Raw genomic sequence first — 40565 nt, forward strand, 5'->3', positions numbered from 1 at the left:
CATCCTCCACGGTTGCCTACGCCACCACACGCCCTACGACGAACACAAAGCCTGGGCACACCGCATGCCCGCAGCCGCTTGACGACTTACACACCTGGGATGTCTAGAGCGTCGGCAGCGGGCTGACCTGCGCGACGGCCACGTTCCGCGTCATGCAGCGGGGGCACTTGTGGATGTCCGTGAGGGCCTTCACCTGATCGGTCGCCTTCTCACAGAAGGCCAAGATGCAATCGCAGGAAAGGGTGACCAGCCATTCGGCCAGATGGATGCCATCCTTGCGGGCCTTCTCGCACGCGCCCATGTCCTCGCATTCGACGACCATCCCACGTTCAAGGAAGTACTCGGGACGGTGCTTCATGACTGCGATGAGCGCTCGCGCGAAGAGCCGAAGTGCGCGGGTGAGAGGTCGGCGTGGACCAAGGGAGGCCTCCAGGTGGAACGTGGGATCCGTCCATCTTGGCCTACCCGCGCCCCGCGGGGCTACCCCCTTCCCAGGACACGCCGTCGTCAGTTGCCCGACCGGGTCGCACCAGCAGCTACAGCACCTTGGAGAGAAACTCCTGTAGGCGTGGATGTTTGGGGTTGTCGAAGATCTCGGCCGGGGGTCCGTCCTCGACGATGTGACCACCGTCCATGAAGAGCACCCGGGACGCCACCTCCCGCGCGAACCCCATCTCGTGGGTGACCACCACCATCGTCATGCCTCCGGTTGCGAGCTCGCGCAGCACCTCGAGCACGTCCCCGACCATCTCGGGATCCAGCGCGCTGGTGGCCTCGTCGAACAGCATGATCGACGGATTCATTGCCAAGGCGCGAGCGATCGCCACGCGTTGCTTCTGCCCGCCCGACAGCGTCGACGGCTTGACGTGTGCCTTCTCCGCGAGCCCGACTTGAGCCAGGAGTTCGATCGCCTTCTTCTCCGCGGCGGCCTTGTCCATCTTCTTGGTGAGCAACGGGGCCATGGTGACGTTCTCGATGACCGTCATGTGGGGAAAGAGGTTGAAGTGCTGGAACACCATGCCGATGTGCTGGCGCACCTTGTCCAGATCGACCTTCTTGTCGGTCAGGTCGAAGTCGTCGACGACGACCTTGCCTCCGGTGATGTCCTCGAGCTTGTTCAGGCAACGCAGGAAGGTCGACTTGCCAGAGCCGGAAGGTCCGATGACACAGACGACTTCGCCTTGACTGATGGTGGTGTCGATGCCGTCGAGCACGACGAGCTCACCGAAGGACTTCTTCAGGCCGTCGATGCGGATCTTGACGGTGCCCTCGGGTACGGCGGCAGCGGCCTCAGGGACGAGCTGGCTCATTTGTTGATCCTTTTCTCGAGGCGATCCGAGAGTTTGGTAAGCGCCATGATGACGATGAAGTAGATGATGCCGATGATCAGCCACATGTAGAACGACTGGAAGTTGCGGGCGATGATGATCCGCCCCGTCTGGGTCAGCTCGGCGATGCCGATGACCGACAGGATCGACGTATCCTTCAGCGTGATGACGAACTGGTTGATGTAGGACGGAATCATCGTCCGGATAGCTTGCGGCAGAATGACTTTGCGCATCGTCGGCAGGTATCCGACGCCGAGACTGCGCGCGGCCTCCATCTGGCCCTTGTCGACCGACTGAATACCGCCTCGGACGATCTCGGTCATGTACGCGCCCGCGTTGAGCGAAAGCGTGATGATGCCCGCCGTGAACGCCGACATCTGGAAGCCGAGCGCGGCCGGAATGCCGAAGTAGATGAAGAACGCCTGCACCAGTAGCGGGGTGCCCCGGAACACGTCGACGAAGGTAGTACCGATGGCGCGCAACACGATCGAGCGCGACACCCGCAACAGCCCGAAGAACACCCCGAGCACCAAGGCGATCGCGATGGAGATGACCGTCAGGATCACCGTCATCTTGAGGCCCTGCATCAGGATCGGGAAGGTGCTCTTGACCAATCCGATGAACGAATTGTCGTCGCCACTCGCCCCTTGGCCGAGGTAGCCGTCGATCATCTCCTGGTAGCGACCCGACTCGCGAAGGTGCTTGAGTCCGGCGTTGAACTTGCTCAGCAGTTCGGCATTGCGGCCCTTGTTGACGGCGAAGCCGTAACTGGAGCCCCTCTCCTTGGGCGTCACCGTCTTGAGGCCGTTGCCCTGGGTGATGCCGTAGGCCAACACCGGGTAATCGTCAAAGACCGCAACGGAGTTCCCGGTCTTGACTTCGTCGTACATCGATGACGAGTCGGTGAAGGACACCGTCGTGAAGCCGTACTTGTCCTTGATGGAGTCGGCGAACGTCGCACCTTCGGTGCCGTTCTTGACCGCAACGCGCTTGCCCTTCAGGTCGCCGTAGGACGTGACGTCGTTGTCGGTGGCCAACACCGCCATCTGCACGCCGGACTCGAAGTACGGATCGGAGAAGTCGAAGACCTGCTTGCGCTTGTCGGTGATCGACATGCCCGCGATGACACCATCGACCTGATTCGCCTGAACCGCCTGCAGTGCCGCGTCGAAGCCCAGCGGCTTGATGTCGACGGTGAAGCCTTGGTCCTTGCCGATGTCCCTGATGAGATCCATGTCGATGCCGACGAAATTGCCCTGAGCGTCCTGGAATTCGAAGGGCGCGAAGGTCGTGTCGGTGGCGACGACGTAGTGCTCGCCCTCGGCATTGGCGTGAGGTGCGAAGAGCGTGGCGGCGCCCGTGCCGCCGATGACGGCGGCGACCGTCAGTAGCGCCAACCGTTGGACGAGCCACCGTCGATGCCTTGTCCGCGTGCCCGCTTCGGGCCGTGCCCTACCGGTTCGCATGCTGCTCTCCCATCGTCTGCGGGAGTCACACGCTAGCGGGATCATCGCGCCGCGTTGGGGGAATCGACTGCCAAGCTGTCGATTGACTGTGGCTGACCCCGCCGTTCTGGCGGCGTTCAGGCTGGGAGTTTCGGGGCGCTCTGACGCCTCATCATGGTCGCGAGTTCGGATCGCTGCGCCACGCCTGCCTTGCAACTGGCCCGGTAGATGTGGCCCTCGACGGTCCGCACCGATAGCGAAACGGCTTCGGCGATCTCACGATTGGTCAGCCCCTGCGCCACCAGCAGGGCGACTTCGCGCTCGCGCTGGGTGAACGGCACGGCGAGTCGGGCCGCTACGATCGCTGGGCTGGTAGCGCCACCGCACGCAACGGCAAGTCGCTCGGCCCGGGAGCCTGCGGTCATGGCGCTTCCGCGCCGACCTGCGTGACGATGCGACGCGGCCGCTTGACCGGCGGCATCGGCAGCGGCGAGGAGGTCGCCCATGGACTCGAAGTCGGCCGACACCTGCTCCAGTCGGTGGGCATCGTCGCGGCCCAACGCGTTGGCATAGCGCGCTGCCAGCGGCGCCCTTGGCCCCTGCACGAGCGTGGCAAGCTCGGCCAGCCGCGTCGTCGCCGAAGTATCGCCGAACTGCACCGCCGTCTGCAGGCACAGCACTTCCCTGGCAAGCTGACCGTGGTTGCGGGTGAATTCGGCGGCTCGCCAAGCAAGTTGACGGGCATCGGAGGTACGTCCACGCGCCGCGGCCACCCACGCCTCGGCCAACAGTCCGGTGGACTCGACGTAGACGTATGCCGGGTGCCGGTATTGGCGGGCGATCCGCAGCGCGGCGTCCGCAGCTTCGACGTCACCGGATCGCACCAGCGCCTGAGCCCGCAGCAGCTGAAAACGGTAGAAGCTGTTCGCCAGCACGAAATCGGCTCCGGCGGAGGCGCTCTGGGCGGGCAGTCGCTGCAAGGCGGTGATCAGATCCCCCGCTGCCAGAGCGGTCATCCCGACGATGGACGCGGCCAGCGCTTGCGCCGTGGCAGGCTTCTCCATCGAACGGCGCAGGTGGGCTTCCGCGACCTCGACGGCCTCACCGAGGTGGCCGGAGACCGCGAGCGCGAACGTATGGAATTCCACCAGTGGCTGGCCGAGAAAGCTGCTCTGTTCCGACGTGTCCACCACCTGGTAGCACGCGTTGGCCCTTGCCACCGCCTGTCGCGGCTTCCCGAGTTCGCCAAGCGCCAACGTCTCCGCGCACAGCCCGATCGTCGCACCGAAGCCGTCGAGCGCACCGTAGTCGACCGCGCTCATGACCTCGATCACCTCGGAAGGCCTTGCTGCCAAGGCTAATTGGTTAGCTCGGAAGGCGGCCAACTGGTGGGCCCGTACTCCCGTCGCGCCCTCGAGTGCCTCGTCGATGACCCGCCATGACTCTTCCGGAGCGCGCAGCGTCCACAGCAGGTTCGCCGCGCGCAGGATCACGTCGTTGATGAACGCCGATGCAGGCACCTCGTCGGCGGCGATGCTGTCGATGACCTCGGCGGCATCCGCGCCCTTCTGCTGCATCAGGAGGTTGTAGGCGAGGTGCACGCGCGCCCCAACGTCGACGTCCGCCTCGGCGGCGGCCCTGGAAAGCCGTTCGGCCAGTGCAAAATCCAGCAGCGAGCTGGCCGCGGTGGCGGCCGATGCCAGCACCTGCGCGTCGGGGGCAAGGTCGGACTCCAGCCACAGCAGTCCGCGGCGAACGGAGTCAGCCGTCCCGGTGCCGTCCTTCATGGCGGCCGCAATGAGGCCGCGCAGTCGCCGCAGCCGCAACGGCCCACACTGATTGAGGCGTACTTCGGCATACATCGGATGCCCGACGTATATCGCATCGCCAGAGGTCCGGATCAGTTCGCGTTGCTCCGCCTCCTCGAGAGCCATCGCGTCGACCAGTGGCGCCAGGCAGTTGCGGTCGACCGGTTCACCGACGGCGACGAGGTCGACGACGTGGCGGACCTCCTCGGGCACAGCGCCGATCTGGTGCTCGACCAAGTCGGTCAGTGACGCCGAGACCTGGGGTCTGCCGAGCCAGCGACACTGTCCCTGCTCGTCGACCAGCCGGCCGGCGTCCCGCTCCTGATCCACCAGTTGCCGCAGGAACAACACGTTCCCCTGGGTCAGTCGCCACATCCGGTCGGCACAGTCTTCAACGGGAGGTAGCCGAAGCGCCGAGCGCAGCAGCTGCCCGGATTCGGAACGCGACAGCGGTTGTATCTCCAGCCGCCGCACCAGTCCGTCCTTCCACAACGCGGTCACGGCGGCGGGTGCGGGTTGGCCGCTGCGAATCGTCACGACCACCACGGCCGCGCGCTGCAGCACCAGCTGATGCAGGACGAGCGCCGACAACTCGTCGAGCAGGTGCGCATCGTCGACGAACACCAGCAGGCGACTCGGGTCGGCTCCTTCGGTCAGCGCGCCAATCACCCTGCGCGCCAATGTCAACGGTGCACCCTCGAAGTCGTCGCTCCATTGCGCGAACGCACCGAGCGGCACCGAACGTCCGGTCGCGGTCGCGGCGACGTGCCGCACCGCCCACCCCGATTCGGCGGCCGCAAGAACGGCTTCGCGGGCCAGCCTTGACTTGCCGACGCCTGCCCGGCCGGCCAGCGCGACCCCGCGATACTCCTCGCTGACGAGCAACTCGGCGATGACGCCAAACTCCTCGGCTCGGCCGGTAAGCGGCCAGTGGTCCACCATGCCGAAATGTTAGCTGATCGACTTACTTTGCCGTCAATTTACGGTGCGGCAGTTACAGGTATTGCCGATCCAGCGGCTCTACCTGCAATCTCCAGCGAATCTCCACACTTCCTTCATGCCCGATAGCGCCTGCTGGGACAGCATCGAGTGAGCCAAACAAGGAGCAGCTCATCTCTCGGTCTCGTTGGACTGCTCACGCTGACCCGGGAATCATCCGGCCCGATGTGGCGTAGTTACCCTTGGCGACTACCCGTCCGAAAGGTCCCGCATGCGAGTTGGAGTGGTGTTTCCCCAGACCGAGCTAGGCGGCGACCCCGGGGCCGTGCGGGCGTACGCCGAGACGGTGGAGGCAGCGGGGTTCACGCACGTGCTGGCCTACGACCACGTGGTCGGCGCCGATCCGGCCGTCCATACCGGCTGGGCAGGCCCCTATGACGTGAACACCACCTTCCACGAGCCACTGGTGATGTTCGGATTCTTGGCTGCGATCACCCGGTCCGTCGAGTTGGTGACCGGCGTGATCATCCTCCCTCAGCGCCAAACCGCCCTGGTCGCCAAGCAGGCCGCCGAGGTCGACCTACTCAGCGGCGGACGCCTGCGGCTGGGTATCGGAATCGGTTGGAACGCCGTCGAATACGAAGCTCTGACGAAGGACTTCTCCAACCGCGGAAAGCGCTCCGCCGAGCAGATCGAGCTGCTCCGTCGACTCTGGACGGAACAGTCCGTCACCTTCGACGGCGCCTACGAGCAAGTGACCGGTGCAGGCCTGGCACCGTTGCCAGTGCAACGCCCCATTCCGGTGTGGATCGGGGCCGCGTCGGTACCCGGTTACCGAAGGGCTGGCCGGTTGGCCGACGGCTGGTTCCCCATGATGGAGCCGGGTCCGGGCCTCGACTATGCGCGGGGCATCGTCGAGCAGGCCGCCGTCGAGGCGGGTCGGGATCCCGCCACGATCGGCATAGAGGGCCGGGTGACATGGAGCGGCGACGACGACGCACTGGCTCGCAACGTGGCGGCGTGGGAGGCCGCGGGCGCCTCACACCTGTCGATCAACACCATGGGCGCGGGGCTCGCATCGGTCGACGAGCATCTGGCGGTGCTGACCAGGGTGGCGGAATCGCTGCCCAAGAACTGAGCGGACGGGAAGGATTGGCGGATGAGCGATTTGCCGCCGCAGGACTACCCACAGATGGCTGCCGCACGCGGACGCGTCGAGCCTGCCCCCAGGCGCGTCCGCGGGTATCTCGGCACCGAGCTGGTCTTCGACACCACGGCCGCGCGATACGTGTGGGAGGTGCCGAACTACCCGCAGTACTACATCCCGCTCTCCGACGTCGAGCAGAAGTTCCTTCTCGACGAAGACCATCCGCAGAAGGTGCAGTTCGGCCCGTCGCGGACCTTCTCCTTGGTGGGGGCCGGGCAGACCCACGAATCGGCCGTGCGGGTGTTCGAGCCAGGCGACGGACCCGTCGCGGGACTGGTGAAGTTTGAATGGAATTCGCTGACGTGGTTCGAGGAGGACGAGCCGGTCTACGGCCACCCCCGAAATCCGTATGCGCGCGTCGACGCATTGCGCTCGCATCGCCACGTCACGGTGGAACTCGACGGGCTGACCTTGGCCGACACCCACAGTCCCATACTCTTGTTCGAAACCGGTTTGCCGACAAGGTATTACATCGATAAGACGGATATCGCCTTCGAGCACCTCGAGTCGTCCGAGACCCAGACCCTGTGTCCGTACAAGGGCGTCACATCGGAGTACTGGTCGGTGCGCGTCGGCGATGAATTGCACCCCGACCTCGCATGGACCTACCACTATCCGCTCCCCGCGGTCGCGCCGATCGCAGGCACGGTGGCCTTTTACAACGAGAAACTCGACATCACGGTCGACGGCGTCAGACTCGAGCGTCCGCAGTCGCCGTTCAGCTGACACACGGGTAGATCTACGAGAAGCGTCAATTTTGGCGCTGGGATTTTCTATTCTCGAATCGCAGGCTATCCGAGCACAGTCGGGAGGACGCGCGATGACCGAAGAAGCCACAGTGGACGACCGGCGCAGGGCGCACAGCTTTCACTTCGATCGCCACACCCCGCAGTACCGCGACCAATTCGAGGCGATCACCTCGGAGATGCACGGGCAGTGCCCCCTTGCCTGGACGGACACCTACGGCGGGCACTGGGTGGCCGCAGGAAACAAGGAAGTCTTCGAGCTTGCGCGGTGCCCGCATGTCTCCAATGACAACGACATCACCGGCGAAGGCAAGGGCTACCAGGGGATAACCATCCCTCGCGCACAGGCCAGCACCGCCTTCCGCGGCGGCATGCTGGAGATGGACGATCCCCAACACCACGAGTACCGCACGCCGCTGAACGCGTACCTGTCACCCGCCGCCGTGCAGCGCTGGGTGCCCGTCGTCGACGAACTGGTCAAGGCCTGCCTGGACGAGAAGATCGAGACCGGCCGGATCGACTTCGTCGACGACCTCGCGAACATCGTTCCCGCTGTCTTGACCCTCGGTCTGCTCGGCGTGCCGCTCAAGGACTGGGAGATCTACTGCGAGCCCGCGCACGCGTCGGTGTACACCCCCGCCGGTACCCCAGAGGCAGTTCGCGTCACCGATCTCTACATCGCGTCCGGCATGGAGATGATGCGCCACCTCGCGGAGATCCGGGAAAACCCCAGGCCCGGCTTGATCGACGCGTTGGTCCGGACCCGGATCGACGGTGAGCCCGCCCCCGACCTCGAACTCTTGGGCATGCTCATGTTGCTGATCGGCGGCGGCTTCGACACCACGACGGCGCTGACCGCGCACTCGTTGGAGTGGCTGTCGCAGCACCCCGACCAACGCGAACGGCTGAGCCGGGAACGCGACAGCCTGCTCAACCCGGCGACCGAGGAATTCCTGCGCTACTTCACCCCGGCGCCGGGCGACGGCCGCACCATCGCCGACGACATCGAGGTCGACGGCATTACGTTGAAGGAAGGTGAGCGGCTTTGGTTGTCGTGGGCGATGGCGAACCGCGACCCCGAACTCTTCGCCGACCCCGACGACGTGATACTGGACCGCACCCGCAACCGGCACTTCAGTTTTGGATTGGGCGTGCACCGTTGCATCGGCTCCAACGTGGCCCGCACGGTCTTCAAGTCGATGCTCACCGGGGTACTCGACCGGATGCCCGACTTCCGTTGTGACGCAGCGGGTGCGGTGCACTATCAGACCATCGGCGTGATCCAGGGCATGCAACACCTTCCCGCCACGTTCACCCCGGGCCGCAGGCTCGGGCCCGGCCTGGACGCCACCCTTGAGAAGCTGCAGCGCATCTGCGACGAACAAGGGCTCGCGGCGCCCATCACCGAACGGAGGGCCGCTGCGGTCATCGCTGACTAGGCCGACGCAGTATCGTCGCCAATCATGGCACCGCCCCTGACGATCATGTTCTGGCCGGAGTCGGCGTACGGGCCGACGAATCAGTGCATCGGCCTGGCCGCCATCCTCCGCGACCGCGGGCACACCATCGTGTTCGCCGCCGAAAGTTCGTGGGCGGGCAAGCTCACCCCCTTTGGCTTCATCGAAGAACTGGTCGATTTGGCCGAGCCACCCGAGGGCGCGAGCGACGACGACGCCGGAGCCTTCTGGACGGACTTCATCGCCGAGACCGCACCCGAGTTCCGCAAGCCGACCATCGAACAGCTGGAGTCGTTCATCGCGCCCACGTATCAGGCGCTCATCGACGGGGCCAAGTACTGCGAACCGCGGTTGCGCGAGATCGTCGCCAAGCACCGGCCGGACGTCATCGTCGAGGACAACGTGGTGCTGTTCCCCGCGCTCACGACGGCGGACGTGCCCTACGTGCGCATCGTGTCCTGCAGTCCGCTCGAAGTCAGCGGCCCCGGCGTGCCACCGCCGTTCTCCGGGCTGCCGAGCGCCGACCCCGCCCAATGGGCGGCCTACCGGGCGGAGTTCGACCGCACCCACCGCGCCATGTGGGCCGACTTCGACGCCTGGGTCCAGGCCCAAGGCGCAGCTGCGCTACCCGACCTCGAGTTCATCCCGCGGGACAACGCCGCGAACCTGTACGTCTACCCGGCCGAGGCCGACTACGTCGAAGCCCGGCCGCTCGACGACAGCTGGACGAGGATGGACTCCAGCGTGCGCGAGACCGACGACGAATACGTGGTGCCCGCCGAAGTCGCCGATCGACCCGACGACAGCGCGCTCATCTACCTCTCGCTGGGTTCGCTCGGCGGCGCCGACGTCGAGCTCATGCAGCGCCTCGTGGACGTGCTCGGCACCACCAGGCACCGCTTCATCGTGAGCAAGGGTCCGCAGGCCGATCGAATTACGCTGACGGACCACATGGTTGGCGCGCAGATGGTGCCGCAGACCAAGGTCATCCCGCAGGTCGACCTCGTCATCTCCCACGGCGGCAACAACACCACCACCGAGGCACTGCACTTCGGCAAACCGCTGATCGTGCTGCCGCTGTTCTGGGACCAGTACGAAAACGCCCAGCGCATCGACGAACTCGGCCTCGGGGTGCGGCTGGATACCTACGGCTTCGCCGATTCGGAACTCACCGACGCCGTCGACCGGCTGCTCGATGATTCCGCACTGCGGGACAAGCTCGCGACCTTGGGTGCGGCGGTCCGCAGCCGCGACGGCCTACGCGTGGGCGCCGACGTCATCGAGCGGGTCGGCGTGCAACATCGAGCGCCGATTGGCTGACGCCCCACGGGTGCTCGACGCGCTCGAACTTGCCGAAGGCAAGCGTCTTTCGGTCGTCGCCGACGCCGACGGCCTGGCCGCGCTGCCAATGATTCGGGAGCCCAGCGGTTGGCGGCGCGCTCATCCCGGTGACGGCGTCGCGGAGGCCCTGCTCGCACGGTTGGCTGCGGTGGACGGCGCGGCGACGGCCGGACGATTCACGTTGCGCTCGTGGGTCCACCGCACGGCGACGGGCGAACGACCGATGGGGGTCGACCAGACCAACGAGTCGGTGATCGTCGGCGACGCCGCGGTAGTCAAGTGGGCGACACATCTGCAAGACGGCCCGCATCCGGCCGCCCGCCGGATTGGGGTCTTGCGCGACGCCGGCTTCGGCGGGATGCCCACACCCTGGGGACTGGTCACGTGGCAACCGACGGGCGCGGCCGAGACGCTGGTAGCCAGCGTCGACGAGTATCTGCCTGGCGCGGTGGACGGTTGGACGTGGGCAGTCGAGCTGATCACCCGCGCTGACGACCCCGCTCCCGCGGTGGCAGCGGCGGTCGACGTCGGGGAGTTGGTGGCCGAAATGCATGCCGGCTTGTCCAGCACGGTCACGCTGGCTTCGGAGCAGGACGCGGCCAGGTGGCGGGAGCGTGCCCTGGAGATCCTGGAAACCGCTTGCACACTCGGCGATTTCGCGAGTGTAGTGACCGCGCGTGCCCGACGATCCGAGCTCGAGACGATGCTCGACGGCCTCGGCGCGCTTGCGGGCACCCCCGTCATCGAGGGACACGGCGACCTTCACGTAGGCCAAGTGCTCAGAGCCGACGGACGATTCGTGGTGACCGACTTCGACGGCAACCCGGTGCTGCCCGCGGCGCAGCGCACGCTTCCGATTCCCGCCGCGCTCGACGTCGCGGGCATGATCCAGTCGCTGGCCCACGCCGCCATCGTGGCGCGCAAGTACGCCACCATCGACCCCGCGGCACTGGCCGCCGCCGACGCGGCGTGCCGGGCCGCACTGCTACGGGCCTACCCGACCCGGCTCGCCGAGCTCGGCCACTCGGAGCTCTTCGACCCGGGCCCGTTACGCGCTTTCCGAACCCAACAGGTCTTGCGCGAGATCATCTACGCGGCAAGGCATCTACCACGATGGATGTACGTTCCAGACGCCGCACTACCCGCACTGCTCGACGAAGGGATCGAAACGTGAACCCCGACGGCTTCACAGCCGACCTCCGCCGCAAACCCGAGGTGTTGCGCGGGCTCGCGGCTTCGCTGGCGGAAGACAACCCGTGGACGGAGGTCGTCGGACACGACGTCGCGCGGGTGGTCTTGCTCGGGATGGGGTCGTCGGCGTACGCCGGGTCCGTCGCCGCCGCCCGGATGCGCGCACGGGGCCTGGTTGCCTCGTCGGAGCTCGCCTCCTCACGGCTGTTGCCCGCATGGGGGCCGGGCACGCTCGTCGTGGCGACGTCGGCGACCGGGGGCTCCGTCGAAACACTCGACGCGCTCGGCCGAGTGCCTGCAGGGGTGCGCACGGTGGCGCTGACGAACACGGCGGGGTCGGCCGTCACCGAGCGATGTGACGGCGTCGTCACGTTGGACGCGGACCAGGAAGTCGGCGGGGTGGCCTGCCGCAGCTATCAACACACGCTGGCCCTGTTGATGGCGCTCGAGTGCGCGCTCGCGGGCGTGGCCACCGCGTCGCTGGCGGAGTCGGTCAATGCGGCCGCCGACGCGTCCACCCATCTGCTTGCCACTGAGTCAGACTGGCGCCCAGCAGTTTCCGAGCTATTGCTCGGCCCCGCCGGCACCCACCTCGCCGCGCCTGCGCACCGGTTCTGTTCGGCGCAGCAGGGCGCGCTGATGCTGCGCGAGGGGCCGCGCCTTCCCGCCGTCGGCTGCGAGACCGGTGACTGGAGCCACGTCGACGTCTACCTGACCAAGACCACGGACTATCGACTGCTCGTCTTCGCCGGGTCGGAGTGGGAGCCGCAAATGGCCGAGTGGACGACCGCGCGCGGCAGCACCGTCGTCGGCGTCGGCGGGAGCGTTCCAGGAGCCAGCTACGACGTGCGCTACCCCGGTGACACCGATGACGACGTCAGGCTGCTGAGCGAGGTGCTGGTACCGGAACTGGTCGCCGCTCACGCGTGGCAGGCAGCTCCTTGACGTACCTCGGCGGGTTTGGTGCCGGTACGCATTTGGAATCGTTGACATGCCCTGGGCCGACTGGTTAATTAGCCGGAGAAATGACTGTAAATCTGGTCGGCTCGACCAACAACGAGCGGTTGAGTACTCAGCTGCCGGATGCCGTTGGCCGATTGCGTATTTCACGTACAGCGGACGGGACTTTCGATGTCTGACAGCGCCCGCGAGCTCGAGAACCTCATCTATGCCTACGCCGAGCGGCTCGACGCGGGCGACCTGGACGGGGTGGCCGAGATGTTCGCCCACGGCCGGATCCTCGGCATGGAGGACGGTCCGCCGGAGACGGTATTCACGGGTACGGCGGGCGTCCGGAAGATGTACGACATAGCCACCCGCCTGTACGAGGACGGAACGCCGAAGACCCGGCACTTCACCAGCAACGTGCAGCTCTATGTCGACGAGGACGCGGGGACCGCGCACGGAAGCGCGTACTACTCCGTCACGCAAGCGACTCCGGCGCTACCGTTGCAGATCATCGTGACCGGCCACTACCGCGACACCTTCCACCGCATCGACGGGGTGTGGTGGTTCGACTCCCGGCTCATGTTCGTCGACCAGGTTGGCGACACCAGCCACCACCTGAAGTTCTGAGCGACGTGGCGCACGCGTTCGACGCGGCTCGGCTCAAGTCGGCCGCGCAGGACAAGGAGGGGCGCTCCGATTGGGGGCCGCTGGCGTTCGAGCAGCCGCTGCAGGTGTTGGCCGACAGCTACGCCGACGCCGACCTCAACGAGACTGGCACGCACATCCTGCGGTCGGGACTGGTGCACAGCCTGCGGATGCGCCTGCGCGCGCAGGAATGGATTCGGCGTCATCCCGAGATCGCGCAGGAGACCATCGGTGCGCCCATCGTCGTCGTCGGCATGATGCGCAGCGGCACCACGCTGCTCCAACGCTTGCTGGCCGCCGACGACCGCTTCCACTGCGCGTACGGGTGGGAGGTCGTGGAGGTCGCGCCGAAGCTGGACCATCAGTGGTCCGAGCGGGAAGACCCCAGGATCGTCATCAGCGAGAAGCGTGAGGCGACGTCTCGCGAGCTGGCCCCGGAACTGTTCGCCATCCACCCCATGTACGCCCGCGAACCCGAAGAGGAGATCGTCTTCCTCTCCGACGCTTTCCTGTCCCACGTACCCGAGTCCGGCGCCCACCTGCCCGGCTACCGGGCCTGGATCGACGGGCAGGACTTCACGCCCGCGTACTCGTATCTGCACCGGATGCTGCAATTCCTGCAGTGGCAGAAGCGCCAGGTTGGCAAGACCGCCCAGCGGTGGGTGCTGAAGTCACCCGCCCACCTCGGCTATCTGGACGCGTTGCGCGCTCAGTTTCCCGATCTGCACGTCGTTCACATGCACCGCGATCCGCTCGAGACCATCCCGTCCGGCGCCAGCCTCAACGCGACGCTGCACGCAATGCACGCCGACACCGTGGACCGACATCGCGTCGGCGCGGAGTGGCTGCAACGGATGGGTTGGACCAACGACCGCGCGATGGCCACGCGCGCCGGCTGGGCAGACGAGTCGACGTTGTGCACCGACATCGAATTCACCGATGCCGTCGGCGATCCGATCGGTCAAGTAGCGCGCGTCTACGAGGCGATCGGCGTTCCGCTGACCGCCGACGCGGAGTCGGCGATGCGGCGGTGGCTGGTCGAGCGTCCGCGTGAGCTCCCGCGACCGGCGTATGCGGCCTCCGACTTCGGGCTGAGCGACGCTGAGATCGACGACCGGTTTGCCACCTACAACTCCCGATTCCGCTCCGGTGCAGCACCATTCAGGAGGATTTGATGTCCGAGTACTCAGGTGATCCCATCGCAACGGAGTCGCAGCACGAACAGGAGCTCGCGGCCCTCGAACTCACCAAGCACCCGACGGTACGGGCGGCCTACCGCAGCGTCGCGGAAGCCTGGCTGGCCCGGGCCAAGGCCTCGGACGCCATGCGAGCCTGCTTCGACGCCGCCTTCGCCGAAGTGATGTTCTCGGCCGCGGTGTGGTCGTCCAATCAGGACAAGCTGCGGCCCAAGGTCAGCTGCATCACCCGGCTGGGCCATCCCGTATCCGGTCAAGACATTCCCGGATCACGTTGGGGCATCGACAATCCCGACAGCGTGTACCGCGTCATCCCCATCTCCGGCGACGAGCGCTACGAGATCCACGGCCGCGTCGGCGCGAACCGGATGACGGAGAACTACTTCACGCTGTGGGACGCCAAGATGGGTACCGTTGCGGTACTCAACGGCCGCACCATGGCCGTCGACTCCGACGGCTCGTTCACCATCACCGTCGACTCGAAGCCCGCAGGCGGTCGGCCCAACCACGTGCAGTCGACCCCGGAGGCACACGAGTTCTACATCCGCGACGTACTACTCCACTGGGACAACGACGACCCGAATCACCTTTCGGTGCAACGACTCGGGTCAGCGCCCACGACTCTTGCGCGGACGCTCGACGAGCAGGCCGACGCCACCGCGGACATGATGGCCTACTTCGCCAACTTCACCGGCAAGCTCAGCCACGGCGTGTACAAGATGGAACCCAACAACTTCAACCTCGCCTGGTCGGCCGACAAGGTCGGCGCGATGCGCAACCAGGTGTACGTGATGGGGCGCTTCGACCTCAAGCCAGACGAGGCGTTCGTCGTCGACGTCGGCGACGGTGGGGCCGAGTACTTCACCGTGCCGCTGAGCAACATCTGGGGCACCACCTTGGAACTGGTCGACCGCACCGGCAGCCTCAACAAGGCTCAGTCCGTCGCCCACGAGGACGGCACCTACACGTACGTCATCGCTGCCACCGATCCAGGCGTGGCGAACTGGATCGACTCCGACGGACTGAGTGAAGGCATCCTTACGCTGCGGATGGCTGAATTCGGCGGGGACGGACCGAAAGAGGACCTCGGCGCCCGCGGGCGGGTGGTGAAACTCGACCAACTCGAGCGCGAGGTGCCAACACTGCGCCGGGTGACCGCAGCAGAGCGGGCGACCGAGTTGGCCGAGCGCCGTGCGGCGTACCTGCGCCGGCTACCCGAAGGGACGAACTGACATGAGCCGCTGGTTTATCACCGGATGCTCCACCGGAATCGGTCGCGAGATCGCCCGCGCCGCACTGGAAGCCGGCCATTCGGTGGTGGTGACGGCGCGACGCACCGAGACAGTGGCCGACTTCGCCGACGACTTCGGCGACCGTGTCGTCGTCGTCGCGCTCGACGTGACCGACGGGAAGCAGATTGCCGCCGCGGTCCAGGCCGCGGACGACGCGTTCGGCGGGATCGACGTGCTGGTCAACAACGCGGGCAACGGCTACCTGTCCGCCATCGAGGAGGGTGAGGACGAGCAGGTCCGAAAGCTGTTCGACACCAACTACTTCGGCGTCGTCGACACCATCAAGGCAGTGCTGCCGTCGATGCGCGCCCGGCAATCGGGGCACATCGTGAACATCTCGTCGATGACCGGCCTGGTGGCCAACCCACCCAACGGGTACTATTCGTCAACGAAGTTCGCGCTCGAGGCGTTGACCGAGGCGCTGGCGCAGGAGGTCAAGCCGCTTGGCATCAAGGTGACCGCCATCGAGCCGGGCGCATTCCGCACCGATTGGGCGGCCCGCTCCATGTGGGAGTCCTCCACCCCGATCGGTGACTACGACGAGAACGTCGGCGCCCGCAAGACGATGATCAAGGAATTCGCCAATCACCTGCCCGGCGACCCTCGCAAGGTAGCGGAGGCGGTATTGATGGTGACCACGCTCGACGAACCGCCGCTGCGCTTGCTGCTCGGTCGCGACGTGCTAAAAGCGGTGCGCGACAAGCTCGCTGCGTTCTCCGCGTCCATCGACGAGTGGGAGGCCGTCACCAAGGACGTCAACTTCCCGAAGGGCAGCTGACGATGGGAACCCTGGACGGCCGCGTCGCGTTCATCACCGGTGCGGCCCGCGGGATGGGACGCGCGCATGCGGTCAAGCTCGCGAGCGAGGGCGCCGACGTCATCGCCGTCGACATCTGCGCCGAGTTCGACTCCACCGATTACCCCGGCTCCACCCCCGATGACCTCGCCAAGACCGTGAAACTGGTTGAGCGCCAGGGCCGTCGAATCCTGGCCCGACAGGTCGACGTGCGCGACCCCGAAGCGGTGGATGCCGTCGTCGCCGAGGGCGTGCAGGAATACGGCAGGCTCGACATCGTGATCGCCAACGCAGGCATCATCCGGATGACCGACAGCGACGATCCGCGCCGGACGTTTCGCGACATCGTCGACGTCAACCTCATCGGCGTGTGGAACACCGTCGATGCGGCCATCCCCGCCCTGGTTGCTGGCGGACGGGGCGGATCCATCGTGATGACCAGTTCCACTCAGGGGCTGAGAACGTCGGGCACCCCACGCGCCGGCCTGCAGGCCTACGCCGCCTCCAAGCGCGGCCTCGTCGCGCTCGCCCAGGGGTGGGCGGCTCAGCTTGCGCCGCAGTCGATCCGGGTGAACACCATCCATCCCAGTGGCGTGGCCACCGGGATGATCATCAACGAAACGACGATGGCACTGGCCGCCGCAGGCGATGAATGGCTGGCGGATCAGAAGAACGCGCTACCGATCGCGCTGGTGCAACCCGAGCAGATCGCCGAGGCGGTCGCGTGGCTGGTGTCGGACGCCGGCCAGTTCATCACAGGAACGGCTTGGCCACTGGACGCAGGTTTCACCCTGCGCTGAGGAGACGAACGCTCACATCCCGGGGATGCCGGACAGCCCGGATAGCCCGGGGAGCCCACCCATCTGAGTTCCTTGGCCGAGCCAATTTCCGTTCGCGAGCGACGCCATCATGCTCGGGCAGTACATGGAGATCGCGATGCTGGTGAACAAGTTCGCCATGCCAGGCGAGACGCCGTTGGTGCCGCCCATCTGAGACGCGACGCCTGCGAAGTTCCCACCCGGTTGCGCGAGCATCGGGCAGATGGACTGCGCCATGGTCACCGCCATGTTCGGATCGGAGTAGGACACACCAGAGTTGGCGAGTGTCGACAGGAATTGGTCGCTGGCCACGTCGGCCTGTGCCGGGGCAGGGGCAATGGTCGCGGCCACCAGGATGCCAGCGGAGATGGCAAGCGCACCTGCGGCTTTCGCCGCAATGCCGAATAGGCCTGAACAGTCCGTCATGTGCGGTCTACTTCCCATGGGTCACGAAGCCGAATCACTGCTGTAACTTCTGGAACACTGCTCTACTTCTGTCACATTTAGAACACGGACCGGTGACGGTTGGCACACTATGCGTTTCACGAGCAGGGTTCGGTGGCTTGCCATGTGAGACTTCGCCGTTTGCCAGCCGCCGTCAGGACTGCGGCGCCACCGAGGCCAACGGGTTACACGCCGGCGCGGGGTTGCGGTGTCGTCGAGCGCCGATGGTTACGCTCGTAGGGCCATGACGAGACGTTGCGTGCTGCCGGTGCTGTTGTTCGTTCTGCTACTCGGTTCGACGGGTTGCTCGTTCTTCTCCAGTCCAGGCCCGCAAGACGCGTTCCACGCTTTCGCCGAGGCACTTCAGCGCAAGGACCCCGGGGCCGCCGCGAGCACCGACGATCCGAACGCCGCCACCACCGCGATCAATTCGATGTTCGACGGCATGGGCAAGGATGCGACGGTGAAGGTCGACGTCGGCAAGTCCGGCGATGACGACAACTCGGCCAAACTGAGCTACTCGTGGTCGCTCGGCCCCGACAAGACCTTGCAGTACGACGCGACGGCGACGGCCACGCAGTCCGGCGACGACTGGCACGTGCACTGGTCCCCCACAGTGCTACATCCGAAGCTGCAGTCCGGCATGACCTTTCAGTACAGCGACGACAAGAACTTCCTGACGCCGGTCACCGACCGCGACGGGCAGCCACTGCTGACCTGGCAGAACGTCGGCGTCATCACGCTGACGCGGGATCACCTCGAATCCGCCGCCCCGCTCGCGGCTGTCCTGCAGCCATTCGACGGCACCACCACCGCCGAGTCGATCACCGCTCAGTTCAACGGAACACAGGACGACACCGTCACCGTGATCAAACTCCGCGACCAGGATCTCGCCCAAGTGTCCGATCAGTTGAAGCAGTTCCCCGGCGTCTCGGTGGTGGAGCAGGGCGCACTGCTCACCGCGAACCGGGATTTGTCCTCGCCTGCGCTCGACGGACTTTCTGCGTTGTGGCAGAAGGCGATCGACGCTGCCGCGGGCTGGTCGGTGGATCTGGTCGACGCCCAGGGCAAGCCGACCGAGGTGTTGACCTCGACGCCGCCGCGCGACACCGCGCCGGTTCGCACCACGCTCGACACCCGATTGCAGTTGCTCGCGCAGCAGGCCGTATCGACCGAACCGCGGCCCGCAGTGCTGGTGGCCATCTCCCCCTCGACGGGCGGCATCCTCGCCGCGGCGCAGAACGCCGCTGCCAATGCCCAGGGACCCATTGCCTTCTCCGGCGCATACCCTCCCGGATCGACGTTCAAGACCATCACCACCGCAGCGGCCATGCAGGCCGGATTGGCGACACCCGACACTCCGGAGGCCTGCCCGGGCAAGGTCACCATCGAGAACCGGACCATCCCGAACGAGGATGAGTTCGACCTGGGCACCGTGCCGCTGTCGACGGCCTTCTCGCACTCTTGCAACACGACGATGGCTGCGCTGGCGGACAAGCTTCCTGCCGACGCACTGCCAAACATGGCGCGGCTGTTCGGAATTGGCGTCGACTACGTCATCCCCGGCCTCACCACCATCACCGGGAACGTGCCCAACGCCGACACCCCCGCGCAGAAGGTCGAGAGCGGGATCGGCCAGGGCGCCGTCACGGTCAGCCCGTTCGGCCTGGCCGTCGCCGAGGCCAGCCTGGGCCACGGTTCGACCATCGACCCGACCCTCGTTGTCGGTGAGCCCACGACCGCCAACACCCCCTCGGCACCGATTCCACCGGCGATCGCGGACAACCTGCGGGCGATGATGGCGCAAACGGTCTCCGACGGCACTGCTACTGCGCTGAAGGACATTCCAGGGCTCGGCGGCAAGACGGGCACCGCCGAATTCGGCGACAACACCCATTCCCACGGCTGGTTCGCAGGCATCGTCGGCGACATCGCCTTTGCGACCCTGGTGGTCGGCGGCGATACCTCTGCCCCGGCGATCGCCGTATCGGGCGACTTCCTCAGACCGGCTTTGATCCCGGCCTGAAGCGCTAGGCGGCAAACTTCTACGGGCGCGCTGGTCAGCACGACGGATCGCGACACCGCGGCTGCGGCGAAGGCACCGCAAACCCACGGGCGAAACTGCTCGCCCAATGGGTTGTTGTGGGTCAACTGGCAGCCACGGATTCATCCCGACAGAGCGGTTGAAACCGCCGTCCAGACGGGTTACGGTTTGCGCGTCTTGGATCTTGCCGGGGTCGAGCACCGGCGATCACTCAGTGTTACTACGAGGAATCGAGCAGTCGTGGTGGAATCGTCGGCTAATGACGGTGAAGGACCAGTAATTGTCGGGCTGTCCGATGCGGCGATGCACATGTACGCGGCCGCCATCGACTCCCTGCCCGACCCGGATGACCCCGAGTTTCCTTACCGCGCAGGCGTGATTCTCGCCGGCCTTCGCAAGCTGGGGAAGTCGATGTCCGACGCAGCCGTCCGGAGCCGGGTCACCCCGTCGGTCATCGTCGCGTTGAGTGGCGTCCGGAATCGCTACGACGAACTGATGGAACGCGCCGCGAACGGACCAGGGGCCACCCTGGGTCAGCGGCTCTACGTCGCGCGTCTGCACGCCAAGCTCACCACCAAGGAAGCCGCCAACGGCGTGGGCTTGCGACGGGACATCATCGAAGCCCTCGAGGCCGAAGAGCCTGCCACCGAAGAAGAGACCGCGAAGATCAAGGACCTCATCGCCGCGCTCGGAGGCTAACCCCTACATCGCCCAGACTTGCCCGGCGCCTCCACAATCTGGGGCAAGTCTGGCAAACACGTGGCGCTCGCGCTTCCACCGCTAGTCGATGCGGATGAAGTACGTACCGTCCTCGTCGCGCTCGATCTGCCGATCCCATGTGTTCAGCCACACGGGGGTGTCGCTGCGGGTACCGAGATAAGCGTTTCGGATCGCGCCGCCCGGTTGAAGTTGGACGCTCCACTCGTCGCCCGTCGCCTGGATGCTGACGAGCTCCTCGCCGTCGGCTCGGCGGATGGACAGCGTGTGGCCGTTGAGTTCCTGCTCCGATAACTCGGCGTCGTCTTCTGCCAAGTCATCATCGAGCAGTTCTTCGAGTTCGGTGTCTAGGTCGGGCTCGTCGTCATGCACGGCGCCACTGTACCGAGCCCGCAAGGCGTCGACGGCCCTCGAGTTCGATGTCTCAGCACGGTCCTAGGATTGATTCATGACGGACCCAATCGACTTTGATGCGATGAATCGTGAAGTGATCCGCGAGTTCCGCGAGACAGGCGGTACGGCCGGTGGCGTGTTCACGGGCAAGCCGCTGGTGCTCGTGCATCACGTCGGCGCGAAATCCGGCCGCGAGCGCACCGCCCCGCTCGTCCCTCTCCTAGAGGATGGTCGGATCTACGTCTTCGCGAGCAAGGGCGGTGCCGACACCAATCCGCACTGGTACCTCAATCTGGTGGCGCATCCGCAGCTCACGGTTGAATTGGGCACCGAGACGTTTGCCGCCACCGCTCGCGTGCTCGACGGAGCCGAACGCGATGAGATCTACGCTAAGCAGAGCGCCGTCGAGCCGCAGTTCGCCGACTATCAGCGGCGCACGGAACGGCGCATTCCCGTGATCGAGTTGGTGCGGCAAGGCGAGTGACCGCCTGCCATGCTTCCTCGCCGATCTTTTGAACCGGCGTTAGCCACGCCGACCTGGCCTACGCTTTCTGACCCGTCAGGGCGAGCGCTCCCCCCAACCCGATCATCATCGCTCCGCCAGTCGCGCGCGTTCTGGCGAGTCGCCTAGGCGAAGAACCGAACCACGTCCGCGCTGCGTCCGCCACCAGCGCCCACGCGCTGTCGCACATGAACGCAATGAGGGTGAACACGATCCCCAGCACCACCATCTGCACGGCCAGACCGCCGGCATGGAAGTCGACGAACTGAGGCAGCACCGCCACGAAGAACACGATCGTCTTGGGGTTCGTCACCCCGACGACGAACCCTTGCCGAAGAGTCACCAACGCTGACACCGAATCTCGGCCGTTGCCCGGGTCCATCCCCATGTCGTCACGTCGATGGCGAATGGCCTGGACGCCCAAGTAGACCAGGTACGCCGCGCCCACCAGTTTGATGGCGGTGAACACGAGAATCGACTCGGCGACGAGCGTCCCAACGCCCAGCGCAACGGCGGCGATCAGCACCAGACCTCCGAGCTCGTTGCCGAGCACCGTCATCAGACCTCCGCGGCGACCAACGGCCAGAGCCCGCCCGACCACGAAGAGCACGCTCGGCCCAGGGATCACGACGATGATCAGCGACGCGAGCGCGAAAGCGGCCAGAGCTTCGATCGAAGGCATTGCTCGAACATAGTGGGACGAACGTCGGTCTTGGAATGGGCAGCTCCGGGTCACTCAGCTGTCTGATCACCTCGGCGAGCTCGACTCTTCCCGGTTGGTCAGTCGACGCACCCGCGCACGTCCGCTGAGCGGCGCCGATATTTCCCTACGCAAGCGACAGTTCTGTTCTGAGTTTTCTTCGCGCCAGGTCCAGTAGGGGCTCCAGGCCCTCTGGCTCGATGCCCAGTTGCCTGCACATCTCCTCGTCGGGCACACCGGCGTCGGCGAGCCTGAGCGCGAGGGCATGCGCATCGGGCAATCGCGAAAGGGCAGCCTGGTACGCAGCGCGGTCGACGCTCACACTCATTGTTCCTCTCCGATGCGCTTGCACTCGGTAAGAGTCCACCGCGACCGGTGGATCCGATCGCGGGACGAACTACCTGTCTTCCTGGCTGCCACACGGGTGACTACCTACCTGCTCGGTGTGACGCCGGATTACGCCTCATCAGCGAACTAGGTAGTGCTGATCCGGCACGCCGAAAAACTAGGTAGTTCAGCCCGGAATCCGAGATCGATGTTCGGCGGCACGATTTCGACATCGCCGCGTTGGCAGGCTTCGATCGAAAGGACACTTCCATGGGACGTCACTGCACCGAGGGTTCGCTCGCCGCAATGGGCAGCGCCAAGGCTGTCGGCCGGGTCGGGGTGCTGGCCGTCGCGCTGGGCATCGGCACAGGGCTGGCCACCATGACGGGTACACCCGTCGCGCGCGCTGATTCCGCACTCGACAACCTACGACCAAACATCAGCGTGTCGGCCGGTGGAAACACCGTGATCCACAGCGGTTCGGCGACGGCCACCACATCCGGCAAGCAATCGCTGGCCATCGCCGTTGGCAAGAACAGTTCAGCCACCGCGACCGGCGCGCACTCAGGGGCCGTCGTCATCGGCAACGGGAGTACGGCGACCGCGACGGGCGGCGACGGCAACACCGCCATCGTGATCGGCAAGCGCAGCACTGCTGCAGCGCAAGACGGCAACAACAACAAGGCCACCGTGTTCGGCAACGACAACACGGCGTACGCAGGGTCCGGCAACAGCAACAAGGTGTCGATCGTCGGCAACGGGAACGTCGCCAGCGCCAGGGGCGGCAGCTTCAACACCGTCGTCGTGCGCGGCACCCAGAACATTGGCCAGGCGGGATGTTTCACGGTGACAAGCGATACCTGCGCGAACAACAGCGACCACAACACCGCCACCGTCGCCGGATACGGCAGCGAGGCCGACGCGGGCGGCAGCCAGGCTGGCCCCGACGACTTTCCGGGCTCCCACAACCGGGCCACCGCTCGCGGTGAGGGCGCCTACGCGGCTGCCGCTCTCGGCGACGGCAACACCGCGACCGCACGAGGCAATGGCACCGTGGCGTCGGCCACCGACGGCGATCGCAACACTGCCAGCGCCAAGGGCGAAGACAGCTACGCGATAGCGGGCCTAGGCAACGACAACACCGCCACGGTGAATGGCAAGGAGAGCTCCGCCACGGCAGGCTGCGCCTTCGGAAGTTATTGCGGCAGTGGCAACACCGCAATCGTCACCGGCGACGGCAGCGAAGCCTACGCGGGCCGCGGGGAGGCGAACACCGCCACGGTCACCGGCGACATGAGTAGTGCGAGTGCCGGCTGCCTCCTCGGGTGCGCTTCCGGCAGCGACGCCAACACCGCCACCGTGAACGGGGATCGCAGCGACGCGACGGCCGGACCGGACGACGGCGACCACGACAACGTCGTCGTCATCAACGGCGACGACCAGAGCGAGACGAGGCCGTAACCCTTTGTGACGCCGGAGCACCATCCCGGTTCGTCAGGCGACGTCGCGAGTCAGGTCATCCGCGCGAGCGCGCACCACATGAGCCGACTTCGGCCGCAGCGTCACCAACCCGCCGGAACGCACGATCCCGATCGGTCCGATTGCCGAAAAACGCGCAGTTCTCAAGGTGCGCATCGCCATCCGCGCCTTCGCCTGCCGGTATCCGAGGTGCGCTCCGGCCGCGGTGGGAATGAACATCGCGGCCAGTCCCGGAATGGTGGCCGCAAGGAGCGCCACAAGGGAGGCGGCGACGAGTCCGCCGTAAGTCTCCAGAAAGGCGCTTACGCCATCCGACCCGGCGTTGTCGGGCCCGACCGGAGCGACCGTGGACGCCGAGGGCAGGTGACCGAGCGCTGCCGTCAGATCGAGCGCTGCCGTCAGATCGATGGGGGATGCCGTGATCGGCGGTGGCGTCGGCGTGCCCACGGCGACCGGCGCTGCCGCATCAGGCGTGCCGGATGGGGTCTCGATGATCTGCAGCAGTTGTGCAACTGTCTCGCCCCCGCCAGGCCTTGGCGTGGTGGCGACGCCCGCTCCCCCGACCCACTGTGTGGCGCTGGTGCCCAACTGCGATATGAAACGCGCCGGAAGCTGGACTAGGTGCGCGACGGCGTCAATCGGGGCCGCAAGTTCTGGAATCACGGTAACGACGGCGTCGGTCGCCAAACTCTGCACGGTGGTGACGGTGGTGGTCGCCGCCGCGATCGAGGCCGGGACGACTTGGCCACCGGTTGATGCCACTGCCTTGGTCAACGGCTCGGTGACCCGGCGAACCACCGAGATGAGGGGCGGTGCCGCGATGGTCGGAGTCGGCTGCGCGCCAGTAGCGGCCTGCTGTTGGCGCCGACTGCTCGGCAGGGTCGCGGTGCGGTCTAGACGCGTAGCACCAACGATGCTGCGCGTAAGCGCGGCGCCAGCAGACCGGATCGAGTCCGTCGGACCGGTACGCGACGGAGCACTCTTGGGCTGCCCCACCCCAAGCTTGGTGGACACGTCGTGAAGCGTTCGCCGCTTCTCGGTGGCGTGAGCACTGGGTTCGTTACCGGCGCCGTGGCGTCCGCCCGCCGCGCTGGAGTTGCTGGCGCCGGAGTCTGGATTCGCGTGCACCATTGGGGCGCCGCCGATCATCACGCCTGCGGCAAGCAGGCCAGCACCAATGGCAATGCGCCAAGGCGACGTCGTCACCTGTCCTCCTGAACCACGCGAGGCCGCGGCACACGGCCCGCGTGGCCCGGCAATTGTGGCACGACTCGCGCGGGTGAGTTTGCTAGTTGCAGATATCAGTAGCCGCGCCCGACCGGTGCGGCCTCGTCATTTCCCGCGCTGGGATCAAACGGTGCACTTCGCCAGTCACGCCATCGGACCTCGGTAGCGCTTCATATGAACCATTCGGCGGCCGGCGCCCCGCCGTTACGCCCGCGCCGTCCGCGCCGTGATTGACAGATCGAGGTGTAGTCGTAGTAGGTGTCGATGGTGAGCCCTCGGGTCAAGTGCGGGTGCTCGGCGAAGAACAGTTCGGTTTGCTTCTTGATCTCAGAGGAGACGACGTGAAGAAACGGCAGCTCATCAATCACCCCGACGACGTGGTGTCCGAGGCGCTGGAAGGCATGGAGCTGTGCTTCGGAGACCTCATCGAGTACGTGCCGCGCTACGGCCTTGTTCGACGTCGCACGCCCGCGCGCGACAAGGTCGGCGTCATCTCCGGGGGTGGTTCAGGACACGAACCGCTACACGCCGGGTTCGTCGGGACGGGCATGCTCGACGTCGCGGTCGCAGGCGCGGTATTCGCCAGCCCCACTGCCCTGCAGGTACAAGAGGGGACGTTGGCCGCCGACAGTGGTCGCGGCGTGGTGCAGATCGTCAAGAACTACACCGGGGACGTCTTGAACTTCACCATCGCCGGCGAGTTGGCGGGCGACAGTTCGGTGGAGACCGAAATCGTGCTCGTCGACGACGATCTCGCGACCGACACCGATGACGGTGGTCCGGGTCGGCGCGGCACCGCCGCGGTGGTGGCCGTCGAGAAAATCGTTGGCGCCCTTGCCGAAAAGGGCGGGTCCCTACAACAAGTCGCCGAGATCGGCCGACGTGTTGCCCGGACGTCGCGCACGATGAGCCTGGCCCTGGAGGCCGGCACCCATCCGGGACAGCATGAGCCAGCATTCGAATTGGCCAGCGACGAAGTCGAATTGGGCGTCGGCATCCACGGTGAACGCGGCACGGGCCGAGTACCATTCGCCAGCGCCGACGAGCTCGCTGAACAGCTGGTCGTTCCGCTGCTCGGCGACCTCGGCTTGAGCCGCGGGGCCTCGGTGCTGGCCATCGTCAACGGGCTCGGAACGACCTACCCACTCGAGCTCGCCGTCGCCGCCCGCGGGATGCATCGGCTATTGACCTCCCGCGGCATCAGCGTCGCCCGCACCCTCGTCGGGTCGTATGTGACCTCACTGGACATGCACGGCTTCTCCATTACCTTGACCCCCGCCGACGCCGACCTGCTCCCGCTCTGGGACGCCCCCGTCCGTACCCCCGCCCTGACTTGGTAAGGAACGCACGATGACCGCAACTGTGAACACCTTGCCCGCGACTTTCGGCCCGCTCTGGGTTAACGCCATGCTGGCGACGGTCCTCGGCACCGCTGAACATGACGGCGCCGCAGGAACTCTCGGTGAGTTCGACCGCCGTTCCGGGGACGGCGACTTCGGTACCAACCTCACGTCGGCCTTCAATCGGGTGCGTGACGAGATCGAGGAAACGTCCCCGGACACCTATTCGTCGTGGCTCACCGCCGTGTCGCGTGGATTCCTCGGAACCGGTGGGACCAGCGGGCCGCTGTTCGGAATGTTCTTCCGCGACCTCGCCCGCTGCGCCAACGCCGCCACGCCCACCTTGTCCGAACTCAGTGACGGCCTCAGCGCCGCATTGGCGACGGTGCAGCGCTACGGCAAGGCCGAGGTCGGCCACAAGACGATGGTGGACGCGCTCGCCCCGGCTGCCCGGGCCCTTGCCGATCAGGCCGCCGCCGGCGCCGACCCGGCCGAGGCACTCGACGCTGCGGCTGTGGCCGCCCAGAACGGTGCGATCAGCACTCGCGACATCATCGCGCGACGCGGCCGCGCCTCCTATGTCGGTGAAGTATCGCGCGGGGTGCTCGACCCGGGCGCGGTGGCCGCGGCGCTGATGGTCCGCTGCGCGGCCGGTGCCGCCCGAGGCAGCGACGACGGGGCAGACACCAGCTGGATACGGTGACGGCTGTGGGCGCCGGGAAGGCGCGCGGAAGGCCTACGGTCCGAGCAGGTCCGCGCGACCAGGCCCGCCGGTTGACCGGGTTCAGTAGGGCTTCTTGCCTTCGGGCATCACGAACTCCGAGACCGACGCGGAGACACCGTTGATCGTCGTACCGCCGTTGATGATGCCCGGAGCCATGGGCAGCATGGTCTGCGGGAACCCGAGCGTCGGTGCGGTGATCGCGTCGAGCCGGCCCAATTCCTCGGCCGTGAGATTCACGTCGAGGGCGCGGATGTTGTCCTCGAACTGCGAGAGCCGACGCGCTCCGATGATGATCGACGTCACGCCAGGCTTCGCGTGGAGCCAGGCCAGCGCCACGCTGGCGACCGAGGTACCGTGCGCTTTGGCGATGATCTCGAGTTCGTCGACGACGTCGTAGGTCTTCTCGTCCACGGTCATGATCGCGCCGCGATCACCCTTGTGTTGGCCGGCGTTGCTTCGGGTGTACTTGCCGCTGAGCGCGCCGCCGCTGAGCGGTGACCATGGCGTGATCCCTAGGCCGAATTCGCCTGCCATGGGGACCAATTCCTGTTCGACGGTCCGTTGGAGCAGCGAGTACTCGATCTGCAGCCCGATGAACGACGACCAGCCGCGGAAACGCGCGATGAGATTTGCTTCGACGATCTTCCACGCCGGGGTGTCCGACACGCCCAGGTAGCGCACCTTGCCGGCACGAACGAGGTCGTCGAGTGCGGCCATCGTCTCCTCGATGGGCGTGTTCGCGTCCCAGATGTGCAGCCAGTACAGGTCGATATAGTCGGTTTGCAGGCGCCGCAGCGAGTTCTCGCAGGCATTGACGATCGCCTTGCGGCCCGAACCGCCGCCGTTGGGATCACCCTGATACAGGTTGCCGCTGAACTTGGTGGCGATCGTCAAGCGGTCGCGGCGGGCGGCGTGGCGACCTATGTGGTCGCCGATGATCTTCTCGGAGTGACTGGCCGTGTAGAAGTTGGCGGTGTCGATGAAGTTGCCGCCGAGGTCGACGAACCGGTCGATGATCTGTTGGGACTCCTCGACACTTGAACCCCAGCCGAGGTCTTCGCCGAACGTCATCGCCCCGAGACACAGTGGGCTGACGCGCAATCCAGATCGTCCGAGTGTCACGTAGTGATCCAAGGGCATGGCTAGCCTCCTTCTGATAGATTGTTCACTTACGCGTTGGTTTACATCTGTACTAGTTTAATTCTGAACTACCCGAGGTTGTGCTGTCAATGCCACGAGCCGATGCGGCCAAGATCTGGTCACTGAACTACCGCTTGCTGCTGTCGGTGATCTCCTCCGTCGAGGCTGACATCACCGCGTTGGGACTCGACTCCAAGGAACTGTTCCTGCTCGCCGAGGTCGACGAGCATCCCTACCCCGCCGAATTGGCAGTCACGCTATGCATGCCCAAGGCGACGGTGACGGTCTACCTCAAACGGCTCGAGGCCGCCGGATTCGTGCGCCGCGAAATCGACCCTGCCGATCTCCGGCGCCATCGCCTCCTGCTCACCACTGCCGGACGTCGAGCCACCACGGACGGCCTCGCGTTGCTATCGGAAGCGTTCGATGGGCGACTCGGGCGGCTCACCACTGCACAACGCAAGGAATTCAAGAACCTGCTCGAACGAATCGTCTAGCGCAGCAGTGTTTTAGCTGGCTGCTCGCCCCGTTCCGTCAGGCCGTCAATTTCGCCGCGGATGCCACGATCCAGGCCAGCTCCTTGTGGAAGATGTCGCTGTGCGCCCCAGAGGGCGGATCGCCGTCCTTGACCACCGCAGACGAATCGATGTTGAGGATCGCAGCCTTGGCGAAGGGATAGTTGGTACCGACCTGATCGATGAACTCGGTCGGAGCGTTGTACGCGCCGAGCGAGCCGATCGCGCGCCATCGAAACAGCGGGTCGTCGATTCCGGCGCTGTCATCACCCGAAGCCGCCGACGCGAGTGGGTAACTCAGGCTCAGCGCCATGTCGTGACTGGAGAAGCACACGGTGAATGGTCCGTCGACGCGCTCAAGCTGACCTGCCAGTGCGCCATTCGGGGGAACGGGATTCCACGGAAGTTTGTCGGTGAATGCGAATCGGGAGAACGCTCCTTCGAGCAGGGTGACCGACTTGACCGGCGACGGGTCGCGGGTAGGCAAGCCGGCCAATGCGAAGGAGACGACGCGGGCGCCGAAGCTGTGCCCCACCAGGTGGATTCGCAACGTCGGAAATTCGGTGGCGATCCGTCCGATCAGCGGGCCGACTCCGTGCTGCCCGACCACGCCTGCGCGGTTCTTCATCTGCCAGTACGACAATCCGCGCAGCGCTGCCTTGGCGCCCTGCCAGAGCTTCCCGAGCTGGTCGCCCAGGCCCGCGCCGCCACCTCCGCCGCCGCTGACGTCGACCCCCGATGCGATCAGCGCGTTGGCGTAGGCGCCGAAGACCTCGTTGGCGGTCTTACCTTTTTGGAGCATTCCCGGCCGTTTGGACTCGGGTGCCTCACCGTCGGTGGACTCGACGGTCACCGCGTCGTTGAACTTCTTCATGGCGGCGAACATCTTGTCGGCGCGGTCCTGGTTGGGGTCGGCGGCGAGCAGCGAGGCGATCTCGTCGAGCTCGCCCTTGCCTTGGGGGAACAGGGTTTTGAGGTCCTGCAGTTGCAGAGCGCTCAACGCTGGACCCTCCGCGCCCGCGGTGGCGGTGTCGTTGAGTCCGGCCGCTCCTGGCGCAGCGCCGCCCGGCGTCGGCTCGAAGTCGGGGATGGGTACGTCGCGCCACAGCTGAGACGGCCACCGAATGCCGACGAAGCCCACCTTGCGGTCGGAGCCGAGTTGGGCGTTGAGCAGGTCGCACCATTGCGCGTACAGCGCGGATGCCGCAGCTTCGTCGTTGTTCCACCCGTGGGAGAACATGACCAGATCGGTGACGTTGCTGACGCGCAACTGCTCGACGAGCTGCTGCTCACCGGCTGGGTCGACGTCGCCTTGCGCATCGAATGACAGTGCCCAGGGTCCGGAAACGGTAGGTGTGGTCATCGTCGTCCCTTTCTGTGGTTACGGCGTCTGCAGTGCGCGCATGAGGTCGACCAGTCCGGCACCCTGAAAGTTCGGGTCGCGGTTCAGCGAGGTGGCCGACGACGTGAAGATCTGCTTGACGTCGTCGGGCCTGCCCACGTATTCGCGCTGTACCGACAGGAACGCGGCGATGGCTCCCGAGACGTGCGGGGCGGACATGCTGGTGCCGCTGTCCTCGATGTACACCGCGGCGCCGTCGTAGCCGGGGAACTGGGCGCTTTGGATGCTCTTCAGGTTCTGTCCGCCGGCGGCAGAGGTGATGCGTTCGCCGGGTGCCACCAAGTCTGGCTTGGGGCGACCGTCGCCGGTCGGTCCGCGAGACGAGAAGTAGGAGATCCCGTTGGTGTGAGGCGAATCGCGGTGCGTGGAGCCCACGGTGATGGCCTTTTCGGCGTTGCCGGGATCGTTGATCGTGATGGCGGCGCTGAACTGGGTGACGTCCGATTGGCTCTCGTTGAGTGTGACGTAGCCGGAGTTGCCTGCAGCGACCACGACGACGACACCGGAGAGCACCAGTCGGTTCACCTCCAAGCACAGCGGGCTCTGTCCGCACCCGAACCAGTCGGCGAGGAAGCCGTATCCCAGCGAAAGGTTGACGCCGTGGATGCGGGCCAACTTCCCGCCCTCGGCATTCTTTTGGCGGACGTAGGCCAAGGCGGCCATCACGCGGGCGGTCCTCGCGGTGAGGTCGCCGAATTCGCTGAGCACCTTCAAGCTGACCAATTTGGTCAGGGGTGCAACACCGTTCAGTAGCTCGATGTCCACGTGGCGGGGTACAAGGATGGGGTCGTTGCTGCCGAGCGCGCCGTTGTTCTTTCGCTTCTGCACGGCAAGCGCGTGGCGGTTCTTGTCCTTCAGGTTCCAACGCCGCAGGCCACCGGCGATGATCCCGGCCACGTGGGTTCCGTGTCCGTCGTCGTCGATCAACGCCTGCGCCGGATCGTCACTGCCGGAGACGAAGTCGTGATGCAGATCGGCCACCGAGGGATCGTCGAGCGTGTGGTCGGCCGTGAAGTGTGGATGGGTCGCATCGATGCCCGAGTCGATGACCGCCCATACGATGCCTTCGCCGTAGGCGGCGAACGACCGCTGCGCAGGGATCGCCTTGACGGTGGTGGCAGAGGCATCGATCTGGCGGTGCACTTGGAAGTCCGGCCAGATGCGGAAGATGGCGCGCTTGGGCCAATCACCGCCCGCCGAGTCCGCGGTGGTGATGTTCTGCACCTGCTGGCTGGTCAGGTCCCCCGACAAATACTGCTCGGCTATGACGACGGGTTCGCCTGTACCCCCGACCAATGTCCACAGCTCCTGCACTCGCGCGATCGCACCGGCGACGCCGGTTGCTTGCGCCTGCCGCGACCCCACGCCGTACTGCAAGTTCAGCTCGATCATCACCGGCTCGGGTGGGTCGGGTTCGCCATTCGCGACGCCCAAAGTCAGCGTGTCGGGCGGCGGCGGCTTTACCTTGTCTTGCAGCGGCACAACGACGACGCCGGCCATCACGGGGCCCGCGGAGGTGACTCGTTCCGTGGTTGGCGTGGTGTCTACGGCGACCCGCTCGCCGAGGGCGCAGGCGGCCTCGGCTTCCTTGCGGCCCGTGGCGGTGGTCGCCACGACCTCTTGATCGGCTGACGGGGTGCCGGCACGGCCCTTGCGGCGGCGGAGCAACTTTCGCGTGATGAGTACGTCGGTGGCCTCGTCGACGCGCGTCTCCCAGGATGGCCGGGCGCCCTCATACAGCCGGTCCCCCGCAAGAAACGCGGATGCGAACTTCGCGCCGACCATCTCCTTGAGTCGGGTCGGCGTGGCGGGCTGCTCAACGTCCTCGAGGGCTTGCACCGCGCACAGCACGCGGGCCTGCCAGGAGTCCTCCGGGGAAGGTGGCGTCAGCTCTGACATCCCTCGTTCGTACCCGACGCGTTTGGATACGTATCGAGTACCGCAATACGCAAGTCTGGAACGGACTCGAGCTCACCTGTTCGCGCCCCCACGGTCCCTGGCGCCCGCCGACGTGTCCAGCCGCTCGATACGGCCGTCAGCCAGCCGGTTCGCGTTTCGAGTAGGTGCGTACTCGCGCGCGCTGGCCGTGGTACTCGCCATCATCGATTTCGTCGGCGGCGTCTTTCGGGGTTGTGCCAGTCGGCGACACGAGGGGAGCGGGCATGGCGCATCGGGGCCATCGCGGCTGGATGCGTCATGCCCGCGTCGCCGACATCGTGGCGCGAACGGCCTCGCCACACCAGCCCGGCGGCCTGCATGCACTTCGACTGAGGAGCAACCGATGAAGGACATCGTCATCCGTGTTGGCGGCACCGCCGCCGAGATCTGCGCAGAGCAGAACAGCAACGTAGTGAAGCTGCGCCCGCGCCAGGGCCGCGCCGCCGTCCCACCCTTTGCGCACCGTTCCCCGGTCGCGACGACGACCGACGTCGAGCAGCCGCCCGTGTGCGGAAGCTTCGAGTCGACCGAAATGATCTGGCTGAAAACGCCGCAACGGCTCCCGGCCGCGGCGTTGACCGTGGCGTTCGCGACGTCGGGGCGATCGATGATCGCCCACGCCGGCGGTAGCTACCTGTGGTTGGAGATCGCCTGGGAAGGCGATCGGCTCCGGGTCATCGGACCGGTGCAGCGCACCGATGACGCGACGACACCGCTGCTTTCCATCGCGCTGCTCTGGTTCGAGCGTTTCCTGCTCGCGAGCCCGCGACTCGCCACCGGCGAATACGGGATGACGCTGTCCGGGCCGGCATCGGAAGTCAGCTTCACCGCGTTGCGCGCACCGTCGGAGTGGTGCGTGGTGACGCCCGTCCGACTACAGTGCTGAACGCTCACACAGCGCGCCGATGCGACGGGGGATCCGGTGGAACGACACAGCAAGGCAGTGCGGCGGAGTTATCCACCACATCGCTTGGCGCGCTGCGAAACACGCCCGTGACCCCGGTCTTGGACTGGCTCGCTCGGCTCGCAGAACGCGTCGATCGCAGGGTCGGATGGTCGCGGCTGCCGATCGCCGTTGCGGTACCGGTGCTCATCGGCCTGCGCCGCCGGTTGCGCGAACTCAACCTGCACGACACGGGCCGCGGGTCCGCTGACCACCCCGACGCGGGCGAGACCGACACGGGTGACTGCCTGACACGTCGGACGCTTTCTGGTGAGTTCAACGATCTCGGCGATCCCCTGATGGGCTCGGTCGGCAGCCGGTTCGGGCGCAACGTGCCCGTCGCGCACACCGACCCCGAACCCGATGAAGAGATGCTCTCCCCCAGTCCCCGACTGGTCAGTGAACGCCTGCTCGCGCGCACCAAATTTCAGCCTGCCACCACCCTGAACCTGTTGGCCGCCGCCTGGATTCAGTTCGAGGTCCACGACTGGTTCAGTCACGGCGAGGTCGCCGACACCTGGGACATCGCCACGGACGCCGACGACGACTGGCCCCGGCACCCCATGCGGATCAAGAAGACCGCGCCGGATCCCAGCCCGTCGCCCGGCCCCCCGACCTACGTCACCGACGACACCCACTGGTGGGACGCCTCCCAGCTGTACGGCGGTACCAGGGAATACGCCCACCGCTTGCGGACCCGCGAGCACGGCAAGCTGCTCATCGACGACCTGGGCCTGCCACCGGTCGATCCCGACGCCGATCTCACCGGACCGGCAGGCAACTTCTGGGTTGGACTGGCCCTGCTGCATTCGCTGTTCCTGCGCGAACACAACGCCATCTGCGAGCGGCTCGCGGACGAGTACCCCACGCTGGACGATCAGCAGATCTACGACACCGCCCGGCTTATCAATGCCGCCGAGATCGCCAAGATCCACACCATCGACTGGACACCGGCCATCATCGCCCACCCCACCACCAAGTTCGCGATGCGCGCCAACTGGTTCGGGCTGCTGGGCGAGCGCTTCGAGCGCCGGTTCGGCCGGATCTCCGGAAGCGATCTGCTGCAAGGCATTCCCGGCTCAGACACTGACCACCATGGCGTGCCGTACTCGCTCACCGAGGAATTCGTCGCGGTGTACCGCATGCATCCGCTGATTCCCGACGACGTGGTGTTCCGCGCCGTGGCCGATGACCACCAGCTGGCCCAGTGGACGATGTCCAAGCTGCTGATCGACCAAGTGCGACAACGACTCTCCGAAACCCCCATGCAGGACTTGTTCTACTCGTTCGGACGGGCCCACCCCGGCGCACTCACCCTGCACAACTTCCCCAACAGCATGCGCGCGCTGCAACGCGTCGACGGGCCGCTCGACCTAGCCGCCGCGGACATCCTGCGGGTACGCGAGCGAGGCGTCCCGCGGTACAACGAATTCCGCCGGCTGTTCCGGCTGGCCCCGGCGACCACGTTCGAGGACGTGACCGGCGGTGATCGGGCACTGGCCGCGCAGCTGCGCGACGTCTACGGCGACGTGGAACGCGTCGACCTGATGGTCGGGCTCTACGCCGAACCGAAGCCGGAAGGATTCGGCTTCAGCGACACCGCCTTTCGGGTATTCATCCTCATGGCCTCGCGGCGGCTGAAGAGTGACCGCTTCCTGAGCCGGGACTTTCGCGCCGAGGTGTACACCCAAGTCGGCATGGACTGGGTGCGCGACGCCGACATGCGCTCGGTGCTGCTGCGCCACTTCCCAACGCTGGCACCGGCACTGGCCGGGGTAGCCAACCCGTTCGCCCCTTGGACGTCCACCGCGCCCGCCGACCGGAAGGCATCACGTTGAGCACCGATGACACCACGTACCTGACCTACACCGACGAGTTGGAGCGGCCCACCCCGGACGAGGCCGCCGTCATCGAAGAGATCGTGCGCACCCTGCACGGCAATAACGAATGGGCATTCAAGAAGTACCACCACGGCATTCGGGACGCGCACGCCAAGAGCCATGGCATCCTGCGCGGCGAACTCACCGTCTATCCAAACCTGCCGCCCGCGCTGCGCCAAGGCTTGTTCGCCACGCCCGCGACCTATCCCGCGATCGCCCGGCTGTCGTCCACTGCGGGCGCCATCCGCAGCGACCAACTGCGCGGCATCCACGGGCTGGGCGTCAAGCTGATCGGCATCGACGGTCCACGTTGCCTACCCGACGACAGCGCCAACACCCAGGACCTGCTGTTCGTGACGCACCGCGAATTCCCGTTCGCCGACGCCAAGGCGTACAAGCGCCGCGGCATGCCTTTGGCGTGGCTGCTGGCCCGACTGCCGGATTGGGGCCTTGGGGCGGCCGAAGACGTGCTCTCCGCGGTGGACAAGGTGATCGGCGTCGCCGGGCTGCACCTGCCGGAGGCAATCCAACTGTTCATCCGCCCGAACGAACACATCCTGGGCCAGACGTTCTTCACCTCGGCGGCACTGCGCTTCGGCAACCACGTCGCCAAGATGTGTGTGGCTCCGCTGTCTCCTTCGGTGACCGCGCTGACCGACGTGCTGCTGCCGCGCCGCTCCGGCCCGGACGCCTACCGCGACCAGGTCGTCGCGTTCTTCGCCACGCAGACCGCCGAATTCGAACTGCGGGCCCAACTGTGCACCACCATCGAGGAAATGCCCATCGAGGACGCCACCGTCGAGTGGCCGGAGGGTCGTTCGGCGTACCAGCCCATCGCGAAACTGACGTTCCCCGTGCAGAATCCGGCCACCCCGGAGCGGCAGGCGTTCGGTGACGACGTGTTGTCCTTCACGCCGTTTCGCGGGCTGGCCGCGCACCGCCCGCTGGGCTCGATCAACCGGCTCAAACAACGCACCTACGACGCATCCAGCGAATTCCGTCATCAGATGAACGGCGTGGCCCAACGCGAACCCGCGTCGATCGACGAGTTGCCTGCCTGAGGCCGCCGCGGCCCGGGAAAGGGCTAATTGCCCGCAAATTGACGCAGGCTCTTACACTCCACCCGTGGGCAGTGACTGGCAGTTGCTCGACCGCCCCGCCGAACACGAGGCGATCCGGACCGCGCTGCACGCAGACGGCCGCGGTGTGGTGGTGATCGGCGCCGCGGGTGTCGGCAAGACCACCCTGTCTCGGATGGTCACCGATTCGCTTGCCACACCGGTGCATTGGGCCGCGTGCACCGAGTCGTCGCAGAGCATCCCGCTGGGTGCGTTCGCCCAATGGGTGAGCCAGGACAGCGCTAGGGATCCCATCGCCATGCTGGCGTCGGCCAGGGAGGCACTGTTCGCCGACGGGGACGCCATCGTCGGCGTCGACGACGCGCACCTGCTGGACCAACTGTCGGCGACGTTGTTGCACCACATCGCCCTGGACGGGGTCGGCCGCATCGTGGCCACCGTGCGCAGCGGCGAGCCCATTCCGGACGCGGTGACCTCGCTATGGAAGGACGGCTACCTGCGCCGCCTGGAACTGCAGGCGCTGAACAAGCAGCAGAGCATCGCACTCGTCGAAACGGTGCTCGACGGCACGCTGGAGGAGCTCAGCGCCGACGCGCTGTGGGAGGCCTCCGGCGGCAACCCGCTGTTTCTGCGCTACACCGTGCAAGGCGTGCTGGAGGCCGGCCGGTTGAGCCCGGTGAACGGGGTGTGGCAGTTGCGCGGCGACGCCGCAGTGCATTCGGGGCTGGCCGGCCTGCTGGAAGGGCGACTCGACGCCGCCGGCGCCGAGACCGTCGCCCCGCTACGGCTGCTGGCGCTGTGCGAACCGCTGGACGTCGAGACCCTGATCGACTTGGTCGGTGACGACGCGCTCGATGCCGCCGAGGCGGCCGGACTGATCCGGATCGTGCACGACGGGCCCCGGCTCAACGCCCGGATCAGCCACCCGCTCTACGGCGACGTGGTGCGCAGACGCATCGGAACCGCCTCGGCCCGGCGACTGCGCGGCCAGCTCGCGGAGGCGCTGCAACGCCAGGAGCTCGACTCCCCCGCCAAGCGGATCCGGCTGGCTCAGTTGCAAGCCGACAGCGATCAGCCCGTCGACAGCAGGTTCATGGTCTCCGCAGCCAAGGACGCCGTCTTTCTGGCGAACCTGCCGCTCGGGGAACGCTTGGCACGCAAGGCATTCGAGCGCGACGGCGGAATACGCGCCGGCGAACTGCTGTCCCGGGCGCTGTTGTGGCAGGGCAGGCCCGCCGAGGCTGAAGAGATCCTGGCTCAGTTCGACCCGGACGACCTCGACGAGCTCGAGTTGGTGCAGTGGGGCATCCCCCGGCTGTCGACCCTGTTCTGGGCCATGGGCGACGTCGCACACGCCCACCGGCTGCTGCAGCTGCTGAACGAGCGTGTCAATCACCCTGCGCTGCGACTCATCGTCGATGCGACCTCCTCGGCGATGGCCGTGCACGAAGCGAACCTCGTCGGCGGGCTGGAGGCTGCGCAGGCGGTGCTGGCCGACCCCGACGCCCCTTCCCAGGCCGTCGACTTCGCCGCCTTCGCCGCAGGGCTAGTGATGGGCCCGGCCGGGCGCGGTGACGAGTTCGAACCGATCGGGGCCCGCTGCCGGGTCGATCAGAAACCCACCGATGGACTGATCCGGGCGATGATCCGCTACGGCGACGTGTTGTCGCTGGTGCATTCGGGCCAACTCGAAGCGGCGCAGCGCCGCGTTGCCGAGTACGCCGAATTCACCTCGACCGGTCAGTTCAGCGGCTGGGCCATCACCAAGATCGCCGAGGGGCTGGTCGCCGTGTACCGCGGCCAGTTCCCCGAAGCGATCCGGGCCATCGAGCAAGCGCTGGCGGCCTTGAACGCGGAAAGCTCGCTACCGTGGCGGCTGCCGGGTCGGCTGTTGCTGGCCCGGGCCTATGCCGCGCTCGGCCAGCCCGAGCAAGCGGCCCGCGTACTGGCCGACGCTCAGGAGCACACGGGGGCCCAGACCTTCATCCACCTGCCTGCCCAGTTGATCTCCGAATCATGGCTGATCGCCGCGCGCGGTGGTGGCCGCCCGGCCGCCGAGGCGGCCCGCAAGGCTGCCGCCGCTGCCCGCCGGGTCGGGCAGTATGCGCTGGAGGCCGAGGCACTGCATCACGCCGCCCGCTTCGGCGATCGCACGGTGGCCGCGAGGCTGGCCGAGCTAGCCAAGCAGGTCGCCGGGCCGGTCTTCGTGTTGCAGGCCGAACACGCCACGGCGGTCGCCGCCCACGACGCCGAAGCACTCGACGAGCTCAGTGTGCGGTTCGAGGACGCCGGGGTGCTGCTGTCGGCGGCCGACGCGGCCGCCCAGGCCGCGGTACTGCACGACGCAGGCCACCGCAGCCGCCGCGCGGCCGAATCCACCTCCCGGGCACGCCAACTGGCTACGGCGTGCGGTGATGCCACCACGCCCGCGTTGCGCTCGGCGGTCCGCCCGCTGCCGATCAGCGAGCGAGAACGTGAGATCGCCCTGTTGATCGCCGAGGGCCTGACCACCCGGGAGATCGCCGAGCGGCTCGTCGTCTCGGCGCGCACCGTGGAGGGCCACATCTACCGGGCCTGCATCAAGTTGGATGTCTCCGATCGCGACGAACTCGCCGCGATCGTCCGCGCGAATCGCTGAACAACTCGGCGGCGGCCCGAAGCCCTCAATGGCCGAACAGTTCCCGTTCGGCGCAGTGCAGATCGCGGGCGTCGAAGTACTTCTCCGTCCACGCGTCGGTGTTGTCGAGGAACCATCCAGCGGCCTCCGCTGTGGTCCGTTTGTCGGGGTGGCGGGCCAAGGCCGCCGGGGTGACGTCCGCCGCTCGGGCGAGCCGGTCGAGGAACTGGTAGTGGTCGACGAGCATCACGGCTTCGATCACGAACGCGGTCGCGACGTCCGCATCTCGGATGGCCCGCAGCTCGTTGCCGTCGGATTGCTCGCCGCCAAGCGTCATGTTCGACGACCCGCAGAACACCACGGGGTCGGGTCCGCGGAATCCGCAGACCACGAACTTGTGGTGAACCTCGTGTCCGACGGTCCGGGGCACGTGGCTGAACGGCTCGGCGATCAGCGCCTGTCCGGGCGCGGCGGTGGGCAGCGGCCCGGACCGGCTGTCCGCGGTGTACACGGCGACACTGCCGGGGGCGTCGGCGACGCCGAAGGTGAACACGTCGCACCCGGAGTGCACCGCGTTGAGTGCGTCGAAGACCTGATTCTCCCAGGCATCCTCGGAGTCCATTACCGCGAAGAACACCGAACCTCGTGGTGGAGCAAGCACTTTGGCCTCTTGCCTCACTCGGTCTACCACCCGGCACAGGGTCTGCTGGGCGACGTCGCGCCAGTGCGGGGAGAACGTGATCGACACATGCGGCTGGCCCTGCGCATCCCGGTCGAAGTCGAACACCTCGCTGCCCCAGCGCGATGCAGCGAAATCCGAGGCCTTCACTCCGCTGCGCCACGCATGGTCGAAGAGGCCGGCGTAGGTCAGAGCGATCCGGCGATCGTCGAAGACCAGCACGTGGTTGGCGTTGACGTACAGCCCGGTCACGGAGAAGTTCGTCGACCCGGTCAACACAGTCCGTGGGCCCGCCGCGTCCGAGACGACCATGACCTTGTCGTGCGCGGACCGGCCGAAGCGGCCGCGTTTGATTGCATCCACGCCGGCCCTGGCGGCGAACACCGCACTGAACCGGTCCTCCGGCGTGGGCTCGCCGAAGTCGTGGTGGTCTGGCGCGTCATCGAGGATGATGCGGGCCCGGCCGGCGCCACCGATGTGCAGCAGCGCCGCGCAGACGTCGGGTTCGTCGAGCTCGCAGGCGAGCACGTCGATCGTCAGCGTGGGGTCGTCACGGACTTCGTCGAGCAATTCCAGGACGCGTTGGCGCGCTGTGAATCCCAGCCATTCGTACTCTTGGGCGTAGGTGTAGCTGTGGCCGTGCCGGTCGGTCCCGGCGACCGCCGACGTGTCGTAGAGCAGTTCGTCGTCGTCGGGCCGGATTCCGATGGTGGTGCCGAAGTGCCGGACGAAGGCCTGCGACTGGACGTATCCGCGGGTGAATCCGAGCTTCACGGCACCAGTGGCGAAGGCGGCCACCTCGACGGTGACGGCGACGCTGGCCGCGGCGTCCAGCCGCTGAAGCGCGCCGCGTTCGGAGAGGTATCGGGGCGTGACCACGTAGGTGTAGGTGCCGAACGTCGGGGTGCCTCGCTGATAGACCAACCCGGGCACATGGACCCACCGGAACTGACAGATGGGGGCATTCACGCTGGCATAGGGGGACTCGGCGCTCAGCCGCGCGTGGCCCGGTGACGGGGCCAGCCGCAGGGTGTTGTCGACGTAATAGGGGGTCTGGCCCGGCGGGTGCACTTCGATGGTGAAACCGGCCAGCCGGTGCCTGGCGGATTCGGTGACCAGGTCAAAGGCCAACAGCGTCTTGGCGTCACCCGGGAAGGCGTTCACGGTGATGAGGTGATTGGTCGCCCGGGCGATCGGCATGGCTGACGAGTCCTAATCGGTAGTTGGGATTGGTGCCGGTCGTAGACCGGGGTCGTTCCTGGTGAGGGCTGCTGTCAGGTGACGTCTGCTGGGTCCCGACGCGAGACGTCTTGAGAAA

General features: G+C 66.5%; 36 protein-coding genes. 22 read left to right on the forward strand and 14 right to left on the reverse strand.

The window, feature by feature from the left end; genetic code table 11:
* Positions 1-103: 103 nt before the first annotated feature.
* From SLQ30_RS31955 to SLQ30_RS31970, 4 genes are all read right to left on the reverse strand, one after another.
* A complete protein-coding gene (locus SLQ30_RS31955) occupies positions 104-358 on the reverse strand; it encodes a hypothetical protein (protein WP_319451087.1) in 255 nt (84 codons plus the stop codon).
* A 178-nt stretch (positions 359-536) separates the two neighbouring features.
* Entirely contained in the window at positions 537-1310 is a 774-nt protein-coding gene (locus SLQ30_RS31960; RefSeq protein ID WP_319451088.1) for an amino acid ABC transporter ATP-binding protein, read from the reverse strand.
* Positions 1307-2794, reverse strand: coding sequence for an amino acid ABC transporter substrate-binding protein/permease (locus tag SLQ30_RS31965; protein WP_319451089.1), 1488 nt, complete (start codon positions 2792-2794; stop codon positions 1307-1309). The genes SLQ30_RS31960 and SLQ30_RS31965 overlap by 4 nt, the downstream gene beginning before the upstream one ends.
* A 116-nt stretch (positions 2795-2910) precedes the next feature.
* Positions 2911-5523: a helix-turn-helix transcriptional regulator gene (locus tag SLQ30_RS31970; protein WP_319451090.1), complete on the reverse strand. Its 2613-nt coding sequence runs from the start codon at positions 5521-5523 to the stop codon at positions 2911-2913.
* 268 nt (positions 5524-5791) lie between these two features.
* On the opposite strand from SLQ30_RS31970, the gene SLQ30_RS31975 reads away from it, so the two are divergent.
* From SLQ30_RS31975 to SLQ30_RS32025, 11 genes are all read left to right on the forward strand, one after another.
* Positions 5792-6658: an LLM class F420-dependent oxidoreductase gene (locus SLQ30_RS31975; protein ID WP_319451091.1), complete on the forward strand. Its 867-nt coding sequence runs from the start codon at positions 5792-5794 to the stop codon at positions 6656-6658.
* Between the two features lie 21 nt (positions 6659-6679).
* A complete protein-coding gene (locus tag SLQ30_RS31980; protein WP_319451092.1) occupies positions 6680-7453 on the forward strand; it encodes a DUF427 domain-containing protein in 774 nt (257 codons plus the stop codon).
* A 94-nt stretch (positions 7454-7547) separates the two neighbouring features.
* Complete coding sequence (locus SLQ30_RS31985) at positions 7548-8912, forward strand: cytochrome P450 (RefSeq protein ID WP_319451093.1); 1365 nt, start codon at positions 7548-7550, stop codon at positions 8910-8912.
* 24 nt (positions 8913-8936) lie between these two features.
* Entirely contained in the window at positions 8937-10250 is a 1314-nt protein-coding gene (locus tag SLQ30_RS31990) for a glycosyltransferase (RefSeq protein ID WP_319451094.1), read from the forward strand.
* Positions 10243-11445 (forward strand): glucosamine kinase, encoded by a 1203-nt coding sequence (locus SLQ30_RS31995; protein ID WP_319451095.1) that lies wholly within the window; start codon positions 10243-10245, stop codon positions 11443-11445. Before SLQ30_RS31990 ends, SLQ30_RS31995 begins: the two co-directional genes overlap by 8 nt.
* Positions 11442-12407: an SIS domain-containing protein gene (locus SLQ30_RS32000; protein WP_319451096.1), complete on the forward strand. Its 966-nt coding sequence runs from the start codon at positions 11442-11444 to the stop codon at positions 12405-12407. The genes SLQ30_RS31995 and SLQ30_RS32000 overlap by 4 nt, the downstream gene beginning before the upstream one ends.
* Before the next feature lie 186 nt (positions 12408-12593).
* Positions 12594-13037 (forward strand): nuclear transport factor 2 family protein, encoded by a 444-nt coding sequence (locus SLQ30_RS32005; protein WP_319451097.1) that lies wholly within the window; start codon positions 12594-12596, stop codon positions 13035-13037.
* A gap of 5 nt (positions 13038-13042) precedes the next feature.
* Positions 13043-14230, forward strand: a complete 1188-nt coding sequence (locus SLQ30_RS32010; RefSeq protein ID WP_319451098.1) for a sulfotransferase — start codon at positions 13043-13045, stop codon at positions 14228-14230.
* On the forward strand, positions 14230-15483 hold the full coding sequence (locus tag SLQ30_RS32015) for a hypothetical protein (protein ID WP_319451099.1): 1254 nt from the start codon (positions 14230-14232) through the stop codon (positions 15481-15483). The genes SLQ30_RS32010 and SLQ30_RS32015 overlap by 1 nt, the downstream gene beginning before the upstream one ends.
* 1 nt (position 15484) lies before the next feature.
* Positions 15485-16321, forward strand: coding sequence for an oxidoreductase (locus tag SLQ30_RS32020; protein WP_319451100.1), 837 nt, complete (start codon positions 15485-15487; stop codon positions 16319-16321).
* Between the two features lie 2 nt (positions 16322-16323).
* The gene (locus SLQ30_RS32025; protein ID WP_319451101.1) at positions 16324-17139 is read left to right on the forward strand and encodes a mycofactocin-coupled SDR family oxidoreductase; all 816 of its coding nucleotides are present in this window, start codon (positions 16324-16326) and stop codon (positions 17137-17139) included.
* A 12-nt stretch (positions 17140-17151) separates the two neighbouring features.
* Here the strand turns inward: SLQ30_RS32025 and SLQ30_RS32030 are convergent, their stop codons facing one another.
* Positions 17152-17583, reverse strand: a complete 432-nt coding sequence (locus SLQ30_RS32030) for a DUF732 domain-containing protein (protein ID WP_319451102.1) — start codon at positions 17581-17583, stop codon at positions 17152-17154.
* Between the two features lie 262 nt (positions 17584-17845).
* Between SLQ30_RS32030 and SLQ30_RS32035 the strand changes: the two genes are divergently transcribed.
* A complete protein-coding gene (locus SLQ30_RS32035; RefSeq protein ID WP_319451103.1) occupies positions 17846-19627 on the forward strand; it encodes a penicillin-binding transpeptidase domain-containing protein in 1782 nt (593 codons plus the stop codon).
* A 327-nt stretch (positions 19628-19954) separates the two neighbouring features.
* Positions 19955-20344, forward strand: coding sequence for a hypothetical protein (locus SLQ30_RS32040; protein WP_319451121.1), 390 nt, complete (start codon positions 19955-19957; stop codon positions 20342-20344).
* Positions 20345-20425: 81 nt separating this feature from the next.
* On the opposite strand, the gene SLQ30_RS32045 is transcribed toward SLQ30_RS32040, so the two are convergent.
* Complete coding sequence (locus SLQ30_RS32045; RefSeq protein WP_319451104.1) at positions 20426-20734, reverse strand: hypothetical protein; 309 nt, start codon at positions 20732-20734, stop codon at positions 20426-20428.
* Between the two features lie 76 nt (positions 20735-20810).
* On the opposite strand from SLQ30_RS32045, the gene SLQ30_RS32050 reads away from it, so the two are divergent.
* The gene (locus SLQ30_RS32050) at positions 20811-21239 is read left to right on the forward strand and encodes a nitroreductase/quinone reductase family protein (RefSeq protein ID WP_319451105.1); all 429 of its coding nucleotides are present in this window, start codon (positions 20811-20813) and stop codon (positions 21237-21239) included.
* Between the two features lie 58 nt (positions 21240-21297).
* Here SLQ30_RS32050 and SLQ30_RS32055 read toward each other — a convergent pair whose 3' ends face one another.
* Positions 21298-21939: a LysE family translocator gene (locus SLQ30_RS32055; RefSeq protein WP_319451106.1), complete on the reverse strand. Its 642-nt coding sequence runs from the start codon at positions 21937-21939 to the stop codon at positions 21298-21300.
* 145 nt (positions 21940-22084) lie between these two features.
* On the reverse strand, positions 22085-22285 hold the full coding sequence (locus SLQ30_RS32060; protein WP_319451107.1) for a hypothetical protein: 201 nt from the start codon (positions 22283-22285) through the stop codon (positions 22085-22087).
* Positions 22286-22554: 269 nt separating this feature from the next.
* On the opposite strand from SLQ30_RS32060, the gene SLQ30_RS32065 reads away from it, so the two are divergent.
* Positions 22555-23745: a hypothetical protein gene (locus SLQ30_RS32065; protein ID WP_319451108.1), complete on the forward strand. Its 1191-nt coding sequence runs from the start codon at positions 22555-22557 to the stop codon at positions 23743-23745.
* A gap of 33 nt (positions 23746-23778) precedes the next feature.
* On the opposite strand, the gene SLQ30_RS32070 is transcribed toward SLQ30_RS32065, so the two are convergent.
* Together SLQ30_RS32070 and SLQ30_RS32075 are read right to left on the reverse strand one after the other, a co-directional pair.
* Positions 23779-24969, reverse strand: coding sequence for a hypothetical protein (locus tag SLQ30_RS32070; RefSeq protein ID WP_319451109.1), 1191 nt, complete (start codon positions 24967-24969; stop codon positions 23779-23781).
* Positions 24970-25160: 191 nt separating this feature from the next.
* Positions 25161-25358, reverse strand: a complete 198-nt coding sequence (locus SLQ30_RS32075; protein ID WP_319451110.1) for a hypothetical protein — start codon at positions 25356-25358, stop codon at positions 25161-25163.
* Between SLQ30_RS32075 and SLQ30_RS32080 the strand changes: the two genes are divergently transcribed.
* Positions 25332-26330: a dihydroxyacetone kinase subunit DhaK gene (locus SLQ30_RS32080; protein WP_319451111.1), complete on the forward strand. Its 999-nt coding sequence runs from the start codon at positions 25332-25334 to the stop codon at positions 26328-26330. The two genes, SLQ30_RS32075 and SLQ30_RS32080, sit on opposite strands and share 27 nt — an antisense overlap.
* Positions 26331-26340: 10 nt before the next feature.
* Complete coding sequence (gene dhaL, locus SLQ30_RS32085) at positions 26341-27033, forward strand: dihydroxyacetone kinase subunit DhaL (RefSeq protein ID WP_319451112.1); 693 nt, start codon at positions 26341-26343, stop codon at positions 27031-27033.
* A gap of 81 nt (positions 27034-27114) precedes the next feature.
* Here dhaL and SLQ30_RS32090 read toward each other — a convergent pair whose 3' ends face one another.
* Positions 27115-28194, reverse strand: coding sequence for an aldo/keto reductase (locus SLQ30_RS32090; RefSeq protein ID WP_319451113.1), 1080 nt, complete (start codon positions 28192-28194; stop codon positions 27115-27117).
* Positions 28195-28283: 89 nt separating this feature from the next.
* On the opposite strand from SLQ30_RS32090, the gene SLQ30_RS32095 reads away from it, so the two are divergent.
* Complete coding sequence (locus SLQ30_RS32095) at positions 28284-28691, forward strand: MarR family winged helix-turn-helix transcriptional regulator (protein WP_319451114.1); 408 nt, start codon at positions 28284-28286, stop codon at positions 28689-28691.
* Positions 28692-28728: 37 nt separating this feature from the next.
* Here the strand turns inward: SLQ30_RS32095 and SLQ30_RS32100 are convergent, their stop codons facing one another.
* Entirely contained in the window at positions 28729-30072 is a 1344-nt protein-coding gene (locus tag SLQ30_RS32100; RefSeq protein WP_319451115.1) for a serine-threonine protein kinase, read from the reverse strand.
* An 18-nt stretch (positions 30073-30090) separates the two neighbouring features.
* A complete protein-coding gene (locus SLQ30_RS32105) occupies positions 30091-32010 on the reverse strand; it encodes a S8 family peptidase (RefSeq protein ID WP_319451116.1) in 1920 nt (639 codons plus the stop codon).
* 382 nt (positions 32011-32392) lie between these two features.
* Here SLQ30_RS32105 and SLQ30_RS32110 point away from each other — a divergent pair, with 382 nt between their 5' ends.
* From SLQ30_RS32110 to SLQ30_RS32125, 4 genes are all read left to right on the forward strand, one after another.
* The gene (locus tag SLQ30_RS32110) at positions 32393-32935 is read left to right on the forward strand and encodes a hypothetical protein (RefSeq protein WP_319451117.1); all 543 of its coding nucleotides are present in this window, start codon (positions 32393-32395) and stop codon (positions 32933-32935) included.
* Between the two features lie 176 nt (positions 32936-33111).
* Positions 33112-34830 carry a peroxidase family protein gene (locus SLQ30_RS32115; protein WP_319451122.1) on the forward strand — a complete coding sequence of 573 codons (1719 nt, stop codon included), beginning with the start codon at positions 33112-33114 and terminating at the stop codon, positions 34828-34830.
* The gene (locus SLQ30_RS32120; RefSeq protein ID WP_319451118.1) at positions 34827-35933 is read left to right on the forward strand and encodes a catalase family protein; all 1107 of its coding nucleotides are present in this window, start codon (positions 34827-34829) and stop codon (positions 35931-35933) included. The genes SLQ30_RS32115 and SLQ30_RS32120 overlap by 4 nt, the downstream gene beginning before the upstream one ends.
* Positions 35934-35997: 64 nt before the next feature.
* Positions 35998-38589, forward strand: a complete 2592-nt coding sequence (locus SLQ30_RS32125) for a LuxR C-terminal-related transcriptional regulator (protein ID WP_319451119.1) — start codon at positions 35998-36000, stop codon at positions 38587-38589.
* A 25-nt stretch (positions 38590-38614) separates the two neighbouring features.
* Here SLQ30_RS32125 and SLQ30_RS32130 read toward each other — a convergent pair whose 3' ends face one another.
* Complete coding sequence (locus SLQ30_RS32130; RefSeq protein WP_319451120.1) at positions 38615-40447, reverse strand: phospholipase D-like domain-containing protein; 1833 nt, start codon at positions 40445-40447, stop codon at positions 38615-38617.
* Positions 40448-40565: the final 118 nt, after the last annotated feature.

It is taken from the genome of Mycobacterium sp. RTGN4 (genome assembly GCF_033804635.1).
GTDB lineage: Bacteria > Actinomycetota > Actinomycetes > Mycobacteriales > Mycobacteriaceae > Mycobacterium.

What these genes read in the sequence shown, in the direction of transcription:
- SLQ30_RS31955 (WP_319451087.1), bottom strand. Translation starts at nt 358, where the DNA reads ATGAAGCACCGTCCCGAGTACTTCCTTGAACGTGGGATGGTCGTCGAA.
- SLQ30_RS31960 (WP_319451088.1), bottom strand. Translation starts at nt 1,310, where the DNA reads ATGAGCCAGCTCGTCCCTGAGGCCGCTGCCGCCGTACCCGAGGGCACC.
- SLQ30_RS31965 (WP_319451089.1), bottom strand. Translation starts at nt 2,794, where the DNA reads ATGCGAACCGGTAGGGCACGGCCCGAAGCGGGCACGCGGACAAGGCAT.
- SLQ30_RS31970 (WP_319451090.1), bottom strand. Translation starts at nt 5,523, where the DNA reads ATGGTGGACCACTGGCCGCTTACCGGCCGAGCCGAGGAGTTTGGCGTC.
- SLQ30_RS31975 (WP_319451091.1), top strand. Translation starts at nt 5,792, where the DNA reads ATGCGAGTTGGAGTGGTGTTTCCCCAGACCGAGCTAGGCGGCGACCCC.
- SLQ30_RS31980 (WP_319451092.1), top strand. Translation starts at nt 6,680, where the DNA reads ATGAGCGATTTGCCGCCGCAGGACTACCCACAGATGGCTGCCGCACGC.
- SLQ30_RS31985 (WP_319451093.1), top strand. Translation starts at nt 7,548, where the DNA reads ATGACCGAAGAAGCCACAGTGGACGACCGGCGCAGGGCGCACAGCTTT.
- SLQ30_RS31990 (WP_319451094.1), top strand. Translation starts at nt 8,937, where the DNA reads ATGGCACCGCCCCTGACGATCATGTTCTGGCCGGAGTCGGCGTACGGG.
- SLQ30_RS32005 (WP_319451097.1), top strand. Translation starts at nt 12,594, where the DNA reads ATGTCTGACAGCGCCCGCGAGCTCGAGAACCTCATCTATGCCTACGCC.
- SLQ30_RS32015 (WP_319451099.1), top strand. Translation starts at nt 14,230, where the DNA reads ATGTCCGAGTACTCAGGTGATCCCATCGCAACGGAGTCGCAGCACGAA.
- SLQ30_RS32020 (WP_319451100.1), top strand. Translation starts at nt 15,485, where the DNA reads ATGAGCCGCTGGTTTATCACCGGATGCTCCACCGGAATCGGTCGCGAG.
- SLQ30_RS32025 (WP_319451101.1), top strand. Translation starts at nt 16,324, where the DNA reads ATGGGAACCCTGGACGGCCGCGTCGCGTTCATCACCGGTGCGGCCCGC.
- SLQ30_RS32030 (WP_319451102.1), bottom strand. Translation starts at nt 17,583, where the DNA reads ATGACGGACTGTTCAGGCCTATTCGGCATTGCGGCGAAAGCCGCAGGT.
- SLQ30_RS32035 (WP_319451103.1), top strand. Translation starts at nt 17,846, where the DNA reads ATGACGAGACGTTGCGTGCTGCCGGTGCTGTTGTTCGTTCTGCTACTC.
- SLQ30_RS32040 (WP_319451121.1), top strand. Translation starts at nt 19,955, where the DNA reads ATGTACGCGGCCGCCATCGACTCCCTGCCCGACCCGGATGACCCCGAG.
- SLQ30_RS32050 (WP_319451105.1), top strand. Translation starts at nt 20,811, where the DNA reads ATGACGGACCCAATCGACTTTGATGCGATGAATCGTGAAGTGATCCGC.
- SLQ30_RS32055 (WP_319451106.1), bottom strand. Translation starts at nt 21,939, where the DNA reads ATGCCTTCGATCGAAGCTCTGGCCGCTTTCGCGCTCGCGTCGCTGATC.
- SLQ30_RS32060 (WP_319451107.1), bottom strand. Translation starts at nt 22,285, where the DNA reads ATGAGTGTGAGCGTCGACCGCGCTGCGTACCAGGCTGCCCTTTCGCGA.
- SLQ30_RS32065 (WP_319451108.1), top strand. Translation starts at nt 22,555, where the DNA reads ATGGGACGTCACTGCACCGAGGGTTCGCTCGCCGCAATGGGCAGCGCC.
- dhaL (WP_319451112.1), top strand. Translation starts at nt 26,341, where the DNA reads ATGACCGCAACTGTGAACACCTTGCCCGCGACTTTCGGCCCGCTCTGG.
- SLQ30_RS32090 (WP_319451113.1), bottom strand. Translation starts at nt 28,194, where the DNA reads ATGCCCTTGGATCACTACGTGACACTCGGACGATCTGGATTGCGCGTC.
- SLQ30_RS32095 (WP_319451114.1), top strand. Translation starts at nt 28,284, where the DNA reads ATGCCACGAGCCGATGCGGCCAAGATCTGGTCACTGAACTACCGCTTG.
- SLQ30_RS32100 (WP_319451115.1), bottom strand. Translation starts at nt 30,072, where the DNA reads ATGACCACACCTACCGTTTCCGGACCCTGGGCACTGTCATTCGATGCG.
- SLQ30_RS32105 (WP_319451116.1), bottom strand. Translation starts at nt 32,010, where the DNA reads ATGTCAGAGCTGACGCCACCTTCCCCGGAGGACTCCTGGCAGGCCCGC.
- SLQ30_RS32110 (WP_319451117.1), top strand. Translation starts at nt 32,393, where the DNA reads ATGAAGGACATCGTCATCCGTGTTGGCGGCACCGCCGCCGAGATCTGC.
- SLQ30_RS32130 (WP_319451120.1), bottom strand. Translation starts at nt 40,447, where the DNA reads ATGCCGATCGCCCGGGCGACCAATCACCTCATCACCGTGAACGCCTTC.